Consider the following 55,558-nt stretch of genomic DNA (forward strand, 5'->3'; position numbering starts at 1 on the left):
GGCAAGCGATCCATCCGCGGCGGCCGCGCCGGCGTCCGCTCGATCCTCTTCCTCGTCGCGGCCATTGCCGCGCGTTATGACCAAAGCCTCGCCGACTTTCGCGATAGGCTGGTCGCTGCCGGAAAGGAAAAAATGGTCATTCGCATTGCGCTCGCCCGTAAGCTCCTGGTCCGCCTCAACGCCAAAGCACGCGAGGCGCGTGCCGCTTACGCCAATGCAACTTGACAATCCAGATAGTCGCTCATCCCCGCTCAGAACTGCGGAATCAACTGGGCCCAGACCGCGATCATCCCAATGAACAGCGTGATCGATGCCAGCGCCGCCGCCTCTTCGACGAAAATCTTCAACATCGGCCGTCTCCTTGATGAGAACATACGAGGAACATTGTTCCTCATTTGTTCCTAGAGTCAAGGCCGAGCATCGGGTTGGCGCGGAGAATCGAACGCGAATGAAGCGGGTGGTTAATGCGCGGCCGCAACCGGCGAGGTCATCCGAACACTTTTTCTGGTTGGACCGTCAGCCTGTAAGCGACGTAGGGCTTCTCGCTGTAGCGCTCGAGGAGTTCGTTGCAGACCAGGCAACGGAATTCCCCCGGCTGGCCGGGAAGCGAATCGACCTCGATGCGGCGGTAACCGGCTTCGCATCTCGGACATTGCACGTCGGATTTCAGCATGGCGCTGACGATGCGCCGCGATCGCGGCATTTTCGCGCCGCGCGCCGAGAATGATCAGGGGCCGACCGACGGCAAACCAAGAAAAAAGCCCCGGGCAAATTGCCCGGGGCTGATTGTGCCGCGTTGGTTTCGCGAGGATCAGTACTTCGCGATAAGCGGAGCGCCGCCGAAGCCGAACTTGTAGTTCACGCGGACGGTGACGAGGTCGGCGTCCTGCTTGATGTCGTCGATACGCGTAACGCCGAGAATCGGGCTGACGAAGGTGTGGCTCTCGGTGTCGAGGAACAGATGGTTGTATTCGACGCCAGCCGACCAGCCGGGAGCGAAGGCGAATTCGACGCCGGCGCCGACGGTGCCGCCCCAACGGGTCTTTTCGACGCTATCAAGGGTCACGCCAAGGACCGAGCCCTCGTGCTTGCTGTTGGTGACCGCAGCACCGCCCTTCGCGTAGAGCAGCACGTTGTTCCAGGCGTAACCGACCTGGCCGGTGATCAGGCCGAAGGCATCGATCTTGGAGCGGTTGGTGACAGCAGGTGCAATGAGGCTGACGTTCGAGCCGCTGAAGTCGGCCCAGTTGCCCTGGCCTTCGACACCGAACACCCAGTTGCCGGCCTGCCAGCGATAGCCGAGCTGGCCACCGACCGTACCGCCGGTCGCATCATGGGAACCTTCACCGACGCCGAAACCGAAGACCGACGTGTTGGTCCAGGTGTTGTGGCTCGAGCCCCAGCCGCCGTTGACGCCGATGTAGAAGCCGCTCCAGTCGTAAATGGCGGCGACCATCGGCGGAGCCTTGGTGTAAGGACGCGCGGCGAGATCCGCGGCGACCGCGGGCGCAGCGGCGCCAAGGGCGACCAAGCTCGCCGTTACAAGCAAAACCTTTTTCATTTTTATTTCCCGTTCCAGATGTGATGACCCCACGGTCTTCACGCGCCTCAATAAACAGGGTTCCTCAAAATTGCTGTAACTTGGCTGCAACAGATGCGGTGAAACGATTCTGACGAAAACGTGAGTTAATGTTGTATTACTTACACTTAGCCCCGAAGATCGTACCGTTCCCCTGCCAAAAAAATTCACACTTCGGCCTTCGCCACACTCCTTGTGTTGCATATTTGTTTGACGTCCTCTCGGTTGTACGGCTTGGATCGGCTGACGAGCGACGAGCTGCGATCAAGGAGAAGAGATGCGCAACGTAATCCTGGTTTTGTCCGCGGCCGCGGCGATCGGCACCCTTGGAACCGCGCCGGCCGCAGCGGTCGGCACGCGCTATCCATTCTGTATCCAGGGGAACGAACATCCCGGGCTCAGCAACTGCACCTTCACCAGCTACGAGCAGTGCCAGGCAACGGCGTCCGGGCGCTTCCTGTGGTGCGTTCCCAACCCCTTCTATGCCGGCGACAGCAACGGCCGCCGGGCTTCGCGCCGTCCTCTGCCGCCGCCCCAGCCCGTAGTCCCCTTCTTCGAGCCTTTCAACGATTGAGTCGGAGCGCACCTCCGCTCCGCGAAGGGCAAATGATCGGCGCGGGAACGTGACTTGACGGTCCCGCCCGCGAATACTCTGTTCCGAGTGGGGTTAGCGATGGGAGGACGGAATAGTCGTCCTGACGCGGGAGGAACCGATGCGCATTCCGATGTTGGCGATCCTGACGCTTGGCGCGGTCGCGGCGGCATCATCCGCCCGCGCGCAGATCTATGACCCGAATTATCCGGTCTGCCTGCACGTCTACGGCCCCGTCACCTACTACGAATGCAGCTACACCTCGCTGCCCCAATGCGCGATGTCCGCGTCGGGCCGGGCGGCCCAATGCGTGGTCAATCCTTACGCGGCCAACGCCTACCCTTATCCTTACGCGGCTAACGCGTATGTCGATTCGTCACCGCGGCGTCACAAACGCTATCGCCGGGCCTACTGAACCCCTGTCCTTAATCAAGCTCGACCACCTGCCCGTTCGCCAGCGACACGCGGCGGTCCATTCGGGCGGCAAGGTCCATGTTGTGGGTCGCGATCAGCATCGCCACCCGCGTCGCCTTCACCAGTTGCATCAGCGCGTTGAAGACGTGGTCAGCAGTCTGCGGATCAAGGTTGCCGGTCGGCTCGTCGGCCAGCAGCGCTCGTGGCGCATTCGCGACCGCGCGCGCAATCGCGACCCGCTGCTGCTCACCGCCGGAAAGCTCGGCCGGCCGATGCTTGATGCGGTCGCCGAGGCCGAGATAGGACAAGATCTCGGTCGAGCGTTTCACGGTCTCGGAGCGTTTGAGGCCGCGGATCATCTGCGGCAGCATCACGTTCTCCAGCGCGGAGAATTCCGGCAACAGCCGGTGCGACTGATAGACGAAGCCGATATCGGTGCGGCGGATCTGGGTGCGATCGATATCCGACATTTGCGAGGTCGGCGTGCCCCCGACATAGACTTCGCCGTCGTCGGGGGTCTCGAGCAGGCCCGCGATGTGCAGGAGCGTCGATTTGCCCGAGCCGGACGGCGCCACCAGCGCCACGGACTGTCCCGGCCACAGCGCGAGCTTGGCGCCGTCCAGAATCGTCAGCGTCGCCTCACCCTGCCGGTACTGGCGCTTGATGTCGTGGAGATAGATGACCGGCACATCTTGCGCCCCCTCCGCCATCTCAGCCCTCACTCGTAGCGCAGTGCTTCGACGGGATCGAGCCGCGCGGCCCGCCACGACGGATAAAGCGTCGCCAAGAACGACAGCGTCAGCGCCATGATGACGACGGCCGTGGTTTCGCCGAAATCGATCTCGGCCGGCAGCTTCGACAGGAAGTAGAGCGTCGGGTCGAACAATTCGCTGCTGGTGAGCCAGGACAGGAATTGCCGGATCGATTCGATGTTCACGCAGATCAGCATGCCCACGAGGAAACCGACGATGGTGCCCACGACACCGATCGAGGCGCCCGTGATCAGGAAGATGCGCATGATCGATCCTTGCGAGGCGCCCATCGTGCGCAGGATCGCGATATCCTGTCCCTTGTCCTTTACCAGCATGATCAGGCCGGAGACGATGTTGAGCGCCGCGACCAATACGATCATGGTCAGGATCAGGAACATCACGTTGCGCTCGACCTGCAGCGCGTTGAAGAAGGTCGAGTTGCGCTGCCGCCAATCGACCAGGAACACCGGCCGTCCCGCGGCTTCCGTCACGGTCTTGCGAAACGTGTCGATGCGATCGGGATTGGTGGTGAATATCTCGATCGCGGTGACGTCATTGTTGCGGTTGAAATAGGCCTGCGATTCCGCAAGCGGCATGAACACGAAACCCGAGTCATATTCGGACATGCCGATCTCGAACACCGCCGCGATCTTGTAAGGCTTTATGCGCGGCGTCGTCCCCATCGGCGTCACCGCACCGCGCGGGGCCACCAGGGTGATGCTGTCGCCGGCATGCAGCGACAATTGATCGGCCAGGCGGCGGCCGATCGCGACCCCCTGCCCTTCGTCGAAATTCTCGAGGCTGCCCTGCTTGATGTTCTTCGCGATCGAGAACAGGTTGTTGAGATCTTCCGCCCGCATGCCACGCACGAGCACGCCGGAGGCATTGAAGGCGGAGGACGCCAGCGCCTGGCCGTCCACCACCGGCGCCGCAAGCCGGACACCCTGCACCTGGCTGATGCGCTCGGCGACATCCTTCCAGTCGGTGAGTGGCGATTCCAGCGGCTGGACCAGGAGATGGCCATTGAGGCCGAGGATCTTGTCGAGCAATTCCTTGCGGAAGCCGTTCATCACGGCCATCACCACGATCAGCGTGGCGACGCCGAGCATGATGCCGAGAAAGGAAAAGCCGGCAATCACGGAAATGAAACCTTCCCTGCGACGCGCCCGCAGGTAACGTCCTGACAGCAGCCATTCGAAGGGCGCAAAAGGCGGGGTGCGGACTTTTTCGGTCATGGCCTCATCCATGTGTCGATAATCCCATGATTCGGGGCCAAATGTGGCCGGACTGGCCAACCGCACGCGGGTGCGGTGGATAAACGCTATCCCGCGATCTTCACAAGCGCGTCGTCGAGCGTGAGGTTCTCGCGCGTGCCGTCGCTGCGCCGCTTGATCTCGACTTTGCCTTCGGCAAGGCCTTTCGGGCCGACCAGGACCTGCCAGGGGATGCCGATCAGGTCGGCGGCGGCGAATTTCGCGCCGGCGCGCTGATCAGTATCGTCATAGAGCACGTCGACGCCCTTGGCCTTCAAATCCGCGTAGAGCTTTTCGCAGGCCGCATCAACGGCGGCATCGCCCTGCTTCAGGTTCAGGATCGCCGCCTTGAACGGCGCAACCGCTTCCGGCCATTTGATGCCGGCATCATCGTGGCAGGCCTCGATGATGGCGCCGACCAGCCGCGAGACGCCGACGCCATAGGAACCGCCATGGATCGGCACTTCCGCGCCGTCGGGGCCCGCGACCAGCGCCTTCATGCTGTCGGAATATTTGGTGCCGAAATAGAAGATCTGGCCGACCTCGATGCCACGCGTATGCACCCGCTTCTCCGCCGGCACCTCACTCTCGAAGCGCGCGGCGTCATGGACGTCCTCGGTCGCGGCATAGACCGAGGTCCACTGCTTGATGATGTCAGTGAGATCGCCGTCGTAGTCCACATCATCGGGCGGAATCGGCAAATCGAGCACGTCGCTGTTGCAGAACACGCCGGACTCGCCGGTCTCCGCCAGCACGATGAATTCATGGCTCAAGTCGCCGCCGATCGGCCCGGTTTCGGCGCGCATCGGGATCGCCTTCAGCCCCATCCGCGCAAACGTGCGCAGGTAAGCGACGAACATCCTGTTGTAGGTGCGCCGCGCGCCGGCCTCGTCGAGATCGAAGGAATAGGCGTCCTTCATCAGGAACTCGCGGCCGCGCATCACGCCGAACCGCGGGCGCTGCTCGTCGCGGAACTTCCACTGGATGTGATAGAGATTGAGCGGCAGGCTCTTATACGACTTCACATAGGCACGGAAGATTTCCGTGATCATTTCTTCGTTGGTCGGCCCGTAAAGCAGCTCGCGCTTGTGGCGGTCGGTGATGCGCAGCATTTCCGGGCCGTAGGCGTCGTAGCGGCCACTCTCGCGCCAGAGGTCGGCGAGTTGCAGGGTCGGCATCATCAGTTCCAGCGCGCCGGCGCGGTCCTGCTCCTCGCGCACGATCTGCTCGATCTTCTGCAGGACCTTGAAGCCGAGCGGCAGCCAGGCATAGATGCCCGCGGCCTCCTGCCGGATCATGCCGGCGCGCAGCATCAGGCGATGCGAGACGATCTCCGCCTCTTTCGGGTTTTCTTTCAGGATAGGCAGGAAAAACCGCGACAATCGCATGGGCGCACTCAGGAATCAGTTGAGGAGGCAAGAGAAACGCAGTGAAACCGGATCGGATACGAAAACACAAGGCCGGTACTTGCGAAAAAGCCGCCAAATAAGCCGATTTGCGGGCATTGCGCCGATTTGTAATGAGATCGCCGGGGGTGGGTAAAGCAAACCTTACCGGACGTTCACCCTAAATCTGGCCGACCTGTAGGGTGGGCAAAGCGCAGCGTGCCCACCATCAAACATTCCACTCGTAGCGGTGGGCACGCTGCGCTTTGCCCACCCTACAACCTCAAGCGCCTCTTGCCCGGCCTCACATCTTGCTGCCGGAATGATCGTGCGACTTCTTCATCTCCATGTGACTGCCATGGTCGCCGCCCGGCGCCGTCGCTCCGACAGCCTGCACGTCGAGCGACAATGTCACCTTGCCCGCCTTCTCGAATTCGAGCGTGACCGGCACTGTGTCGCCCTGCTTCAGTGGATTCTTCAGGTCGAACATCATCAGATGATAGCCGCCGGGCGCGAGCTTGACGGTCTTGCCGGGCTCGATCACGAGACCCTTCTCCAACGGGCGCATCTTCATCACGCCGTTCTCCGTCGCCATCTCATGCACCTCGAGCTTGCCGGCGATATCGCCGGAGGCCCCCACCAGCCGGTCCGGTGACGAGCCCTTGTTCTCGATCGTGAGATAGCCGCCAGCGACCTTCGCGCCGCTCGGCGTCGCCCGGCTCCAAGCCTGGCTGATGACGAGATCGCCGGCCTTGATGTCTTCGGCCTGCGCCGGGACACCGAGCAAGATGGCCAGGAGAGGAGCGAGCGTAATGATGGAAGAGCGTTTTTTCATGTTGTTCTATCCCGTATTTCAGATTGACTTGTTATCTTGATCCCGTCGTCGCGGCCTGTCCTTGTGCCCATTTGTCGAGCTCCGGCATCTCGGCCGCTCCCTCGATCGTCGTGACTGCGCCGCCGCGCGCGATCAGCATCGTGCGCGGAATATCGCCCTGCCAGGCCGGATCGATTTCAAATCGCAGCCGATCGGCAAAGCCATCGCTGAACATCCAGTTCTCGGCCGCGGAGAGCCCCGCTTTCTGCAGCATCGATTGCGTCGCCTCCGGGAGATTGGGCACCAGGTCCGCACTGATCGTGACCACATCGATTCCAGGATGGTCCTTCATGAACTTGCCGAGTTGGGGTAACTCGACCTTGCACGGACCACAGGTCACGCCCCAGAAATGAACCAGGGTAGGACGACCGGCGTGTGAACGCAGAATCTGCTGCCAGCTTCCGCGTTCGAATAACTTGAGCTCGGCGTCCTCCGCGGTTGCTGCGGCGGAAAGCGTCCCCAACAGAAATGCTGCGGCAAGCAGTTCGCGTTTCATGGCTCTCTCTCGATTGGTTGGAAACGGTATCCATCGGCCTTCGTCATCCAGGAGAGATAGATTCGCCGGCTGTCCGAGACGAGCAGCGGATGGTCGGAATTGTCGGTCGTGCTGGCGATCACCCTGGATGTCGACCAGGTCGCTCCATCATCCTGTGACGTCATCAGCTTCACCTCGGTCTTCTCGCCGTCGAACTCCTTCCAGACCATCACAAGCCCATCCGGTCCGGCGATGACCTGAGGCCGCGACGGGCTTCGGCCAAGCTCGCCGATCGGCAGTGGACCCGAGAAGGTTTTCCCGCCGTCGGTCGAGCGCGCATAGAACAGCCCCTTACGCGCCTTGCCGTTCGTGTACCAGGCGACATGATAGGTTCCGTTCGGCGAGATTGACAGGCTCGGTCCGTGATGCGGGCAGGCCGCGATTTGCCAGTCATCCCGGCTGACGCGGTGAACCTCCCCCGGCGAGGCCGGGCCTGAGAAGGTGACGACGGCGTGATCGCGGACACCGCCCTCAAAGATATTTCTGAACACGATGACCGGACGGCCGCTGCCATCCAGGGCCAGGCCGAGGCGACAACATTCGCAGGTGTTGTCGGCGACGATCTGCGCGTCGGAGTAAGTCGAACCGCCATCCTTCGATGTCGCGAAGAACAGGCCTGCGCCATCGTAGGGCTTGCCGTTCTGCCGCGCCGGCACGCGGTTGCGCTTGTCGAACCAGGCCGCGAACACGGTACCGTCAGGCGCGAAGGCAATAGCCTCGAAGCGCTGGCTCTCGTTATCAGCGGTGATCGGGCGCAAGGGAGCAAAGCTCTTGCCCCCATCGGTCGATTGCGTCGTGAGCACCTGACCGTTGAAGGCCTTGTCCCTGAAGATCGAGAACGCAAGCGCAATCCGCCCCTTGCCATCGATGGCGATCTTCGGACGTGCGTCCGGTCCCCAATCCAGATTAAGGCTCTCGCGCGTGACCTGCACCGGCGAAGAGTAGGTCTTTCCTTCGTCCTTCGAACTTGCAACGGATATCTGACCGCCGGCCATCCAGACCAGCCAAAGCGTCCCGTCGGCACTGAATGCGGGCATGACCTTGCTTGCGCAACGCAGGACCGTCTCCTCGCACGCAGCTTCCGACGCGTGCTGATGGTTCATCTGCGCGGATGCGCCGCCGTGCCAAAGCGTGAAGACGGCGGCCATGGCGGCAGCACCGAGGATAGCTCTGAGGTCCTTCATGACAACGCACCTCATTTGAACGCCAGTTTCATGCCGGCCACAAACGTTCGTGGCGCTCCGGCATAGATCGAGCCGGTGGTGTTGGCCAGCACGCTCGCGGGGTTTTGAATGCCCACCGCCGTCACCGTGTCCGGAATGTTGTTGGCGGAGGCCACATACGTCCGGTCAAAGACGTTCCGCACCTCGAAATAGAGGTTGATCGCCTTGAAATAGTCCGAGACCAGATCGGTACCGTAGTGGACATTGAGGTTGACCAGTTCATAGCCGGGCGCCTTCAAGAGATTGGCATTGTCCATGAAGAAGGAGTCCTTCCACTGCACTTCCACAAACGCGCCGAGCCCCCGGAGCGGCCCGGACAACTGGTCGTAGGAAAGCCGCGCGGTCAATTCGTTCGGGGAGATGCCGGGGATCTTGTTTCCCGCGCGATTGAAGCCGAACACCGCGCCATTGGTGATGTTCTCGACGTACTCCGTATAGACCTCGTCGAGATAGGTGTAGGCCGCCGTCAGCCGCCAGCCCGGGAGGAACCGCCAGTCGGCGGCAAGCTCCACGCCGCGATGCTCGGATCGCGGCGCATTGAACATATAGCTCGCATTGGGCGCTCCGACCGGAGTTGCCTGCGACACTAGTTCGTCCTTGAAAAACTCGTAGAAGCCGGTGGCGCTCAGCTTGAGCGCGCTGTTCGGCGTCCAGTCGAAGCCCAGATCGTAACCGAGGTTTTTCTGCGCCTGCAGCCCTGTATTGTTGCCGTTCTGACCGTTTGACAGCACAAAGAGGTTTCCGACCTGCGGCGTCCCGTATCCGGTAGCCACCCTGCCGCGGAATTGCCACTCGCTGTTCAGCCTGTAGAGAAGCGCAAGCTCCGGCGCGGTGTTCTGGAACTGCCGATCGGCGGTCGTCACCGTCGCCGTCGTGATCCCTGTCGGCCCGGTATAGGTGAAGGCCGTGTTCCTTCCCTTGAGGTTGGTCGTTTCCCATCCAATGCCCGCGATCGCCGTGAGCGACGGGTTGAGCTTGAGTTCCTGTCGCGCGCGAACGCCGTAGTTGGATGTATCGCTGTACAGATTGCTGGATAGCGCTCCAAGCGTGGCATTGCCGCCCGGCGCGACATTGCGCGTATCGCTGGAGGCGGCGAGCGTGTTGTACCAGCCCCCGAAATAGGTGGTCGAGTCCATGCCAAGGATCTCGCCGCGCCGCGTGATGTCGCTCATATAGTTGTAGGACGGGAAATCGCCGATTGCGCTGGTCGCTCCGGTCGGCTGATTGATGTTGCGGTCGTCGAACACGAACTGGTTGCGCCAGGTGGTCTGATTGTCGAAATCATGCTCCCAGCGGCCGCCGACGATGGTGCGACGATCGTTACGGCCGAGCCCCGCCTGTAGCGCAGTCTCCCTGTCGATTCCCGCCGCCGCGTTGAAGCCGTTGTTGAACAGCGGCACCGTTGCGCAGCCCAGCGCCGCGGTGGCGCCGGTCACGCAGCCGCTCTGGAAAGGGTTCTGGTTGTACTGGTTCAGCGACAGCCGGATCGGCAGCCGCGCGCTCAGGTCGTTGTTGATGAACTTGACCGTGAAGCGGTCATCGGGCGTGGCCTGCAGCGTGCCGAGGAAATTCACCGTCTGGGTGTTGAACCAGCTATTGCTGATGTAACCGTCGCCGCGCGCATCACTCGCAAACAACGAGCCCTCGAAATTGCCAACCTTCTTGCCTGCGGCCAGATAGTTGTTCAAGTAACCGAAGCTGCCGCCGTCGACGCCGTATTCGACACCGTCGATCGTGCCGCCCGGCCGCGTCCGGAAATTCAGCGCACCGCCGGTCGCGTAGTTGCCGAACAGCGCCGAGGATGGTCCGCGGATGACGTCGATTGCGCCATAGGCGTGCGGATCGATCAGGTCGCTGCGCGACAGTCCGTCCGGTTGGGTGACCGGAAAACCGTCCTCGAAGATGACGAGGTTGCGAATCCCGAAGCCGTTGCGGGCGTTCGATCCGCGGATCGAAATGCCGACGTCGCGCGGCCCGTTGCCCTGCTTGATCGAGATGCCGGGGCTCTCTCTCAGCACGTCTCCGACCGAGAACGCCGGCCGGTTGTCGAACTGGCTGCGGTCGACGGTGGTTTGGGTTTGGCCACTGGGAGCCTGGTTGAGCCCGTCGCGCAGAACCGAGGGCGCAACGTCGCGCTGCACGACGACGGTCGGGATGGTGGTGGTCCTCGGCGACGTCACCCGCGGCCGGGCGGCGAGCGTGCGCCCCACCGGCTTCGGTTTCGCGGGCTTGGCGCGGGCTTCTCGGGGTGCATCCACGTTGACCGGCGGCAAGGCAGTTTGCGCTGTTGCCGGGGATGGATCGGTGGCGAGCATGGCACCAAGCACCATTGTGCCGGCACCGCTCAGGAAAGCGAGGCGTAACATGGGAGGAAATTCCTGACACCGGCTCTGCGGCCGGCTTGATTGACGGCGTCAACCGGCGCAGCGAAGGCGCACCGGCAGCGAACGGCAGTCAGGAAATCGATGGTGGGGCGCGTGCCTGCGCGTGGGAGCGTGCCCGCACATCCGCCAGGCGGGACACGAAATCGAACCATGCCACCTGTTCGGGCGACCGCTCGATAACGCCGGCGGTCATCTCGGGTGGATCGACCGGAGTGCCGGTCTGCAGCACATTACAGATCGAGCAGCAGCCGTCTCGGACGTGCGGCCCGCCCGGGTCGGCTTCGCCGGAACCGGCGCTGTTGTCATGACAGATGATGGCGGCAGCCAGCGGATCGGAAGCGGCGATTCCGGCCGCCCAACAGGCTGCGATCGGCGCAAAGACTTGCACCATCAGCGCAATCAGGAAAACGGGCAGAAAATTCTTCAGCCGCCGGCGCATCGCAAAACCCATCCGATGGCGGAACTAATCATTGCGCCCAGCCGGAGTCGAGAGTGGAAACGCCGCCTTTTTGTCCCGGCGCAAGGAATAATCGGCTGGACCAAGTGTCCGCCCGCGCCCTACCCCTTTACCCCGCGACGGGTCCTGACCGCAGCTCTACAACCGGCAGTGGCGAAATCCCAATCATTTCGCAAATTGCTCGAATTTTGAACAATCGTTGCTGAAATTGATGACAAAACAAAAAAGATGGTCTACCAATTCGGGCTCAGGCCAGCCACAGGGCGGACGGTCTGGTGGTCCAAGTCTCGGGAGGAGCCCGGCGCGCGGAAGCAGCGTCACCCCATCAATCAAGATCAAATCCGAATTTTTGGGGAAAATAGGGTCGACACAATTTCTCGAGCAGGGCTGGTGCCCTGCTCTTTTTTCTTTGGGCCATCGCGATCGCTGATCATGTCATCGGCAAATCCGATCGAGCGCAGCTTCGAACTTGCGGCGGCGCGCTGTGATGATCTGACGCCGCTAGTCTATCGTCGCTTGTTCGAAGCGCATCCCGAAGCAACGGCGATGTTTCGCACCGAAGGCAGCGAGCTCGTCAAAGGCTCGATGCTGGCGCTGACCATCGAAGCGATTCTCGATTTCGCCGGCGAGCGGCGCGGCAACTTCCGCATGATCGAATGCGAGGTCGCCTCGCACGACGCTTACGGCACGCCGAGAGAATTGTTCGTCGCGTTCTTCGCCGTGATCACGGGCGCGCTCCGGGAAATTCTTGGCGTGGAGTGGACGGTCGAAATCGATGCTGCGTGGCAAAAATTGCTGCGCGAAATCGAAAGCATCGTGATGCCGGACGTTGGCTAGCGCAGCCGCGGAATCGGAACCGTTGGCATGAACGCTCCGATTGTGACAGACTTTCCCTGATCCGCGGCGCGTGCAACCGACGCCGACGGCGCCAAGAACAGATATCAGGGAGCGTGCGATGCCAGGGAAGGACACATCCTCAAGGACCAGGCGCGATCTTCTTCAGACAGCGGCAGCCGCCGCGCTGCTCGGCGGGATTGGCGTGAGCCCCGCGCTCGCGGCCGAAGTCGGACGTTCCGAGAAACCGCTGAAGGCTGCGTTCTCCAACGCAGGCCTGCAGGCCACCTGGTGCGCGCAAGGCAAACAGGCGGCCGAATATTGGGGCAAGCTCTTCAACGTTGACGTCACCTGGTTCGACGGCCAGCTCGATGCGGTGAAGCAGCGCGCGGCGATCGACAACATGGCGTCGCAGAAATGGGACTTCGTCGCCATCCAGGCGTTCGGCATCGGCACGCTGACCCAGCCGGTGCAGAAGATGATCGACGCCGGGATTCCGGTCATCGACATGGACACGCTGATCGCGCCGCTGGATCAGATCAACGTACATTCCTTCCTCGCCCCCGACAATGAATTCATGGGCTCATCGGTGACGCAGGCGCTCGTCAACGCCATCGGCGGCAAGGGCAAGATCATCATGACGCAAGGCGCGCTCGGCCACACCGGGGCGCAGGGCCGCGCCAAGGGCTTCAACTCAGTCGTGAAGCAGTATCCGAACATCGAGGTGCTCGACACCCAGCCGGCCGATTGGGACGTCTCCAAGACCGCGCGTCTGTGGGAGACCTATCTCACCAAATATCCGCAGATCGACGCCGCCTTCTTCCACAATGACGACATGGCGCTCGCCGCCTACAACATCATGAAGGCGCGCAACCGCACCAACATCCTGATCGGCGGGGTCGACGCCATGCCGCCGGCGATTCAGGCGGTGAGTGAAGGCCGCATGTTCGCGACCGTTCGCAATCCATCCTGCCGCATCCATGGTGGCGCCATCATCGCCGGTGTCGCTGCGGTGACCGCGGGCGAGAAGAGCGGACAGGGCATTCCAAAGAGCGTGGTGACCGACGGCCCTGTCGTAACCAAGGCCAACGCCGCGGGGATGCAATGGATGGAGGATCATTTCCTGATCTGAGCCGCCCGCATGCCACAGGGACGCTCACCCATCCTCGAACTGAGGGAGATCACGAAGGCTTTCGGCGGTGTCGAAGCGCTTCGTGGGGTCGACTTCGCGCTCTATGCCGGCGAGATCCACGGTCTCGTCGGCGAGAACGGCGCTGGAAAAAGTACGCTGATGAAGATCATCGCCGGCGTGCATCCGGAATTCTCCGGCCACATCGCACTCGACGGGCGCGAGGTCCGTTTCCGCTCGGCACGCGATGCCCATGCGGCCGGCATCGCCATGGTGCATCAGGAGCTCAGCGTCGCGCCCGATCTTTCCGTCGCCGAAAACGTCTTTCTCGGTACCCAGCCGACCAACCGTTTCGGCCTGGTTCAATGGCGGAGAATGGCGCGCGAGGCGGGCGAACAGCTTGCGCGTTTCGGCATCGACGTCGACCCGATGACGCGGCTCGGCGATCTGCCGATTGGCCTGCAGCAACTGATCGAGATCGCCCGCGTGCTGTTTTCCGGCGCCCGCATCATCATCCTGGACGAGCCGACCTCTGCGCTCTCCCCACCCGAGGTCGAGCGGTTGTTCACGACCTTGCGACGGCTGCGCGACGAGGGCACCGGCATCGTCTTCATTTCCCATTTCATCGAGGACATCCTGCGCATCTCCGATACCGTGACTGTGTTCCGCAACGGACGGAAGGTCCACGAAACGGAGGCCGCCGCGACGAGCAAGGCTGCCCTGATCGAAGCGATGATCGGCAAGGGCCGCGAAGCGCTGGAAGAGACCTATGCGCACGACATCACGCTGCCGCCGCGCGGTAACCGCCCCGTGGTCCTGAAGGCCGACGCACTCTCGCTCGCCCGCAGCGTTCAGGACGTCTCGTTCGAGGTGTGCGCCGGCGAAGTGCTCTGCATTTACGGCTTCATGGGGTGCGGTCAGCTCGAATTGGCGCGCGTCCTGTTTGGCAAGATCAAGCCCGATAGCGGCGTGGTGCTCATCGATGGCGACCGTAAAGCCTTCGCCAGCACGGCCGCCGCCCGGCGCGCCGGCATCGCCTTCGTTCCCGAGAGCCGCCGCGCGATGCTGTTCCACCAGGAGCCGGTCTATAAGAACATCTCGATCAGCGTGCTCGATCGGATATCCGCGCTTCTGCTCAAGCCGGCGCGCGAGCGGACGATTGCCGTCCGGCAGGTCGATCAGTTGCAGATCCGCCCTGCGGCGGTCGAGCTCGATCTCGGCATGCTCTCGGGCGGCAATCAGCAGAAGGTCGCGCTCGCCAAATGGCTGAGCTATCCGCCGCGAGTGCTGGTGCTGTGCGAGCCGACCCGCGGCATGGATGTCGGAGCCAAGAACGATGTCATCAACATCGTCCGCGAGCTCAGCGCCAAGGGGCTCGCCATCATCGTGCTCTCGACCGAACCTGAGACGGTGTTGTCGCTGGCCGATCGTATCATTGTCCTGAAGCGTGGCGCCGTGGTGCGCGAGTTTGCGGGTGAGGTGGTCAGCAAGGACCGCCTGCTTGAGGCAGCCTGACGGAGAACAGCATGGCGACCAGCGAAGGAGTGACTGCATCAGTGCATCGCGGTGGACAGCGCAGCGCGGCTGCGATCCTGCGCTCGCAGATGCGCAACATCGCGCCGTTCCTGACCCTGATCTGCCTGAGCGGGTTCTTCGCGATCGCGAGCCCCTCCTTCGCAACCCTCGACAATCTCGGCAACATCCTGACGCAAGTCTCCGTGACCGGCATCATCGCCGTCGGCCTGACCTTCGTGATCCTGTGCGCAGAGATCGATCTCTCGATTGCAGCCATCGCCAACGTCACCGGCATTGCGGTTGCCTATTTCACGCTGCAGGAGTCCTACGTGAACATCGCCAATGTCCCGCTGCCGGGCTGGGCGGCGATCCTCCTGTCATTGGCGCTCTGCGCACTGCTCGGCCTCGTCAATGCGCTGGGGCTGACCGTGATCGGCATCCCCTCTTTCATCATGACGCTGGCGATGATGCAGATCGCGGCCGGCATCTCGGCGCTGCTGGTGCGCGGCCAGATCGCCTACAAGGTGCCGGACCTGGTCACGACGCTCGGTTCCGGCTCGATCGGCGGCATTCCATGGATCGTGATCGTCGCGGCGGTGATGCTGCTCGCCGGCCACCTGGTGCTCACCTACACCCGCTTCGGCCGCTACGTCTACATGGTCGGCGGCAATCGCGAAGCGGCCGAATATTCCGGCCTCAACGTCAAGCTGATCCTCGGCAGCGTGATGGTGATCTCCGCGGTCTGCTCCGGCATTGCCGGCATGCTCGGCGTCGCCCATTTCGGCAGCGCGCAGCAGAACGAATTCGACACCTACCTGCTCGATTCGATCGCCGCTGTGGTGGTCGGCGGCACCAGCCTGTTCGGCGGCCGCGGCGGCATCGGCAACACCATTGTCGGACTGTTCGTATTGGGCGTGCTCAATAACGGCCTCGACCACGTCAATATCGACAGTTTCCTGAAGATCCTGATCCGCGGCCTGATCCTGCTCGCCGCGCTCGTCATCAACGTCTATGCGCAGCGGTTGCGAGCACGGGCGGCGGAGTAGCGAACCGATGGCGTGCGGCGACATGAATCGCCGCACGCCATCGCGTCAATGCACCTCAGGAAAGATGATGGACTTCCTGCAGGCCGTAAACCGGCGTCGCAAGTCCCTCCTTTCGGGCCTTTAGTTGCAATGAAAGATACTGGGAATAGTGGCGCGACTGGTGCAGATTGCCGCCGTGGAACCAGAGACCTTCCTGTTGCGTCGGTTTCCACATGTTGCGCTGTTCGCCTTCCCACGGGCCAGGATCCTTGGTCGTGTTGGAGCCGAGTCCCCAGCATTTGCCGACCTTGTCGGCCACGTCCTTGGAGATCAGGTCCGCGGCCCAACCGTTCATCGAGCCGTAGCCGGTGGCGTAAACGATCAGATCCGCATCCAGCTCGCGGCCATCATCCAACAGAATCGAATGCTCCTTGAGCTCGCGAACGTTCACGCCGCTCACCAGCTTGATCCTTCCATCGGCAACGAGATCGCAGGCTCCGACATCTATGTAATATCCGGAGCCGCGGCGCAGATATTTCATGAACAGGCCGGACTCGTCGTCGCCGAAATCCAGCATGAAGCCGGCCTTTTCCAGCCGCTTGTAGAACGCTTCGTCCTTCTTACGAATGGCGTTGTAAATCGGGATCTGGAATTCGTGCATGATGCGATAGGGGAGCGAGGCGAAAATCAGATCCGCCTTGCGGGTCGTCATGCCTGAGGCGACGGCACGCTCGGAATAGAGATCGCCAAGGCCAATTTCCATCAGCGAGTCCGATTTCACGATGTGGGTTGACGAGCGTTGCAACATCGTCACATCGGCCCCGGCCTCCCAGAGCGCCGCGCAGATATCGTGCGCGGAGTTGTTGGATCCGACGACAACCACCTTCTTTCCCTTGTAGGCGTCCGGTCCCGGATGTTGCGACGAATGCTGCTGCTCGCCCTTGAAAACATCCTGCCCCCTGAACTTCGGGATGTTTGCCTTGCCCGACATCCCGGTCGCCAGCACGAGCTGTTTCGGCTTCAGCACGATCTCCTTGCCGCCACGCTCGACGACGACCGTCCACTCCTTTGCCCTCTCGTCGTACCTGGCGGATTTGCACGTCGTGGAACTCCAGTAGTTCAGCTCCATGACCTTCGTGTACATTTCCAGCCAATCGCCGATCTTGTCCTTCGGCGCGAACACCGGCCAGTTCTCCGGGAACGGGATGTACGGCAAATGATCGTACCAGACGGGATCGTGCAGGCAGAGCGACTTGTAGCGCTTGCGCCAGCTATCGCCCGGCCGCTCGTTCTTCTCGATGATAATGGTCGGCACGCCGAGCTGCCGCAATCGTGCGCCAAGGGCGATGCCGCCCTGACCGCCGCCGACAATAAGGACGTAAGGTTGCGTCTTGATGCCGAGTTCGGCGGTCTCCTGTTCGCGCTTTTCCTTCCAGGTCTTGCGACTAGGGTCGCTGCCGTGCTCGGCCCCCATGGGCCGCATCGGCCCTTTCGGCTCCTCGTGGCCTTTCAGTTCCGTCAAGGTCGTGAGCAGCGTCCATATCAGCCCGTTCTTCAGCCGGATATGGCCGTAGCCACGCGCCACTTCGGTCTCGAATTCAAACCAACCATCCGCGACGCCGTCGGCTTCGCTCGCGGGATTGCTTGGATCCTGACGAAAATGGCGCGGTTTGATGCCGGCGAGCTGCGTCGTCAACATCTCCCGGATCTGGCCCTGGCCTTCCATGGTGCGCAGGTTCCAGGTGAAGGCCACGAGATCGCGCCAGTAGCAGTCGGCCTGAAACAGATTCACCGCGACATCAATCTCGCCGCTGGCGAGCGCGTCCTCCAGCTTACCGAGGGCAGCCTCCACCTTGGTGTGAGGGCTATTGTCCAGCATAGTCGTCTCCTCTCTCTTGTATTTGGTAATGTCAGTCAATGCGGCGCTCGCCATGCCTGGCGAGCGACCGCGCCTTTCGCAGAAGCTATTTCGTCAGATCGATCAGGATTTTCAGATGCTGACCGGCAGGATCGAGCAGCACGTCGAAACCCTCTCCGACCGCCTGATCCAGCGTGATCTTCTTGGTCACCACCTTCTTCGCCGGAAGCAGACCGGTGCTGATCAGCCTGATAACACGCGGCCAGTAATACGTCGGATAGGCCCACGAGCCGCGTATATCGATGTCCTTGAAGGTGACCTGGAACCAGTCGAGCGGATTTTCGTGGGGATGAAGACCGGTCTGCACCACCACCCCCTGCTTCCGCACCGCGTCCGTGCAAGCTTTGAGAGCCTGCTCGTTGCCGACGCATTCGATCGCGACGTCGCAGCCGACATTGCCTTCGCTCAACGAGTGGACCACATCGCCGGGATTGTCGCGCTTCGGATTAATGGTGACGACGTCAGGCAAGATGGACTTGGCGAATTTCAGTCGCGCGTCGTTGATATCTGAAACGAAAAGCTGAGCAGCACCCGCCGCCCGCGCAGCCAGCAGCGTCAATATCCCGATTGGGCCCGCGCCGGTTACCAGCACGCTGTTGCCTGCCGTCACGCCACCGCGGTCGCAGGCGTAGACGGCCACCGCCGTCGGCTCAACAAGCGCAGCTTCCTCATCAGTCATCTCGTCCGGGATCTTCTCAACGTTATATTCGTTGAGTAGGGCATATTCCGCCATTCCGCCGGACACCCAGCTCAGCCCCGCCAATGCAAGTTGCGAACTGAGATGGAAGAGACCGCGGTCGGCGAAATAGTCGCCGGAGCGTGGCATGATCAACGGCTGAACCGATATGCGGTCGCCCGGCTTTACCGATGTGACGCCCTTCCCGACCGCTTCGACCACGCCGCCGAATTCATGACCGAGAACCTGCGGCCCGCTGGCGCCTGTAAACGGATGCGGTTCGACGGGGATGAAGATCGGCCCGTAAGCATACTCGTGCAGGTCAGTGCCGCAGATACCGACGAAGCGGTTCCGGATCAGCACCTGAGCTGTGGCAGGCGTTTCCGATGGTATTGGAATCGTATCGAGACGCAGATCTTTGGCTGCATGAAATCGTAAGGCTTTCATTCTTTGCTCCTGTAAGTATTTGCGTTGGTGGTTTGCTGCATATGATCGCGAGTTGCCCAGTTCGGCGCCTCTCTCATCCTCACGGGACATCGTCCCAAGAACCTGGCGTCCTCTGTCCCTTCCAGAGATAGGGCTCAGCCAGGCCGTAGCCGAACAGCATCGGAACGATGAAGGACCAGTGCGTGCCCATGTAGCCGTAGGTGAAGGCTTCACTGATGTTGCCGAAAACCGGCCCGATCAGGTCGAACAAGAGTTTCGTCACCAGATAGGCGAGCAAGAGGCAAAAGCCGGACGCCGCCAATCCACCCCACGGCATGGGAATCTGGGAGAACGGCCAGTTGTGAATGGGGATCAAAACGCCATAGGTAACCGAGCAGGCGACCATGAACCACAGCAGCCAGTATTGATCGTCGGTGAAGTATCCGATGGACCAGAAATTCCCGACGCCGGGCTTAGCGGAATCCCACAGCCCCAAGTAGCGGCTGACCCATAGGCAGAGAAGCACGGTCAGGAAGAGGATCGCCATCTGCGTAAACCCGCGACCCGGTTGTTTCATCCCCCGCGTCCAGTATGCGAGGAGTCCCGTAGCGGCCCCCATCTGCACGAAGGGAAACCACCAAGCCGGTATCCACCGTACCACCGAGCTCGTGACGAGATAGGTGCAGAAGCCGATCAGAACCAGCAGAATGAAAAACTGCCGGTACGGCGGCATACCCGCCACGATCCAGTTCTCACCCGTGAATGAAAAGAACGCCAGAAAGAAGAAGATGCATCCGACGATCGGAAATATCCAATCCGCGCCAAGCCCGCTCCAGTAGATCGACTTTGCCGATAGCCAGCCCAAGACCCACGAAGCTGCAACGATGACAAATCCGCGCGCGAGATTGCTCTTGATTCGATCAAACGGCCAGCCGCAACATACGATCGACAGCAGGGCCCACCACAGACTGAGCAATTGCCAGGTGACGTTATGTAGCCAGAACATCTGGCTGATCTGATCGCTGCTCCATGGTCCGATCGGCATCGCCTTGACGATCAGGTTGACGATGAAACACGAAAGAATGGTGAGCCCGTAGACCAACGCCAATCCCTTGACCGACGAATTTAGCCGGAATGGCGCAACCTCGATCGCATACTGCATGTTTGTTTCCCTCCTGGAGCCTTTCCGGCGTTGATGGAATCAAGCCGGGGTTCTGGTTTTTGTTTTGATGCGATTTCTTCGCGAACCGCTTTCCACAAACGCACTAGTGTCCCGAGTCCAGAGTTCGCTTCATTTCACGGCGTCGCCTTTGCTAGTCCTTTCATTGCAGCGACAGAAAACGCCGCTCCATTTGTCGCGGCGAGGCCCGACGCCTCAGCTCGGCGCGACCTCAGATAAGAACCATGCCTCCGTCGACGACGAGACTTTGGCCGGTCATGTAGTCGGATGCGGATGACGCCAGGAATCGCGCAACACCACAGAGATCGTCCGCCGCGGATGGACGCCCGAGCAAAATCCCGGCAGAGAACGTCTCGAAGGCTTCGTTGTCGCGCGAGGTCAACCCCTCGTCCTTGAAGCCCTTGTCGATGAGCTTCCACATGTCCGTCGCCACGACACCCGGACAGATCGCATTGACGTTGATCTTCTGAGCTCCGAAGGCGCGGGCCGCCGCCTGCGTCAACGCCACGACGCCGAACTTGCTGGCCGAATAGTGAGCCAGCGGCTCATAACCCTGCTTGCCCGCGATGGAGGCGGTTTTGATGATCTTGCCGCCGTGGCCCTGCGCGATCATCTGCTTGATCGCCTCCTGCATGCAGATGAGAACGCCAAGACCGTTGGTATCCATGACCCTGCGCCAATCCTGTTCGGTGATGGACAGGAACGGCTTCGTCTGCGCTATGCCCGCATTGTTGAAGATCACATCCAGCTTGCCGTGCGCCTTCACCGTCGCGGCGATCATGGCCTTGACGCTGTCGCGGTCGGTGACATCGACGCGGACGGCGATCGCCTTGCCACCTGCGGCGCGAATTCCTTCCGCGACTGTCGAAGCATTGCCTTCGTCAATGTCCGCGATCGTCAGCAGTGCCCCATCCGCCGCAAGGCCGCGTGCGATGGCTTCGCCGATGCCGCGGCCGGATCCGGTCACGACAATCGCGCGCCCCTCGAGATCGAATGACATGAAAATCCTCCCATTTGCTGTTGCACTCTTACGAATGCTTGCAAATGAAAGGAGCAATCGCCGTGCCAACGGCAAAACCCGAAGAAATCCTTCGTTTTCAGGTGAAACAGGGAGCGCTACTGTTGCAAGGCCTGCAACAGATGCCACACCTGTTGCAGTCTCACCGCGACAACTTCAGGTAGGTTGGTTCAAACCGTATCGTTTGATTTGACGATGAACGGTGGACCGGTCGACACCCAGCCTGCGCGCGGCTTCCGAAACATTCCCGCCGCAGGCCGCAAGCACCGTTTCCAGCATCGTTTTCTGCGAATGCGGTTCTTTCGCCTGTGCGACGCCGATCGTTTTCAGCAAGGCCTCGGGAAGATCGTGAGGTTCGATGACTCCATTTTGGCAGAGCGCTGCGGCGACTGAGATAACATTGTCCAGCTCACGGATATTGCCAGGCCAGGCGTATGCCTCAAGCGCATCGAGCGCTGCCGGGGACACGGCCAGCGAGCCTTCCTTCGCCCGATGCCTCTCCACGATCTTGCCCAGAAGCCACGCAAAGTCAGATCGCCCTCGCAACGGAGGCAAGAAAAGCGTTGCGGCGTTCAACCGGTAAAACAAGTCCTCGCGAAAACGTCCGTCCTTCACGAGCGTTTCGATCATGCGGTGAGAGGCGGAGATCACGCGAACATCGACCGGCTTCGGACGGGTCGCACCGATCGGCATCAGCTCCTTCTCCGCGAGCACACGCAACAACCGGCTCTGGAGCGGTAGCGGCATGTCACCGATCTCGTCGAGGAACAACGTGCCGCCGTCAGCCTCTTCAATCAGACCCTTGCGGCCCTTGGCGTTGGCCCCGGTGAACGCCCCGGAACATGACCGAACAATTCGCCTTCGATCAACTGCTCGGGAATCGCCGCACAATTGACGGCTACAAACCTGCCCTTGACGGCGCTGCTGTCATGGATCGCACGGGCGAGATATTCCTTGCCCGTCCCCGTTTCACCCTGAATGAGGATCGACAATGGCCTTGCGGCGAGTTTTGCAGCCTTGACCTGAAGAACTCCGATTTGCGGATCGCCTCGGCCGAGATCGCGCAACGAGGCTGGAATCTCGTGCCGGACGCTTGTAGGCGCGCGCACGGCGATGTTCGGTTCGATCGCATGGGCAAACAGCGCGTTGCCATCGCGGGCAAAGACGAGGCGATCCTGCGTCCGGCGTTGCCGTGTCAAATTCGGCAGGTCGTTGATATCAATTTCAAAGAAGCGTGAAATCGGCTGCCCGATCAGATCGCCGGACTGGCGCCAGTCGCGGCTCACGGAACGCGCCAAGATCTTGGCGCCACCATTGGTCATCCCGATGATGCGTCCAGATCCGTCGATGGAAATGGCCGCCTCGGGATCGACGTCCAGAAATTCCGGCGACCGGGCGAAGCGCAGCACCCACTCCCGGCTTGCCTGCGCCATCAAGTTGGCTAGCTCGATACGCCGCACGGTCGCCGTGACCAGGTGCAACGCGAGATTCTGGCTTGCCTTCTTGATGGGAGAACTCAGGAGCGAAATGTCGAGCACCGCCGCGAGCGCCCCCCGAACATCGTAGATCGGCGCAGCAGTGCAGGACAGCGGCGTGTGCGTATTATCGAAATGATCGGTCTGATGAATGCTTAGCGCATCCCCACTTTCGATGCAGGCGCCGACGGCACAGGTTCCTGCCCGGGATTCCGACCACTCGGAACCAAGATAGAGCCCCGCCTTGCGCAGATTATTGTCGAACAGCGGATCTCCAAGAAATTCGACCGTCACGCCCTGGCGATCCGAGAGCAGCAGCACATAATTTTGGCCGGCGACCTGCCGAAACAGGTTCTCAAGTCCAGACCGCGCGATCGATATGAGTTCTTCCGACTGCTGACGGTGTTCACGCAACTCGGTATCGGGCACGATATAGGCTTCGCAAGCCTGTGCCGGATCGAGCCGGTGTTGGTTGATGCAGCGCAGCCAGCTCTGCACAACAATATCATCACGGTTGGTTGCCGCGCCGAGACTGACGCTTTCGATTTCGCGGATATGGTCAGAATGCGAAAACATGCGACAATCCGGGCTGCCTCCCAACGGCCACGACCATATTTTCTCTTTTTTCCCAGGCCGGGCAGTCTGCACGAGTTTGGTCGAATGTAAACCTGCTTCCAGCGGGATCAGCTCGCGTCAAGCGCCTGTGTCCGCTGCATCGCACAGCAGCATTTTCAAACAGATCCGGACCGGTCACTGGACTAGTCTAAAAAACAACGTGCGCTAAAATGGCGTACCCATCAGCTTCGACAATCTTTCGATGCTGAGATAGCCGGCGTTGTAGGCCCACATCGCAACAGCAAAAATGACCGCCGAGATCAGCGTGGTCCAGAGCAGCTTGCGGCCCATCCGCGCCATGATCGGCGCGCCGGGATCGGTGCCTTCAACACCCCCGCCCTCCTCGTGCTGGCTGCGCACGCCGAACGGCAGCGTCAGGAACAGCACGACCCACCACAAGACGAAGTAGATCGCGAATGCGGTTGAGATGCTGTAGGCCATGCTCTACGTTTTCAAGCGAAGTGGATGCCGGTTCGCGTCAAGAAAACGCGCCAAAGTAGAAGCTAGAGCCTGATCGATTCTGATGCAATCAGAACCAATCCGGCGCTACGCCTGCTCGATCTCGACCAGCGCACCGGAAAAATCCTTCGGGTGGAAGAACAGCACCGGCTTGCCGTGGGCGCCGATCTTGGGCTGGCCGTCGCCGAGCACGCGCGCGCCTTCGCCGATCAGCCGGTCGCGCGCGGCGATGATGTCGGGCACGTCATAGCAGACGTGATGGATGCCGCCGTCGGCATTGCGGTCGACGAATTTTGCGATCGGCGAAGCATCGCCGAGCGGCTCGATGAACTCGATCTTGGTGTTGGGCAAGGTCACGAACACGGTGATGACGCCGTGCTCCGGCAACGGCACCGCATCCGAAATCTCGGCGCCGAATGCCGTGCCGTAGATCTTGGCCGCCTTCTTGGCGTCCTTGACCGCTATCGCGACGTGGTTGAGCCGGCCCAGCATGTTGTCTCTCCCTCGTAGTTACGCTTGTTCTTGTCGCCGCCTTCGCCGAACAGGCGTCAGACCACCAACACGTGAACGAGGCAGATCGGCTTCTTCCCCCAATGCTCGTTCACGGTCCCGCGCACGGCGCGGCGCACCGATTCCGCGACCGAATCCGGATCGCGCCGGCGCGCCCGTGGCAGGCTTTCCACCGTCGATACCACCACATCGAACACGATCTCGTCGAGCGCCTCGCCCGCGGTATTTTTCTCCGGCACGCCGACCAGGTCGACCTCCGGATCCTCGGCCAATTCCCCCTGCGCCGTCATGGCGATCGCAACGAAGGCACAGCCGGCAAATCCCAACCGCCGCCGCTCGACCACGGCGCGCGACTTGGCGTCCTCCAGAATGATGCCGTCCTTGTAGAGGCGCCCCGAGGGCAGCTCAGCGATGATCCCGGGCTCGCCGGGCCCGAGCTTGACCAGGTCGCCGTTGCGGCACTCGATGACTCTTGGCACGCCCGCGGCACGCGCGAGCTTGGCGTGCTCGTGCAGATGCAGCGCCTCGCCATGCACGGGGATCAGAACTTGCGGCCGCACCCAGGAGAGCATGTCGCGCACTTCGTCGCGGCGCGGGTGGCCGGAGACGTGGACCAGATGGTCGCGGTCGGTGATGACCTCGATACCCTGCTCGACCAGGTCGTTGATGATCGATCCGACCGCCTTCTCGTTGCCGGGAATGGTGCGGGAGGAGAAAATCACGCAATCGCCCTTGTTGAGCGTGATCTCGGGATGATCGTCCTTGGCGATCCGCGCCAGCGCCGCGCGCGGCTCGCCCTGGCTGCCGGTGCAGATCGCCAGCACCCTGTCGGGCGGGAAATGGCCGTAGAGATCGGGCCCGCGGAAATTCTGCACGCCATCGAGGTAGCCGGTCTCACGCGCGACCTGGACCACGCGGTCCATGGCGCGGCCGACCACCACGACCTCGCGGTCCGCCACCCGCGCAGCGTCGGCAACCGCCTTGATGCGAGCGACGTTGGAGGCAAAGGTCGTCACTGCGACGCGCCCCTTCGCGCCTTTCACCAGTTCGGCGATGGTCTTCGACACCTCGGCTTCCGAGGGCGAACGCCCGTCGCGCACGGCGTTGGTGGAATCGCCGACCAGCGCCAGCACGCCGGCGTCACCAAGCTCGCGCAAGCGTTTCTCATCGGTCGGCGGACCGACGGTCGGCGTGGGGTCGAGCTTCCAGTCGCCGGTGTGCAAGACCGTGCCGACCTCGGTGTGGATCGCGAGCGCATGCGACTCGGGAATCGAATGCGCGACCGGGATGAATTCGACATTGAACGGGCCGATATCGACGCGCCCGCCAGAGGGCACCACGGTGATCGGGATTTTCGGCGGGTTGCGCTCGGCGGCGCATTTGGCCTCGAACAGCGCCGCGCTGAACTTGGTCGCGTAGATCTTGCACTGCAGCTTCGGCCAGAGATCGATGATGGCGCCGAAGTGGTCCTCATGGGCGTGCGTCAGCACGAGGCCCATCAGGTTCTGCTGTTCCTTCTCCAGGAACGAGATGTCGGGCATGATCAGGTCGATGCCGGGCAGATGCTCCTCGTCGCCGAAGGAGACGCCGAGATCGACCGCGAGCCAGGACCGCTGGTGGCGGTTGCCGAGCCCATAGATCGACAGGTTCATGCCGATCTCGCCGACGCCGCCGAGCGGCGCAAAAGTCAGTTCATCCGGCCGCGCCATCAGGCCGATCCCACCGAGGCCGTCGTGCCGAAATAGACCTCGCCTGCGGTTACGGGGAAGTGCTTGCCGTCGGGCAGCCGGATAATCATGCAACCTGTCTCATCGATGGTGTCGAACGTGCCTTCGAGAATAGCGTTCCCCGTCCGAATCGCCACATTCTCCCCCAGCCGGGCGGCACGCTCGAGCCAAAGCTGACGGATTTCCGCAAAGCCGCGGCCATTGTCCCAAATGCCGCGGAATTCCACCCAGGCGTCCGAAAGCGCGGCAAACAGCTCCTCGGCGCTGACATGCACGCCAAGAGCAGCGAGCGAGGTCGCGGGCGTCGGCGTGCCCTCTGGCGCCCCCACGACATTGGTGCCGATGCCGACCACGACGGCAAGGCCGCCGCCGGCCACGATCTCGGCCTCGAGCAGGATGCCGGCGAGCTTCTTGTCCCCGGCCAGCACGTCGTTCGGCCATTTCAGCGAGAACTTCAGCGCATCCGCCCGGCCCAGACGCAGCACTGCCTCGACACTCACTTTCTGCAGCGCCGCCTCCAGCGACAGCCCCGCGGCAAAGCCGAGCGTCGCCGCGACCGCGGGCGCCACGTCCACCACCTCGAGGATGCTGCTGGCGAGATTGCCGCGCGGCGCGATCCAGGCCCGCTGCCGCCGGCCGCGCCCCGCCGTCTGCTCCGGCGTGACGAACCAAATCGGCCCCCGCTCGCCTTCGCGGGCGCGGGTTAGAGCTTCCGCATTGGTCGAGCCGATCTGGTCAAAGGCGGCTAGCCTGTAGCCGGCGGAAGTGGCGCGATGACCAAGCGTGAACGGCATCTAGAACAGCGACTTCGCCGCGGCGGTCGCAACGCTGACCAGCGGTCCCGGATAGGCAAAAAAGAAGATGTTGAAGAGGCCCGCGACTGCCAGCACCCCGCGCAACTCGATCCGGACCGGGTCGAGCTTGCCGACCGGCTCGTCGAAATACATCGTCTTGATGATGGCGAGATAGTAGTAGGCGCCCACCACACTGGTGAGCACGCCGATGACGGCGAGCGTGAACAGGTTGGCCTTGATCGCTGCGACGAACACGTACCACTTGGCGAAGAAGCCCGCGAGCGGCGGAATGCCGGCAAGCGAGAACAAGAGCATCGCGAAGAAGAAGGCGAGCAGCGGATTGGTGCGCGAGAGCCCGGCAAAATCGCTGATCTGCTCGACCGCCTGCCCATTGCGCTTCATGGCAAGGATGATCGCGAACGAGCCTAGCGTCATCGCGACATAGATCGCGATGTACATCAGCACGCCCTGCGCGCCTTCCACCGTACCGGCGGCGAGCCCGACCAGCGCAAAGCCCATGTGGCCGATCGAGGAATAGGCCATCAGGCGCTTGATGTTCTTCTGCCCGATCGCGGCGAACGAGCCGAGCGCCATCGAGGCGATGGAGACGAACACCAGGATCTGCTGCCATTGCGGCACGATGCCGGGGAATGCGGTCAGCGTCGCCCGCGTGAACACTGCCATCGCCGCGACCTTGGGTGCGGAGGCGAAGAACGCCGTGACCGGCGTCGGCGCGCCCTCATAGACGTCAGGCGTCCACATGTGGAACGGCACCGCCGAGACCTTGAAGCAGAGGCCCGCGAGCAGGAACACCAGCCCGAACACGATGCCGGGCGTGCCGGTCGTGGCCGCCGCCGCGATGCCGGCGAAGCTGACGGTGCCGGTGAAGCCATAGATCAGCGAGGCGCCATAGAGCAGCATGCCCGAGGAAAGCGCGCCCAGCACGAAATATTTGAGGCCGGCTTCGGTTGACTTGGCGTTGTCACGGTGGCTGGCGGCGACGACGTAGAGCGCGAGGCTCATCAGCTCAAGGCCGAGATAGAGCGCGATCAGGTCGCCCGCCGAGATCAGCACCATCATGCCGAGGGTGGAGAGCAGCACCAGGATCGAATACTCGAAGATGCGGCGCGACGGATCGGACAGGAATTCCGTCGACAGGATCAGGGTTGCGGCCGAGCCGATCAGCGCGAGTATCTTCAGGAAGCGGGCAAAGTCGTCGACGATGAAGCTGCCGCCGAAGGTCACAAGCTTGCCGGACGGCAGCATCAGTATGAGCACGCCGGTGAGGATCAGCAGCAACGTCGCAAGCGTGGTCACGAGCCGGGTCGTCCCCTGCCCGCGATAGGCCCCGATCATCAACAGCACCATCGAGCCGACCGCGAGCACGAGCTCGGGCAGCACCGGCTGCAACTGATAACCTGCACTCGAGAAGCTCATGGGTTAAGGCCTTACTGGAGCAGCGCGGCTGCCTTCACGGCAGTCACGGCGGTGGTGTAATTATTGACGAGCTGCTGGACCGAAGCCTCGGACATGTCGAGCACCGGCTTTGGATAGACGCCGAACAGGATGGTCAGCGCCACCAGCGGGAACAGGATCAGGCATTCGCGCGCCGTCAGATCCTTGATGCTCATCAGGGACGGCTTGACCAGCGCGCCGAACACCACCTTGCGATAGAGCCACAAGGCATAGGCCGCGGACAGGATCACGCCGGTGGTCGCAAGCACCGTGGTCGGCAGCGACACCTTGAAGGTGCCGAGCAGCGTCATGAACTCGCCGATGAAGCCACTGGTCCCGGGCAGGCCGACATTGGCCATGGTGAAGACCATGAACACCAGCGCATAGAGCGGCATCCGGTTCACCAGGCCGCCATAGGCGGCGATCTCGCGGGTATGCATGCGATCGTAGACGATGCCGACGCAGAGGAACAGCGCGCCGGAGACGATGCCGTGGGAGATCATCTGGAACACGCCGCCGGCGACGCCCTGCATGGTCCCGGCGAAAACGCCCATGGTGACGAAGCCCATATGGGCGACGGACGAATAGGCGATCAGCTTCTTGATGTCCTCCTGCATCAGGGCCACCAGCGAGGTGTAGATGATGGCGATGACGGACAGCGTGAAGACCAGCGGCGCGAAGTCGTGCGACGCCAGCGGGAACATCGGCAGCGAGAAGCGCAGGAAGCCGTAGCCGCCCATCTTCAGAAGGATTGCGGCCAGGATCACCGACCCCGCGGTCGGAGCCTCGACATGGGCGTCAGGCAGCCAGGTGTGCACCGGCCACATCGGCATCTTCACCGCAAAGGAGGCAAAGAACGCGAGCCAAGCCCACTTCTGCAGGTTGTGCGGCACGGCAGTGTGCATCAGGGTCGGAATGTCGGTCGTGCCCGCATTCCAGTACAGCGCCATGATGGCAAGCAGCATCAGCACCGAGCCGAGCAGCGTGTAGAGGAAGAACTTGAAGGAGGCATAGACCCGGCGCGGGCCGCCCCAGACGCCGATGATCAGGAACATCGGGATCAGGCCGCCTTCGAAGAACAGGTAGAACAGCACGAGGTCGAGCGCCGAGAAGGTGCCGACCATCAGCGTTTCCAGGATCAGGAACGCCATCATGTATTCGCTCACGCGCTGCGTGACCGATTTCCAGCTCGCGATGATGCAGAACGGCATGACCGCGGTGGTCAGGATCAGCAACGGCAGCGAGATGCCGTCGATGCCCATGTGGTAGTTGATGCCGGTGGCGAGCCACGACGCCTTCTCGACAAACTGGAAGTCGGCGTTCGCCGGATCGAACCGCACCACCAGGATCAACGAAATCAGGAAGGTGATCAGCGTGGTCCACAGCGAAATCCAGCGGGCGTTGCGGTTTGCCGCTTCATCCCCGCCCCGTGCGAGCAGATAGACCAAGAGCGCGCCGAGCGCCGGCAGGAAGGTAACAACGGAAAGGATAGGCCAGGTCGTCATCACTGGCCTCCCAGGCCGAACATGAACCAGGTGATCAGGCCGGCGACGCCAATCAGCATCGCGAAGGCGTAGTGGTAGAGATAGCCGGTCTGGATCTTCACGGCGTTACGGGCGACGTCGAGCACACGCGCCGACACGCCATCCGGTCCGAAGCCGTCGATGATGGCGCCGTCACCCTTCTTCCAGAGGGTGTAGCCGATCCACTTCGCGGGCCGCACGAAGATCAGATCGTACAGCTCGTCGAAATACCACTTGTTGAGCAGGAATTGGTAAAGCATCGGCTGCTGCTTGGCGAGTTCGACCGGCAGATACGGCCGGCTGATGTAGAAGAGATACGAGATCAGGAAGCCCAGCACCATCATGACGGTCGGCAGGAAGGCGATGCTCTCGGGGATATGGTGCATTTCCTCGATGATATGCGGGTTCATCTTCACGGAGTCGCGGAAGAACTCCTCGATGCCGTGGCCCGCGAACAATTCCTTGAACGGGAAGCCGGCCACGATCGAGCCGACCGCGAGCACGCCGATCGGGATCAGCATCCAGATCGGGCTCTCATGCGCAGCCTCGTAATGCTCCTCGTCATGCGGCGTACCGTGGAAGGTCTTGAAGATCAGGCGCCAGGAATAGAACGAGGTCAGGAGGGCAGCGAAGACGGTCAGCAGAAAGCCGTAGAACGCGAACGGATTGTGCGAGGCATAGGCCGACTCGATGATCGCGTCCTTGGAGAAGTAGCCCGCGGTCAGCGGGAATCCGGTCAGCGCCAGCGTGCCGACCACCATCACCGCGTAGGTATAGGGGATCTTTCGCCACAGCCCGCCCATGTTGCGGATGTCCTGTTCGTGATGCATCGCGTAGATCACGGAGCCAGAGCCCAAGAACAGCAGCGCCTTGAAGAAGGCATGGGTGAACAGATGGAACATGCCGACCGAATAGGCCCCCGCTCCCATCGCCACGAACATGTAGCCGAGCTGGGAACAGGTTGAATAGGCGACGATGCGCTTGATGTCGTTCTGTACCAGACCGATGGTCGCGGCAAAGAACGCGGTGGTCGCGCCGAAGAACATCACCACGGCCTGCGCGTTCGGTGCCAGCTCGAACAGCGGCGACAGCCGCGCCACCATGAAGACGCCGGCGGTCACCATGGTCGCGGCATGGATCAGGGCCGAGACCGGGGTCGGGCCTTCCATCGCGTCCGGCAACCAGGTGTGCAGCAGGAACTGCGCCGATTTGCCCATCGCGCCCATGAACAAGAGAACGCACGTCAGCGTCAGCGCATCGACATGCCAGCCGAAGAAATTGATGGTCTTGCCGGTCAGGCCTGCGGCGCCGCCGAAGATGGTGTCGAAATCAGTCGAGCCGATCAGCGCGAACACCGCGAAGATGCCGAGCAAAAAGCCGAAATCGCCCACCCGGTTGACGATGAAGGCCTTGATCGCGGCGGCGTTGGCCGACGGTTTCTGATACCAGAAGCCGATCAACAGGTAGCTCGCCAGGCCCACGCCTTCCCAGCCGAAGAACATCTGCACCAGATTGTCCGCGGTCACCAGCATCAGCATCGCGAAGGTGAACAGCGACAAATAGGCGAAGAAGCGCGGCCGGTACGGATCCTCGTCCATGTAGCCGATGGAATAGAGGTGCACGAGCGAGGACACGGTGTTGACGACGACGAGCATCACCGCGGTCAGCGTGTCGATCCGGAGCGCCCAGGAAACCTGCAAGTCGCCGGAGGTGATCCACGGAAATAGCGTGACGCGGGCGTCGTGGTGCAGGAAGCCGACATCGACCAGTGCGAACCAGGACAGCGCAGCCGAGACGAACAACAGTCCGGTCGTGATCAGTTCGGCCGCGCGGGAGCCGGCGGCAGGCGGTTCGGCAGCATGATGATCGTCATGGCCGTGATCATCATGACCGTGCGCGTCATGGGCTTCGGCAGCGTGAGCGTCCGCGCCATGCCCGTCATCGTGATGCTCGACGGTGTCGCCGCTCGGATTGCGTCCATGCGCGCCGACGATCGCAATCAGGCCGGCAAGAATGGCGCCGAGCAGCGGCAGAAAGACGATTGCCTGGTACATCGGCGCGTTAGCCCTTCATCAGATTGACGTCTTCAACCGCGATCGAACCGCGGTTGCGGAAATAGACCACCAGGACGGCAAGCCCGATCGCGGCCTCCGCGGCCGCGACGGTGAGCACCAGGAGCGCGAACACCTGGCCGACGATGTCGCCGAGGAAGGTCGAGAACGCCACCAGGTTGATGTTGACCGAGAGCAGGATCAACTCGATCGACATCAGGATGACGATGATATTCTTGCGGTTCAGGAAGATGCCGAGGATCCCGAGCGTGAACAGGATCGCGCCGACCGCGAGATAGTGTCCGAGCCCGATCGTCATTTCACCCACTCCGCCGCATCAGCTTCCTGCAGCCCCTGCCCCGACGACACCTTGCGCAGCGCCATCGCCATTTCCGGCGTGCGCGCGTTCTGCACGGTGATGTTCTGCCGCTTGATATTCGTCTTGTGGCGCAGCGTCAGCACGATGGCGCCGATCATCGCGACCAGCAGCACGAGGCCGGCGAGCTGGAAGTAGAAGATGTACTTCGTATAGAGCACGAGTCCGAGCGCCTCGGTATTGGAGACATTGGTCGGGATCGCCGCGGTGATCGTCTTGGTGACGGCGGGGTTGATCACCCAGGCGCCGACTATCAAGAGAAGCTCGAACATGAAGATGCCGCCGATCACGAGACCCACCGGCAGGTATTCGAGAAAGCCCTCGCGAAGCTCGCTGAAATCGACGTCGAGCATCATGATCACGAACAGGAACAGCACCGCGACCGCGCCGACATAGACGACGATCAGGATCATCGCCAGGAACTCGGCGCCCATCAGCACGAACAGGCCCGAGGCGTTGACGAAGGCCAGGATCAGATACAGCACCGAATGAACGGGGTTGCGCGACACAACCACCATCACGGCCGACGCCACGCAGACCGCGGCAAACAGATAGAAGAACAGTGCGGGAAGGATCATCGGCGAGCCTCCGCGCCCCGGAATGACGTGGGAATGTTCTGAAGGATCATGCCCTCACCTCAACGGTACGGCGCATCGAGCTCGATCGCCTTGGCGATCTCGCGCTCCCAGCGGTCGCCATTGGCGAGCAGCTTGGCCTTGTCATAGTAGAGTTCCTCGCGTGTCTCGGTCGCGAATTCGAAATTCGGTCCCTCGACGATGGCATCGACCGGGCAGGCCTCCTGGCACAGGCCGCAATAGATGCATTTCACCATGTCGATGTCGTAGCGCACGGTGCGGCGGGTGCCGTCGTTGCGGCGCGGGCCGGCCTCGATCGTGATCGCCTGCGCCGGGCAGATCGCCTCGCACAGCTTGCAGGCGATGCAGCGCTCCTCGCCGTTCGGATAGCGGCGAAGCGCATGCTCGCCGCGAAACCGCGGCGAGATCGGGTTCTTCTCGAAGGGATAGTTGATGGTCGGCTTCGGCTTGAAGAAATAGCGCATGGCGAGGAAGAACGCCGAGACGAATTCCGAGAGCAGAAGCGAGCGGGCTGTTGCGTTGATATTCATGACGGCCTCACTTCGGCGCGATGCCGGCGAATTGCAGCACAGCGGCCACGACCACCACCATCGCCAGCGACAGCGGCAGGAACACCTTCCAGCCAAGCCGCATCAGTTGATCGTAGCGGTAGCGCGGCACGATCGCCTTCGCCATCGCGAACAGGAAGAACATGAAGAAGAGTTTCAGCGCGAACCAGATCACGCCGGGGATCCAGGTGAACGGCGGCAGCGCCACCGGCGGCAGCCAGCCGCCGAGGAACAGGATCGTCGCCAGCGCACACATCGTGGTGATCGCGACATACTCGCCAAGCATGAACAGAAGATACGGCGTCGAGCCGTATTCGACCATGAAGCCCGCGACCAGTTCGGATTCCGCTTCCACGAGGTCGAAGGGCGGACGGTTGGTTTCCGCCAGCGACGAGACGTAGAACACCACGAACATCGGGAATAGCGGCCAGACGTACCAGTTCAGGATGGTGAGCTGCGGCAGGCCGATCAGGTGGGCCAGCCCACGGGTGTTCTGCGCTTCGACCACTGCGGACAGATTGAGCGAGCCGGCGCAGAGCAGCACGGTGATGATCACGAAGCCGATCGAGACCTCATAGGACACCATCTGCGCCGCGGAGCGAAGCGCGGCCAGGAACGGGTATTTCGAGTTCGACGACCAGCCGGCCATGATGATGCCGTAGATCGACAGCGAGGAGATCGCGAAGATGTAGAGCACGCCGACATTGATGTCGGAGATCACCCAGCCGAAATCCATCGGGATCACCGCCCAAGCGGCGAGCGCGAGGACGCAGGACACCAGCGGCGCCAATAGGAACACGCCCTTGTTGGCGCTGGCCGGGATCGTCGGCTCCTTCAGCACGAACTTCAGCAGGTCGGCGAAGGATTGCAGCAGTCCCCATGGACCGACCACGTTGGGGCCGCGGCGGATCTGCACCGCCGCCCAGATCTTGCGGTCGGCGAGCAGGATGTAGGCGATCGCGATCAGGAGCACGACGAGCAGGAGCACGCTCTGGGCGAGCATGATGATCAGCGGCCAGAGGAAGCCGGTCCAGAACGAGCTTGCGAAGAAATCAGCCATCAGGTCACGCTCACTCCGCTGCCGTCAGCATCCGCGCCGAGGCCAGGCGCGAACATTCCGCCATCACGGCGGACGCCCGGGCGATCGGGTTGGTCAGATAGAAGTCCTCGACCGGACTCTGGAACACCGCCTTGTCGGCGCTTCCGCCCTTCGACGCAAGCGCCTTGATATCGTCGGCCTTGCCAGGCTCGATCTGGTCGATCCGCATCAGATGCGGCACCGCCTTGAACAGCGCGTGGCGCAAGGCAGCCAGCGAATCGTAAGGCAGCTTCTTGCCCAGCACGTCCGAGAGCGCGCGGATGATCGCCCAGTCCTCGCGCGCTTCCCCGGGCGGGAAGGCGGCGCGGGCGGCCATCTGTGCCCTGCCCTCGGTGTTGACGTAGATGCCGGACTTCTCGGTGTAAGCCGCGCCCGGCAGGATCACGTCGGCGCGGTGGGCGCCGCGGTCGCCATGGGTGCCGATATAGACGACGAACGTTCCGTCCGACACCTTGATCTCGTCGGCGCCGAGCAGGAACAGCACGTCGAGCGCACCGGAGGTCGTCATCCGCGCCGCATTCAAGCCGCCGGCGCCGGCCGAAAAGCCGATATCGAGAGCGCCGACGCGGGAGGCGGTATCGTGGAGCACGCCGAACCCGTTCCAGCCGTCCTTCAGCGCGCCGAAGTCGACCGCAAGCTTCGCCGCCTGCGCCAGCACCGCCGCGCCGTCCTGGCGCGCGAACGCGCCGGCGCCCACCAGCACGATCGGGTTCTTGGCATTCTTGAGCACGTCGGCGAAGGAATGCTTGCCGGCGGCGAGCGTCGCGAGCGTCTCCGGTCCGGCGCCAAGATAGTCGTAGTCGTAGGTCAGGTCCGCCTTCGGGCCGATCACGCCGATCTTGAGTTGGCCGGAGCGCCAGCGCTTGCGGATGCGGGCGTTGATGATCGCGGCTTCCTTGCGCGGGGTCGAGCCGATGATCAGGAGCGCATCCGCCCGCTCGATGCCTGCAATCGTCGGGTTGAAGATGTAGCTGCCGCGGCCGGCCTTCGGATCGAAGGCATCGCCACCCTGCACGGCGAGGTTGGACGAGCCGTATTTCGCCAGCAGTTCCTTCAGCGCGAACATTTCTTCGACCGCGGCAACGTCGCCGGCGATGGCGCCGATCCGCTTGCCGTCGACCCGGCCGGTCTTGGCCGCGATCGCCGCGAAGGCTTCCTGCCACGAGGCCGGGCGGAGCTTGCCGTTCTCGCGGATATAGGGCCGGTCGAGCCGCTGGGTACGCAGGCCATCGACGATGTGGCGGGTCTTGTCGGAGATCCACTCCTCGTTCACGGCCTCGTTGATGCGCGGCAGGATCCGCATCACCTCGCGGCCGCGGGTGTCGACCCGGATCGCCGAGCCGACGCCGTCCATGACGTCGACCGACTGCGTCTTGCCGAGCTCCCAGGGACGAGCGGCGAAGGCATAGGGCTTCGAGGTCAGCGCACCGACCGGACAGATGTCGACGAGATTACCCTGCAATTCCGAAGTCAGGGCGTGTTCGAGGTAGGTCGTGATCTCCATGTCCTCACCGCGGCCGGTCGCGCCCATTTCCGGGGCGCCCGCCACTTCCGCGGAGAACCGGACGCAGCGGGTGCACTGGATGCAGCGGTTCATCGAGGTCTTGACCAGCGCGCCCAGATATTTGTCCTCGACCGCGCGCTTGTTCTCGGCGAAGCGGCTGGTGTCGACGCCATAGCCCATCGCCTGGTCCTGCAGGTCGCATTCGCCGCCCTGGTCGCAGATCGGGCAGTCCAGCGGATGGTTGATCAGCAGGAACTCCATCACGCCTTCGCGCGCCTTCTTCACCATCGGCGAGCGGGTGGAGATTTCCGGCGGTTCGCCCTTGGGGCCCGGACGGCAGTCGCGCACGCCCCAGGCGCAGCTCGCGACCGGCTTCGGGCCGCCCTTCACTTCGACGAGGCACATCCGGCAGTTGCCGGCGATCGACAGCCGCTCGTGGTAGCAGAAGCGCGGGATTTCGGCGCCGGCGGCCTCGCACGCCTGCAGCAGCGTGTATTCCGGCGGCACATCGATCTCTTTGCCATCGATGATCAGTTTGGTCATTTCTTTACGTCTTTCCCAGCTTGCAGTCGGGCGGCACGACGCTGGCGGTCTTCAGTGAAGCCTTAACCCATTGCTGGGTGTCGGCGCTGTAGGTCGCGAGATAGGCCGGCTCGGCGGCGTTCTTGGCGCAGAGGAACGGCAGATGCGGTCTCAAATCGTAGTCGCAGGAAGCCGCCCATTCGCGCCGATTGGCAAACGCCGACATCGCCTCCTCGCAGGCATAGAGGAAGTACGAGACGAAGCTCTCGTACTGCACCTGGTCCTCCTGGGTGGCCGCCTTGATCCGCTCATAGTCCGGTTGCGAATATTTCGGGTTCCTGAAGGCAAGATCGGTGTAGCCGAGAAACGCCTGACGCGCGCTGGAGGCGCGACTGCCGGTGCGTAGCTCGTTGATCTGGAACAGGATCGCAACAAAGCCGAGCAGCGCCACGGCCGCCTGCGCCATCTGCGCAAGCGTCCCGTATCTCTGCCACCAGAAGCTTGGTTGCGACATCAAGATCACTCCGCCGCCACCATGTGCGCGGGATCGAGCACGCCGACGCCGTCAATATCGGCCTTGTGCGAATATTGGTCGATGCGTGCTTCGATCTCATGACGGAAATGCGCGATCAGGCCCTGGATCGGCCAAGCGGCTGCGTCGCCGAGGGCGCAGATGGTGTGACCCTCGACCTGCTTCGTCACCTCGAGCAGCATGTCGATCTCGCGCTTGTGCGCGCGCCCCTCGGCCATGCGGGTGAGCACGCGCCACATCCAGCCCGTGCCCTCGCGGCACGGCGTGCACTGGCCGCAGCTCTCATGCTTGTAGAAATAGGAGATGCGCGCGATCGCCCGGATCAGGTCGGTCGACTTGTCCATCACGATCACGGCCGCGGTGCCGAGGCCCGAGCGCAATTTGCTCAAGGAGTCGAAATCCATCGGCGTGTCGATGATCTGCTCGGCCGGCACCATGCGCACCGAAGAACCGCCGGGAATCACCGCCTTCAGATTGTCCCAGCCGCCGCGGATGCCGCCGCAGTGCTTTTCGATCAGCTCGCGGAACGGGATCCCCATCGCCTCTTCGACGTTGCAGGGCCGCTCGACATGGCCGGAGATGCAGAACAGCTTTGTGCCGACATTGTTCGGCCGGCCGATCGCGGCGAACCAGGCCGCGCCACGGCGCAGGATATCCGGTGCAACCGCGATCGACTCCACGTTGTTGACGGTGGTCGGGCAGCCGAACAGGCCCACATTGGCCGGGAACGGCGGCTTCAGCCGCGGCTGGCCCTTCTTGCCCTCGAGGCTTTCCAACAGCGCCGTCTCTTCGCCGCAGATATAGGCGCCGGCGCCATGGGCGACGTAGAGGTCGAACGGCCAGCCATTGACGTTGTCCTTGCCGATCAGCTTGGCCTCATAGGCCTGATCGATCGCAGCCTGCAGATGCTCGCGCTCGCGGATGAATTCGCCGCGGACATAGATGTAGCAGGCATGCGCGTTCATCGCGAAGCTCGCGAGCAGGCAACCTTCGATCAAGAGATGCGGATCGTGCCGCATGATCTCGCGGTCCTTGCAGGTCCCCGGCTCGGACTCGTCGGCATTGACCACGAGATAGCTCGGCCGGCCGTCGGTCGATTCCTTCGGCATGAACGACCATTTCAAGCCGGTCGGAAAACCGGCCCCGCCACGGCCGCGCAGGCCGGAAGCCTTCATCTCGGCGATGATCCAGTCGCGGCCCTTGTCGATGATCGCCTTGGTGCCGTCCCAGGCGCCACGGCGGCGCGCGCCCTCGAGGCCCCAATCGTGGAGGCCGTAAAGGTTCTTGAAGATGCGGTCCTTGTCGTCGAGCATGCCTAGAACTTTCCAAACATCAACGATTGGCCTGGGCGTAAGCGAGCCCCGCGGCGCATCCGCCGAAGGTCAGCGCCCACAACAGGCTGGATTCGAGCGAGGCGTTCAGCCCATAGCGCTGCAGCAGGAAAATGAACGCGGCGGCGACCGCCGCGTGGAGAGCGATGTAACGCCAGTGTTTCATCGCGACCTCCCTTCCCGCCCGCTGCCATGCGAGACCAGGCCTCATGTGGTTTCCTTCAGCGTGGTCGGTCCACCCGCCGGCGCCGAGAACTGACGGTCGACCTGCGGGCCCGGCTTCGGCGGATTACCGGAGGCGAAACCATCCAGCACTTTGCCGAAGCTCTCCTTGGTCAGATCCTCGTAAGTGTCCTTCCAGATCTGGACCATCGGCGCGTTCACGCAGGCGCCCAGACACTCGACCTCTTCCCAACTGAAATTGCCGTCCTTCGACAATTCGAAGGGCTCGTGACTGATGCGATGCTGGCAAACTTCGATCAGATCGCCCGCGCCGCGCAGGCGGCATGGCGTGGTGCCGCAGACCTGGACATGCGCCTTCTTGCCGACCGGCTGCAACTGGAACATCGTGTAGAAGGTCGCGATCTCCAGCACGCGGATGTGGGGCATTTCGAGCAGGTCGGCGACGGTGCGGATCGCGGCTTCCGAAACCCAGCCCTCGTTCTGCTCCTGCGCCCGCCACAGGATTGCGATCACCGCGGAGGCCCGACGTCCCGGCGGATACTTCGCGATCTGCTGCTTGGCGAAAGCGAGATTCTCCTCCGTGAACGCAAAGCTCGCGGGCTGCAATTCCTTCGGGGCGAGGCGACGGACCGACATTTCTTACTCTCTCATTGCATGCGGCGAACGGTCTTCGCATTCAGCGCGTTGATCCGGTCCTGCCAGAAGGCGCTTGCGGTGCCGAACACGTTGTAGCCGACATGGGTCGATACCTTGATGCGATCGAGGATCGAAAGCTCGGTCACGGTTTCAAGGCGATTGGAGCTGGGATCGTAGACGATCAGCTTGAGCGGGGTCTCTTCAAGGATGTAGCGCGACACGGTGTGCTTGCGATCGCTGCCATGCTCCTCGCAGAGCAGCACGCTGTCGCCCTGCATCAGCCGGACGCCGCCCTTCATCGCCTCGATCTCGACGCCCTCGACGTCGAGCTTGATCAGATATTTTCCGTTCAGCTCGATCTTGCCGTCGTCGAGCAGATTGTCGAGCGCGATCACCGGCACTTCCTCGCCGTCGGCCTGGTCGCCGGCGATGCTGAACGCCTCATGCTTGGTGCCGGAGAGTTTTGCCGTGCCCCTGCCCGCGCCGATCGCGCATTTCATCGTCTCGAAGCGGGTGCCGTTGATCGCAGCGTTATTCGCAAGCTTCGGAAAATTCTGTCCCGACGGCTCGATCGCGATCGCCTTTTGCGAACCGAACGGCTTGCTCGAGACCAGCACCGACCAGTAGCCGTAATTGGCGCCGCAATCGATCAGCGTGTAGTCGACGTCGGCGGAATCCTTGAACAGGAGCTCGAGCTCGTCCTCGTAATGGTAGGATCGGTTGAGCAGCTTGCTCCAATAGCCGTCGCCATAGGGAAACTCGAACACCGCGTCCTCATTGAGCCGGATGGCGATGTTGCGCTCGGGCAGCGTCTTGCGCAGCAAGTTAGCGCAGGCGATGTAGCCCATGTGGGAAAAGTGCGAGGAGATCTTCGAACCGGTCGACAGCGCCAGCGCAGCCGTCCGCTCCCACAGGTTGGCTCCTTCGAGAGCCCCTGAGGCGCGGTCAAACTGGATGGGCGGCTGCACCATCACCGATCGACCTCTCCGAACACGATGTCGAGCGAGCCGAGGATCGCCGAGACGTCGGCGAGCAGATGGCCCGTGCAGATGTGGTCCATCGCCTGCAGATGGGCAAAGCCCGGCGCGCGGATCTTGCACTTGTAGGGCTTGTTGGTGCCATCGGCGACGAGATAGACGCCGAACTCGCCCTTGGGCGCTTCCACCGCGGCGTAGACTTCGCCGGCCGGTACGTGCACGCCCTCGGTGTAGAGCTTGAAGTGATGGATCAGCGCTTCCATCGAGCGCTTCATCTCGCCGCGCCGCGGCGGCGCGATCTTGTTGTCTTCGACGACGACCGGCCCTTGCCCGTCGGGCGATTTCAGTTTCTGGATGCACTGCTTCATGATGCGCACCGACTGGCGCATCTCTTCCATCCGGATCAGGTAGCGGTCGTAGCAGTCGCCGTTCTTGCCGATCGGAATGTCGAAATCCATCTCGGCATAGCATTCGTAGGGCTGCGCCTTGCGCAGGTCCCAGGCCGCGCCGGAGCCGCGCACCATCACGCCAGAGAAGCCCCACTCCCAGGCTTCCTTCAGCGACACCACGCCGATGTCGACGTTGCGCTGCTTGAAGATGCGGTTGCCGGTGAGCAGCGTATCGAGGTCGTCCACCACTTTGAGGAACGGGTCGCACCACGCATCGATATCGTCGATCAGCTTCGGCGGCAGGTCCTGGTGCACGCCGCCGACGCGGAAGAAGGCCGCATGCATGCGCGAGCCGGAGGCGCGCTCGTAGAACATCATCAGCTTCTCGCGCTCTTCGAAGCCCCACAGCGGCGGGGTGAGCGCGCCGACGTCCATCGCCTGCGTAGTGACGTTGAGCAGATGCGACAGGATGCGGCCGATCTCGCAATAGAGCACGCGGATCAGTTGCCCACGCCGCGGCACCGTGATTCCGAGCAGCTTTTCCGCCGCGAGGCAGAAGGCATGCTCCTGGTTCATCGGCGCGACGTAATCGAGCCGGTCGAAATACGGGATCGCCTGCAGGTAGGTCTTGTGCTCGATCAGCTTCTCGGTGCCGCGATGCAAGAGCCCGATATGCGGATCGACGCGCGCGACTACTTCGCCATCAAGTTCGAGCACGAGGCGCAACACGCCGTGCGCGGCCGGATGCTGCGGTCCAAAGTTAATGGTGAAGTTGCGCAGGTTTTGAGGTTGCTCGTTCATGGTGCAGCTCCCGCTGCCAAGCGAATAGCGAATGGCGAGTAGCGAATAGCGAACGTCATTTTGCGGACTTGTCCTGCAGGGAGCGTATCAACGCTCGAACCATTTTGCCCAAACTCTCGCACCGCCCCATTACCAGTTCCAGTTCGGATGCAGGCAGAATGCCGACCCGCTCCGCCAGCAAGAGATGAGTTTCCAATTCCTTCAGAGAGCCCTGCGACACGCGCAGCGACTGCACGAAACTGCCTGTACTCTCGCGCCCATGACCTTCCGCGATATTGGCGGGAATAGAAGCCGCAGCCCGCCTGACCTGGGATGTCAGGCCAAACAGCTCGTCGCGAGGAAATCGCCCCGTCAAGCGATAGCAGGACTCCGCTAAGATCATGGCATCCTGCCACACCCTTAGGTCCCGGTACGAGCTGATCGATGGGTCGCTCAACAATCATCCCTATTCGCCACTCGCCATTCGCTATTCGCCACTTCTCTTCTCATCGCCCGGCAGCGGATAATCCGCACCTTCCCAAGGCGAGAGGAAATCGAACTTGCGGAATTCCTGGTTGAGGCGCACCGGCTCGTACACCACCCGCTTCTCCTCGTCGTCGTAGCGAACCTCGACGAAGCCGGTGAGCGGAAAGTCCTTGCGCAGCGGATGGCCGTCGAAGCCGTAATCGGTCAGGAGCCGGCGCATGTCGGGATGGCCGGTGAAGATCACGCCATAGAGATCGTAGGTCTCGCGCTCGAACCAGTCGGCGCCGGGAAAGACCTCGATGATCGACGGCACCTGCGTGTTCTCGTCGGCCTCCGCGCGCAGGCGGATCCGTGTGTTCAGCGTCGGTGACAGGAAGTGATAAACGACGTCGAACCGCTTGTCCCGCTCGGGGTAGTCGACCGCGGTCACGTCGGTGAAGTTGACGAAGCGCAGGGCCGGATCGTCGCGCAGGTGCTTGACGACGTCGACGATCTTCTCCGCGTCCACATCAACCGTGAGCTGATTGAACGCAACCGAATGCGCCTTCGCCGCGCCGGGAAGCGCGCTAACGATCGTCTGCCCCAAGGCGTCGAGCTTGGCGTCGTCCATGACGTAATACCTTAGCGTTCGATAGTGCCGATGCGGCGAATCTTCTTCTGCAGCAGCAAGACGCCGTAGAGCAGCGCTTCCGCCGTCGGCGGGCAGCCCGGCACGTAGATGTCGATCGGCACGATGCGGTCGCAGCCGCGCACCACCGAATAGGAATAGTGGTAGTAGCCGCCGCCATTGGCGCAGGAGCCCATCGAGATCACGTAGCGCGGCTCCGGCATCTGGTCGTAGACCTTGCGCAGCGCCGGCGCCATCTTGTTGGTCAGCGTGCCCGCGACGATCATCACGTCCGACTGCCGCGGCGAAGCACGCGGGGCGAATCCGAAGCGCTCGACGTCGTAGCGCGGCATCGAGACCTGCATCATCTCGACCGCACAGCAGGCCAGGCCGAACGTCATCCACATCAGCGAGCCGGTACGGGCCCAGGTGATCAGGTCGTCGGCGGCCGCGACGAAGAAACCCTTGTCGGAGAGCTCGTGGTTGATGTCGCGGAAATACGGATCATTGGCGCCGACCGGCTTGCCGGTGGCGGGATCAAGGATGCCCCTCGGCGCCGGCGCGATTGCCGGCCGGGACGTTGCGGCAGTAGGGCTCAATCCCATTCGAGCGCGCCTTTCTTCCATTCATAGGCAAAGCCGACCGTCAGCACGGCCAGAAACACCATCATCGACCAGAACCCGGTCGCGCCCAGCTTTCCGAACGCCACCGCCCAGGGGAAAAGAAACGCCACTTCGAGGTCGAAGATGATGAAGAGGATCGCCACCAGATAGAAGCGGACATCGAACTTCATGCGGGCGTCGTCAAAAGCGTTGAATCCGCATTCATAAGCGGAGAGCTTTTCCGGATCGGGCTGCTGGAATGCGAGCAGGAATGGCGCGATCAGGAGCGCCAGGCCGATCACGGCTGCGACCCCGATAAACACCACAAGTGGAAGATAATTCTGCAGGATGCCGTTCATCGGCGGTGCCTTCTTGCTGCGGTTTCGGACAGCCGCAGATTCGTGTCATTGGAATTATTCTTGAGCCTTAGCGCAGCGCAACAGAGGGCGCAAGACAAGCTATTTTAAAGCTCCGTCGGGCTAGGCCGCCTCCGATCAACCGGTGTTAAGCGCGCGTTCTCGCCCAAGATGAAGAACGCGTGACCTCGAAGGTTCGTGCCCCAGATTTGCAGCTCCCGATCGCCAAAATCCACAGTGGCCAATAATCGCCCGGCCATCTCTGCGCACCTCTCGTTTAGTTGAACCGCGGCGGTCCTGTCGGGCCGACACGGCATGTTGGCCCGCCACCCCCTGTAGCGGCGTTATCCCCAAGGAATCCTCCGTCGCTTGTGACTTTTTTCCTTTAGCCCCGGCGTCCTGCAGCCTCGCACGAAACCAATCCCGCCGCGCAATGAAACCATTTTGGGGAACCCGCGAAACCATTCTGAAACAGACCAAGGGTACCTCTTTCCCCAACAGGCGGCGGCAAAGCTCGCCCGGAGGCGCAAGATGAACCACTCAATTCACTCGGCGGATCGCTCGACCCACCTGAAGATCGTGGTGGTCGCGCTGGTGGCGGGCATCGCGGTCGCAGCCTTGGGTATCGCCGCGCGCAACAATTCGGAATTCACGCAGACCGCCCAGACCCAGGTGGTGAAGGCCGGCAAGCCGGTGGCGATTACCAGCTCAGGCACCTCCACGGTCCGCTGACCCGCGCATTTCCTAAGAATGGCACAGAAGGCCGCCTCCGGGCGGCTTTGTTGTTTGGTGGGCTTGCGAAGCTGACGGCCTGCCCGGTTTGGAACAGCCTGTACCAATCCGGCGCATAGGCTGACGAAATCGCCCCCCACGTTTCGCCGCCGCCGACCGGGATTCGGCTGTATGATGGCCCATGCCGAGGGCGCAAAATCCCGAAAACCCCGCCTCCGCTACCGCCGTTAACCGCGCTACCTGGGTTTCGGTGCCCCTGACGGCCTTCGTCAGCCACTGCGGCACGATCGCTGCCCTTCCAAGGCATCTTCCGTCGCATCCGCCCCGATGCGGCACAGAGGCAGCCTGGAGGATTGCATGTCCGTCACCCACTACGCGCCGCCGTCGGCGGGTCTCGCCGACTACATCGCCATCGCCCGGCCCGATCACTGGATCAAGCACGTGCTGATCGTGCCAGGCGTCGCCTTCGCCATGATCATGGCAGGGACCGGACCGGTCGATTACGCGACGGTGGGAGAGCGCCTGCTCGCCTGCCTGTTCGTCGCGATGGCGCTGTCATCGGCCAACTACACCATCAACGAATGGCTCGATGCCCCCTTCGACGCCATGCACCCGACCAAGCGCGCGCGTCCGGCGGTGCAGACCGCGATGTCGCCCAGCATCGTCTTCGCCCAGTATATCCTCTTGACCGGCGTGGGCCTGCTCGTCGCCAACCAGCTTGGCCGGAGCTTTGCCCTCACCGCCGTCGTATTCGCCGCTTTCGGCGTCATCTACAACGTGCGCCCGATCCGCGCCAAGGATCGCGCCTTCCTCGACGTCATCGTCGAGTCCCTCAACAATCCCCTGCGCTTTCTGTTCGGCTGGTTCGCGGTGGTCCCGCATATCGCCCCGCCGATCTCGATCCTGCTTGCCTACTGGTTCGGCGGCGCCTTCCTGATGGCGGCCAAGCGCGTCTCCGAGCATCGCGCCATCGTCGAGGCCGGCGGCACCGCCAACCTCGCCGCCTATCGCCCCTCCTTCGCCGTCTATACGCATTCGAGCCTGGTGACGAGCTGCCTCGTCTACGCCCAGGGCTTCGCTTTCATGATGGCGATCTTCCTGATCAAGTACCGGATCGAATACATCGTCGCGATCCCGTTCCTGATCGCGCTGTTCGCCGCCTATATGCGGCTCGCGTTGACCCCGGATTCCGCGGCCGCGCGGCCTGAGGAGCTGATGCGCCAGCCGTCCATGCTGATCGCCGCCGCCGTCACCATGGCGCTGTTCGGCATCCTGACCTTCGTCGACCTGCCGCTGCTCAACAGCCTGACCAGTTCGGACCTCATTCGTCTCAGCACGGGTCACTGACCATGTCGATGACGGCTTCTCTGAGCGACCCACGAAACTACGCCGGCGTCGCGGTCGCGACGCTGGCTTTCGCCGCGCTGGCGCTTCTGCTCGACGGCCCGGTCTGGCTGGTCAAGCTGGTACCGACCCAGGACGGCCCGGTGCATCTGGCACAGGCCGACCTGATCGCCCGCCTCGGCTGGGGTGGCGTCCTGCAGGAGCCTGCCGCCTCCTTCTACCAGTGGAATTCGCGCATCGAACCGAACTCCGCAATCTATCTGTTGCTCGCCGGCCTGATCCGGCTGACCGGGAATCCGCTGCTCGCCAACACGCTGTTCTTGAGCCTGTACGGGCTGATCTGGATTGCGGCCGCCTTTGTGGTGTCCCGCACTGAGACCGAGCGGCCGCTGCTGCCGATGCTGCTGCTGTTGCCGGTCGCCTTCGGCGTCTTCATCCATTGGGGCTTCTACAATTTCGCTCTTGGCGTGCCGCTGTTCCTCTTGTTCGCAAGCTTCTGGAGCAAGGTGCGCGGGCGCGGTGACATCTTCACCTTCACCTTCCTCGCCACCGCACTGTTCCTGGCGGCCCTCTACCTGACCCACATCACCTCCGTGGTCGCCGCCTGCCTGCTGCTTGCGGCTGACGGTATCGCCCGTGCGCTCCGCACGCTGGAGCACGCCGGCCCGCGCGCCGCCGGCCGACGATTGCTCATCGATGGCGCCTGGGCCGCTGCCGCGGCCATGCCGGTGCTGGTCCTGATCGCAGGCTTCCTGCTGACCTATCAGAACATTCCCGGCGATGTGCCGGGCGGCGAAGGCGGCATCACGCAGATCCTGCGCCGGATCGTTGCCGCCACGCACCTCTTCACCTTCACCTCTTGGGAGGTGGTAGCGCTGGCGCCGCTTCTGGTGGCGGTGCTGGTGGCCGGCGCCACGGCGCTGCGCAGCTTGCGGTCGGGCAACCTGACCTGGCCCGTCTTCTTCGTCCTTGTCGTGCTGCTGTCGCTCCTCAACCTGAAGACTGGCTCGGCGCTGCTGTCGGAACGGCTCGCTCCCTATAGCTGGATCGCGGTCGCGCTCTTCATCGCGAGTCGCCAGCCGCACGAAGCGCTGGTGCGCATCCTGTGCTTGGCCGCGATCGCCGGCCTGGTCGGCCAGACCGCGATCCGCACGGTGGCCTACAAGAGCTGGGCGCCGGTTTTGGAAAGCGAGCTTGAGATCGGCCGCGAGAATCCCGGCAAGACCTTCGTCAACGCCGACTTGATCGCCCAGCGCGACAGCTCCCTGTTCGCCTGGCGCATTCGCCCCACTCTGCATGCGGCCCAGACCGCGGCGCTGGCTGCCCGCGGCGCAGGTCTCTCCTCCACACTGCCCTCGACCCGCTATTTCGGCTATTTTCCGCTGCAATATGTGCCGTCGCACGATTTCCTGCGCGCGACCGCCGACTGGGAAAGCAAGCGCGATGCCGCTGAGCTGGCAAAATTCCAGAGCGCCAATCGAGGCGCGCCGCAGGTGCTGATCGTGTCGTCCTCCGACCAGAGCGGATCAGCCGTCGCAAGCAATCTCGGCTATCGCGACTGCAAGGCGAACCGAAGCGGCGGACGCGAGATCGTGGCTTGCACGATTCCAAACCAGTTGAGTGCGATGCGTGACTGACCTTACCCTGGACATGGCCCCAACGCCGCTGAAGCGGCCGGATGCAGCCGACGCCGCCGCGGATACGCTGCTCGGCCTCCCGATATCGATGCCGCTGGTGCTGGACCTCGACGGCACGCTCATCAAGGGCGATCTGCTCTACAAGAGCTTCTTCTCGATCCTGCGCCGCAATCCGCTGATCGTGCTCGCCTGCGCCAGATGGCTTTTGCGAGGACGCGCCGCGCTCAAGCGCCAGCTTGCGCTGCGCAACCGCATCGACTGGGATCAGCTCGAATTCCATCAGGAGGTTGTCGCGCTGGCGCACCGGGAGCAGACGGCTGGTCGCATGATCGTGCTTGCTACCGCCGCCGACGCCGTGCTCGCCGCCCAACTCGCATTCCGCCTGCCCGTCTTCGATCGGGTGTTCGCCTCCGACGGCAAGGGAAACCTGAAGGGACCGGCCAAGGCCGCGTTGCTCCGCGAGCTATTTCCGGAAGGCTTCATCTACGCCGGCGACAGCAAATCCGACCTCGCAGTCTGGGTCCACGCCAGCGGCATCATCCTCGTCAACACGCGACGATCGGTCCGTGACGCCGCGCTGGCCCTGGGACGGCCAACGCTGGATTTATCCACCCGGCCAGACAGCCAGCGTTAACAAGCGCTAACGCAATCGTTCGATTGCAATTGACGTTGCGATCCCAAGCTTAAATTTCGGCGCGTATAGAGAAGGCCAGTAGGACCCTCGCCGCCGATGAATCTGCATCAGGAAACATACTCCTCCGGCTTCAAGATCGTCTGCACCGATTGCGGCAGCCTATCGATCAAGCTGGAGAGACCGGCCGCCGCATCCGGTGACACGGTCATCGAGTGCCGCTGCTGCAACGCCGTCCGCGGCACATTGGCCGATCTCAGGAATCTGGCCCGCCGCGGCCGCGACCTCTACGAATTCTAGCCTGGGCCTGGGATCGGGCGACCTCCGCCGTCAGGCGGCGTTCAAGCGAGCGCCGACGCCCGGTGCCGGAATGGTCCTGATCGGACCGTCTCCGAATACCCAGGCTTGCTCTTCAATATCGAGCGCACTGCTTCGCAGCTTTGCGGCGTATCCCAGAAACAGGAACAATGCGAGGTCCCTGCTGATCCTGCCATGCGCCATGCTCAGCATAAGCGTGAACACCAGGCTGCACAGCACAAAGCGGGCTTCGCGATTGATCCTCGCCAGCGAGACCATCCGCGTTCCCATCGCGTGATAGAGCAACAGGATGAGGAAGATACCCGCCGGCCAGCCGAATTCGATGATGGCCTGCAGGATCGAGTTGTGAACCTGGAAGCCTTTCAGGCACGACCGCTGGGGGAAACCGTCCAGTCCCAGTCCCGTCAGCCCCGCTTCCGGCAGCAACGCGAAGGCGTCCTTGTAGAGCTGCTGCCGGATGATGATCGAATTGTCCGGGTCGATCGAAGGACAGGAAGCTTGCGAAGGCGGAGGCGCTGGCACTGGCGGAGCCGCCTCGGTAGCAACGCGGCCTGATGCGGCGGGGGCTGGCAGTGCACTTGCCGGCGGCGAAACCGGCGGCGCCGGCGATTCATCGTTGCCCGGCTCCGCAACCTGAAAACCCAACGCCGCTTCGGCGAGCTTGGCGAATCTGAGCGTTGTTGATGACCTGACGACTGCGCCAAGCGCAACCGAAGCGATCGTGACGCACACGATCACAGCAATGAATTTGCGCTGGCCGGCCTTGGCAACCAACATCGCTGCGAGCAGCGCCACCACGATCACGATGAAGGAGTAGCGTACCATCGACGCCGCGAAGATGGCCAGGGGCACGGCCGCGAGGATCGAAATCCATGCAGTCCGTCGCCAATTGAGTTCTGTGCAGGCCAGCGCCAGAAGCAGCAAGCCAAGCGCTGTCGTGAATTGCGCCGGCGCAGCGTCGTACTCGTCAAAGACCAGCGGCTTACCATGGTGGTCGTTCCATTGACCAAGCAGCGCCACCAGGGTGACGACGGCTCCGACCGCCACGATCGCGCCTGTGACGACCACGAAGGCTTGAGGAACTTGCCCACAACGGGAGCTCACCCTGACCGCGGGATAGGCCGCGAGCGACAACCCCAGAAGGGCGGCCTCTTTCGGCGCAGCGACGCCGTTGACTGCGAACGAGAGCGCGATGCCGCAACAAAACAGCACGAACAGCACGTCGCAAATGTCGGGCCTGAATTCACGCCATCTCGCCAGAAGAAGGAGCGCAGCAATTGGCGCGGCCATCAGCAGACCGGTGATTGTCGAGCCGGTCCCGGCGAAACCGTGCGCGAGCACCGCAATCGGCCCCGCGGACAGCAGTATGGCGAACAATACCGATTGCAAAGCCCGGCCCTCGTGAAACTGATAGTGTCGAAGCTCAATCAGAAGAGTTCTCAGAACAGTTCTATATCGACTCCATGACAGGTCTCGCAATTCCAAAGGTAGCGGCACGCGCCGGTCGCTACTCGAAGTAAATTCGCTCTATGCTTGTGGCAATACGATGGCACCTCCAAGCGCCTCTGATCGGAACAGCTTCCGGCCTGCCATCTGATGGAACCCGGCGAGTCGCCTCGAGGCAGGAAACGCGGAGCCTTCCGTGCAGCGCCGCTGATTCCCCATCAACACACTGCAAAGCCCTGCAGGACCCAGGGAATCTCAACGTCCTTGACTTCAAAAGACCGCCCCTTTAAGTCCCCCACGTCTCGCGGAATTGCGCATCACGCGGGAGTAGCTCAGTTGGTTAGAGCGCCGGCCTGTCACGCCGGAGGTCGCGGGTTCGAGCCCCGTCTCTCGCGCCATTTTGGCGATGTGTTTCAAACAGTTAGCTCCGCGCTCGACTTTCGATCCGTCCCCTTCGCCAAACTTCCCGCCGGCAACTCGGCGGCTTCAGTTGTTGCGAACGGACCAGTTCGCACAACCGTTTCGTAGCTGCGACGTTTGGCGGTTTTGCGGTTTCGATGCGGGAAGTGGCCGATTTTCGGGCGAAACGGCGTAGTCAGTCAGGGTCCGAATCGAATAAGGCCTGAAATGTCAGGGTTTCCTGGACCCTCGCCATCGAGACCCCCAAGGGCTCCAGATCTCCCGTCGACGCGTTTTCCCCAACGATTCAGCATCCGCTTCGTTCGAAAACGCTTCTTTAAGCCGTTCATCACGAGGAGGGCCACACATGGCGAAGAAAGCAGCGACCCCGGCGACCATCACCCTGAAGCATCTGGCGGCGGCGATCGCCGAAGACCAGGAACTCTCCAAGAAGCAGGCCGAAAGCATCCTGACCGACGTCGTGACGCGAATCACCAAGCACCTGAAGAAGGGCGAGCGCATTCGCATCGTCGGCCTCGGCATCCTGCAGGTGCGCAAGCGCGCCGCCCGGATGGGCCGCAACCCCGCCACCGGCGAGCAGATCCACATCAAGGCCAGCAAGAAGGTCGCCTTCCGCCCGGCGAAGGAACTCAAGGAAGCCATCTGATCGGCCAAGTGATCGGCCAAGTGACCGGCCGAGCCCCTTCGTTCAGTCAGCGCCATTCCGGCTCTTCGACGCGGCCCCCGGAGTGGCGCTTTTCTGTTATAGAACTAGCCCAATCCCTCTCTCGTCCCCCTCTTGGACTTGCGGTCACCATGCTGGCTCCAACGCTTGATTTCAAACACACCGTTACCGAGCGCTTCCTGCGCTACGTCGTGATCGATACTCAGTCCGATCCGGAATCGCCAACCTGCCCTTCCACCGAGAAGCAGAAGGATCTCGGCCGCCTCCTCGTCTCGGAATTGCAGGCGATGGGGCTCAGCGACGCCCATCTGGACCAGCATGGCTACGTCTACGCGACCATCCCGGCCACATCAGACAAGAAGGTGCCGGTGATCTGCTTCTGCTCGCACATGGACACCTCGCCGGACTGCACCGGCAGGAATGTGCGGCCGCAGATCGTGAAAAACTATCGCGGCGGCGACATCGCGCTGCCAGCCGACCCCGCGCAGGTGATTCGCGCCGCCGAGCACCCAGCGCTTTCCGACCAGATCGGCAACGACATCATCACCACCGACGGCACCACGCTGCTGGGAGCGGACAACAAGGCCGGCGTCGCCGAGATCATGGATGCCGCCCATTTCCTCGTTAACAATCCCCAAGTGAAGCACGGCACCATCAAGATCCTGTTCACGCCCGATGAGGAGATCGGCCGCGGCGTCGACAAGGTCGACCTGAAGAAGCTCGGCGCAGATTTCGCCTATACGATCGACGGCGAAACCGCCGGCCATATCGAGGACGAGACCTTTTCCGCCGACGGCGCCAGCATCACGATCGAAGGCGTCTCCACCCATCCCGGCTTCGCCAAGGGCAAGATGGAGCACGCGATCAAGATCGCCGCCGCGATCGTCGAGCGGCTGCCGAAGACCACCTGCTCGCCGGAAACCACCGAAGGCAAGGAAGGCTTTCTGCATCCGATCGCGATCTCGGGCGCGCTGGAGCAGGCCAGGCTCGACTTCATCATGCGCGATTTCACGGAAGCCGGGCTGAAGGAGAAGGAGGCGCTGCTGGAGGCCATCGTCAAGGACGTGATGAAGGCCTATCCGCGCTCGACCTATCGCATGGAGGTCAAGCAGCAGTACCGCAACATGAAGCAGGTGATCGACCGTCACCCCGAGATCATCGACTACGCGGGCGAAGCCATCCGCCGCGCCGGCCTGACACCGGTGAAGACCTCGATCCGCGGCGGCACCGACGGCTCGCGCCTCTCGTTCATGGGCCTGCCCTGCCCCAACATCTTCGCCGGCGAGCACGCCTTCCACTCGCGCCTGGAATGGGTGAGCCGGCAGGACATGGAAAAGGCGGTGCAGACTATCGTGCATCTCGCGATGATCTGGGAAGAGCGGGCGTAGCGGTTACGTACGCAAGCTTTCTCCCCCGTCACTGGGAGCGCCAGCGAAGCAATCCATCCCTCCACATGCGCGGAAGCATGGATTGCTTCGTCGCTATCGCTCCTCGCAATGACGGTAAGGGCGCAATGACGGTGGGCTGCTACGAAGCCTTCGCCGTCACGATCCAGATCGAGGCGGGCAGCATCACCGAATTGCCTTTGACGAACGGCGCGAGCGCCTCGCGGATCGCACCGGCGGCAGCGGCGCGGAGTTCAGGTGGCTGATCCTGCAGCGCCCGGCTGACCGGCCCGATCTCGAGCGCGCCTTGTACGGCGCCATCGAGGCCGCCGCCGATCGCCGCATCGAGCGAGAGCGGGCACGGCTCCATCTCCACATTCGTAAAGCCGGCCGCGCCGAGGATGCGTCGCACACGTTCTTCCGAGGCGAACGCGAACGGCCCGGGATCCTCGGGCCCCTGCTGCGGCAATTTCGGCACGTGTTTGTAGGCGGCCTGCAACGGCGTCATGAAGAATGGATTCTCGCGCGGCTCGCGCCAGCAGATGAACGCAAGCCGCCCTGACGATCGCAGCGCCTTCCTCATATTCGCAAACGACACCGCGGGATCGGCAAAGAACATCACGCCGAATCGCGACGCCAACAGGTCGAAGCTTGCGGGAGCGAACGGGTACACCGTTGCATCCGCGAGCGCGTACTCCAGCGACAATCCCGGCGTCACGCGTTGCCGCGCCCGCTCGAGCATCGGGCCTGATACGTCGATGCCGAGCACGTGGCCGGACGGCCCGACCTTCCCTGCAAACGCGACGGTGGTCGCGCCGCTGCCGCAGCCGATGTCGATGACGCGCTCGCTTGTCTTCGGCCTGGCGCGATCGATCAGGATGTCGAGGACCGGAGCCAGCAGGACGTCCTGCGCCGCTTGCCGGTCGGCCCAGCGCTGGCCGCCCGGCCCGTTCCAGTAGGCGATCTGGTCGGCGTTTTGCTCGTGGCCAAGGGCGGCGTCCATCAGCAGGTCTCTTTCGTCGCAGCCTGCAGCATCGGCATCACCTGATAGGTGAAGCCGGCATCGGCCTTCATGACGGGATCGTTGGCGAGAATGGTCTGCGGGTCGGCATCGTCAGGCAATTGTAGCACGCCTAACCCCCAGACGCCGGCCGGATCAGCCACCGGGCCAAACACAATCGCGTTGCCAGCCCGCAGCAGTTCCCCGCAATAGGCCGTGTGAGCCTGCATGATCTCGGCCTCGCCAAGTGTCATGTCCTGCGGAAAGGTCGGACGCGGCGGAACAAGCTTGCAGACGAAATATCTCATTGCGGCGCGTGCTTCGCGGCGCTGCCGGTCTTGGGTTTCTTCTGCGTCGTGTTGGTGGCCGAAGGGGCCGCGTTGTCACTGCGCACGGCGCCCCAGGGATCGCTGGGCCCCGCCTTGTCGGGAATGTTGCGCAGCGATCTCTTGTAGGCGCGCTCGGCGTTGCGCTCTTCCTCCTTCTGCGACGGACTCTTGTCCTTGTCGACGTCGCCATATTGCGGCACGGCATTCTGCGCGAACGCCGATCCGGCCATCAGCGCGACCATCACGGCGGCAACAAAGACTCGCATGGGCAGCTCCCCGGGTTTTCACGCAATGATATCACCCGGTTGAGCGCATCGCCAATCCTCCGGCGAGCGCAGCGCCGCGCATTGAGGCCGCATTGCTTTCACCGAATGGCCACATGAAAAGCAGATGCCAACCAGATTTCCCGGATAGGACTTGTTTGGTCTTCAACCTGGAAAGGCATGACCATGCGCATCTTTACGGCATCCGCCATCATTGCAGCTCTTTGCCTCGGAACACCGGCTTTGGTGCTGGCGCAGGGAACTCCCTCGCAACGTGGGGCGGAGTCGCCGCCCGCTCAGTCCGAGCCCGGCACCGTTATACGGACCATACAGGTTGTCGACGTCAAGGAACTGCAGCCGGCGGTGCGCTCGAAAGTCGATGAGATCATCTCGCAGACGAGCGATGAGGACATGCAGTCACTTCGGAAGACCATCGACGCGACGCCGCAGGCGCTATCCGCGCTCAAGGCCAAGGGCATGACGTCGTCGCAAGTCGTTGCCATCAACATCGCCGACGGTGTCCTGACGATGTTCACGAAGACGGCGTGAGATCGGCGGAGCTTGCGTCGCTCGTTGAGCGGCGCCTTGCTCGAAGATTCACTTGCTAACCAAACCAGTCCGCCTTTGCTCTGCGAGCTTCGGCGCGACAGTCTTCGCCCTACGTACTCCGGCTTGCCGAGCCGAAGCCCGCAGGGCGAAGGCTGGTCCATGCGCGCCTCTTTGCGCTCCGCAACCCTCTCTGATTTGCGTATAAGGTTTTCCCTTTCGCGTTGCGCTCGCTCAGCCTGCCTCTTCTCTTGGATCTTTTTGTCTAATTCCTGCATCGCACGATCGAAGCGCATTCGCGCGAGCTCAATCGGGACTGATGCGCTATTCTTGCCCATCTGATGAAATGCAGCCGTTGCGGCTCCGTGCTGGCGACATTATGGGTAATGTGCCAGCGAGGATCATCATGAGCTTGAGAGAAGGCGCCGCGGCCATCGTGATCGATACAGATGGTCGCTTTCTCATGCAATTGCGCGACGACAAGCCCGGTATCGTTGATCCCGGCAAGATCAGCCTTTTTGGTGGCCGACGCGAAGGCAATGAGACTTTCAGGGACTGTATCGCCCGTGAGATCCACGAAGAACTGGGCTGCCGTCTGCCGGCAGAGAGCTTCCAGCATCTCGCTCGCTGCGTTGGTTCAAACCACCCGATTACCGGTGGCAACTTTCACGCCGAGATATTTATCGTCCGATCGATTTGTTCTGAAGAGCTGACGATTACCGAGGGCCAGCTAAAGACGTTCACACTCGCCGAGCTTTGTCAGATCAGGGAATCCCTCGCGCCGCTTGCCCAATTTGCCGTCGACGCCTTCTTGTCGGAGGCCAAATCGACCAACATGACTGTTCCGGAGCTACCTGGCCCCTGAAATCCCAGCGCGGGCAGCGGGGCTTGTGGTGGGCGGCGAGAGATTCGAACTCCCGACCCTCTCGGTGTAAACGAGATGCTCTAACCAGCTGAGCTAGCCGCCCTCGCCCGCTTCTTTACCCTCGCCCTGCCCCTAGGCGCAAGGTCGGGGCCATCATTCAGTCGGAAGCCCCGGCAACGCCTTGAGATCGTTGATCCAGGGCGCGGCCGAGCGGCACCAGATTTGGCGCCGGGGCTGCAATTGGTCGCGCTGGCGGATGCTGCCCCAGCGGATACCCCAATCCTCGGGGCCCCCGTCCTCGCCGCTCGTAAACAGCGGGGAACCGCATTCGGGGCAGAAATGCTGGAAGCGGATCCGGCCATTGTCGCCGGCCTTCCCATAGATTTTCGGCGATTTGCCCGTGAGGCGTATTGCGTCTCCGGCGCAGATCACGGTGACGCGGTAGGGGGAGCCGGTCAGCGTCTGGCAATCCGTGCAGTGGCAGATCGAGACACGCTCGGGGTCGATATCGGCCTCGTAGGTCACGAAGCCGCAGTGACATTGTCCGTCGATCTTCATGGCGCCCTCCTCTCCGCCTGCTCCCTGTCCTAGGGTCTGTCGGGATTCAGGATTCTCATTCGTGCTTGGCTGTGATTCAAGCTTTGGATGGAACGATTCGTTTTGACTGACGGCCAAT

The 55,558-nt window shown here is 62.5% G+C and carries 56 protein-coding genes, 2 tRNA genes and 2 pseudogenes; 17 read left to right on the forward strand and 43 right to left on the reverse strand.

What is annotated here, in order from left to right:
• Positions 1 to 225: pseudogene (locus AAFX91_RS06300) on the forward strand (IS110 family transposase); the annotation flags it as partial.
• Positions 226 to 487: 262 nt separating this feature from the next.
• Here AAFX91_RS06300 and AAFX91_RS06305 read toward each other — a convergent pair.
• Positions 488 to 703 carry a hypothetical protein gene (locus AAFX91_RS06305; protein WP_394565891.1) on the reverse strand — a complete coding sequence of 72 codons (216 nt, stop codon included), beginning with the start codon at positions 701 to 703 and terminating at the stop codon, positions 488 to 490.
• A 108-nt stretch (positions 704 to 811) separates the two neighbouring features.
• A complete protein-coding gene (locus AAFX91_RS06310) occupies positions 812 to 1,561 on the reverse strand; it encodes an outer membrane protein (RefSeq protein ID WP_394565892.1) in 750 nt (249 codons plus the stop codon).
• 295 nt (positions 1,562 to 1,856) lie between these two features.
• Here AAFX91_RS06310 and AAFX91_RS06315 point away from each other — a divergent pair, with 295 nt between their 5' ends.
• A complete protein-coding gene (locus AAFX91_RS06315; RefSeq protein ID WP_394565893.1) occupies positions 1,857 to 2,153 on the forward strand; it encodes a DUF3551 domain-containing protein in 297 nt (98 codons plus the stop codon).
• Between the two features lie 139 nt (positions 2,154 to 2,292).
• Positions 2,293 to 2,586, forward strand: coding sequence for a DUF3551 domain-containing protein (locus AAFX91_RS06320; RefSeq protein WP_130577968.1), 294 nt, complete (start codon positions 2,293 to 2,295; stop codon positions 2,584 to 2,586).
• A 10-nt stretch (positions 2,587 to 2,596) separates the two neighbouring features.
• On the opposite strand, the gene AAFX91_RS06325 is transcribed toward AAFX91_RS06320, so the two are convergent.
• The 8 genes from AAFX91_RS06325 to AAFX91_RS06360 form a co-directional block, all read right to left on the reverse strand.
• Complete coding sequence (locus AAFX91_RS06325) at positions 2,597 to 3,295, reverse strand: ABC transporter ATP-binding protein (protein ID WP_028162765.1); 699 nt, start codon at positions 3,293 to 3,295, stop codon at positions 2,597 to 2,599.
• An 8-nt stretch (positions 3,296 to 3,303) separates the two neighbouring features.
• Entirely contained in the window at positions 3,304 to 4,584 is a 1,281-nt protein-coding gene (locus AAFX91_RS06330) for a lipoprotein-releasing ABC transporter permease subunit (protein ID WP_394565894.1), read from the reverse strand.
• A 74-nt stretch (positions 4,585 to 4,658) separates the two neighbouring features.
• Entirely contained in the window at positions 4,659 to 5,978 is a 1,320-nt protein-coding gene (gene proS / locus AAFX91_RS06335; RefSeq protein ID WP_130577970.1) for a proline--tRNA ligase, read from the reverse strand.
• A gap of 301 nt (positions 5,979 to 6,279) precedes the next feature.
• Entirely contained in the window at positions 6,280 to 6,810 is a 531-nt protein-coding gene (locus tag AAFX91_RS06340; RefSeq protein ID WP_130577971.1) for a copper chaperone PCu(A)C, read from the reverse strand.
• Between the two features lie 31 nt (positions 6,811 to 6,841).
• Positions 6,842 to 7,345 carry a TlpA disulfide reductase family protein gene (locus AAFX91_RS06345; RefSeq protein ID WP_130577972.1) on the reverse strand — a complete coding sequence of 168 codons (504 nt, stop codon included), beginning with the start codon at positions 7,343 to 7,345 and terminating at the stop codon, positions 6,842 to 6,844.
• Positions 7,342 to 8,568, reverse strand: coding sequence for an exo-alpha-sialidase (locus AAFX91_RS06350; RefSeq protein WP_394565895.1), 1,227 nt, complete (start codon positions 8,566 to 8,568; stop codon positions 7,342 to 7,344). The genes AAFX91_RS06345 and AAFX91_RS06350 overlap by 4 nt, the downstream gene beginning before the upstream one ends.
• Before the next feature lie 11 nt (positions 8,569 to 8,579).
• Positions 8,580 to 10,973, reverse strand: coding sequence for a TonB-dependent receptor (locus tag AAFX91_RS06355; RefSeq protein ID WP_130579971.1), 2,394 nt, complete (start codon positions 10,971 to 10,973; stop codon positions 8,580 to 8,582).
• An 88-nt stretch (positions 10,974 to 11,061) separates the two neighbouring features.
• Entirely contained in the window at positions 11,062 to 11,430 is a 369-nt protein-coding gene (locus AAFX91_RS06360) for a DUF2946 domain-containing protein (protein WP_130579972.1), read from the reverse strand.
• Between the two features lie 450 nt (positions 11,431 to 11,880).
• Here AAFX91_RS06360 and AAFX91_RS06365 point away from each other — a divergent pair, with 450 nt between their 5' ends.
• From AAFX91_RS06365 to AAFX91_RS06380, 4 genes are all read left to right on the forward strand, one after another.
• Positions 11,881 to 12,285 carry a globin gene (locus tag AAFX91_RS06365; RefSeq protein WP_394565896.1) on the forward strand — a complete coding sequence of 135 codons (405 nt, stop codon included), beginning with the start codon at positions 11,881 to 11,883 and terminating at the stop codon, positions 12,283 to 12,285.
• 118 nt (positions 12,286 to 12,403) lie between these two features.
• On the forward strand, positions 12,404 to 13,414 hold the full coding sequence (locus AAFX91_RS06370) for a sugar ABC transporter substrate-binding protein (RefSeq protein WP_130579973.1): 1,011 nt from the start codon (positions 12,404 to 12,406) through the stop codon (positions 13,412 to 13,414).
• A 9-nt stretch (positions 13,415 to 13,423) separates the two neighbouring features.
• Positions 13,424 to 14,926 (forward strand): sugar ABC transporter ATP-binding protein, encoded by a 1,503-nt coding sequence (locus AAFX91_RS06375; protein WP_394565897.1) that lies wholly within the window; start codon positions 13,424 to 13,426, stop codon positions 14,924 to 14,926.
• Between the two features lie 11 nt (positions 14,927 to 14,937).
• Positions 14,938 to 15,972: an ABC transporter permease gene (locus AAFX91_RS06380; protein ID WP_130579975.1), complete on the forward strand. Its 1,035-nt coding sequence runs from the start codon at positions 14,938 to 14,940 to the stop codon at positions 15,970 to 15,972.
• A gap of 55 nt (positions 15,973 to 16,027) precedes the next feature.
• Here AAFX91_RS06380 and AAFX91_RS06385 read toward each other — a convergent pair whose 3' ends face one another.
• From AAFX91_RS06385 to AAFX91_RS06515, 27 genes and pseudogenes are all read right to left on the reverse strand, one after another.
• Positions 16,028 to 17,830, reverse strand: coding sequence for an NAD(P)/FAD-dependent oxidoreductase (locus tag AAFX91_RS06385; RefSeq protein ID WP_394565898.1), 1,803 nt, complete (start codon positions 17,828 to 17,830; stop codon positions 16,028 to 16,030).
• A gap of 85 nt (positions 17,831 to 17,915) precedes the next feature.
• Entirely contained in the window at positions 17,916 to 18,992 is a 1,077-nt protein-coding gene (locus tag AAFX91_RS06390) for a 2,3-butanediol dehydrogenase (RefSeq protein WP_394565916.1), read from the reverse strand.
• 79 nt (positions 18,993 to 19,071) lie between these two features.
• Complete coding sequence (locus AAFX91_RS06395) at positions 19,072 to 20,133, reverse strand: hypothetical protein (protein ID WP_394565899.1); 1,062 nt, start codon at positions 20,131 to 20,133, stop codon at positions 19,072 to 19,074.
• A 229-nt stretch (positions 20,134 to 20,362) separates the two neighbouring features.
• On the reverse strand, positions 20,363 to 21,151 hold the full coding sequence (locus AAFX91_RS06400) for an SDR family NAD(P)-dependent oxidoreductase (protein WP_394565900.1): 789 nt from the start codon (positions 21,149 to 21,151) through the stop codon (positions 20,363 to 20,365).
• A 174-nt stretch (positions 21,152 to 21,325) separates the two neighbouring features.
• Positions 21,326 to 23,220: pseudogene (locus AAFX91_RS06405) on the reverse strand (sigma-54-dependent Fis family transcriptional regulator).
• 204 nt (positions 23,221 to 23,424) lie between these two features.
• Positions 23,425 to 23,700: a DUF1467 family protein gene (locus AAFX91_RS06410; RefSeq protein WP_130579981.1), complete on the reverse strand. Its 276-nt coding sequence runs from the start codon at positions 23,698 to 23,700 to the stop codon at positions 23,425 to 23,427.
• A gap of 105 nt (positions 23,701 to 23,805) precedes the next feature.
• Positions 23,806 to 24,210 carry a methylmalonyl-CoA epimerase gene (gene mce / locus AAFX91_RS06415; protein WP_130579982.1) on the reverse strand — a complete coding sequence of 135 codons (405 nt, stop codon included), beginning with the start codon at positions 24,208 to 24,210 and terminating at the stop codon, positions 23,806 to 23,808.
• Between the two features lie 56 nt (positions 24,211 to 24,266).
• Positions 24,267 to 25,937: a ribonuclease J gene (locus AAFX91_RS06420; RefSeq protein ID WP_394565901.1), complete on the reverse strand. Its 1,671-nt coding sequence runs from the start codon at positions 25,935 to 25,937 to the stop codon at positions 24,267 to 24,269.
• Complete coding sequence (locus AAFX91_RS06425; RefSeq protein WP_394565902.1) at positions 25,937 to 26,749, reverse strand: biotin--[acetyl-CoA-carboxylase] ligase; 813 nt, start codon at positions 26,747 to 26,749, stop codon at positions 25,937 to 25,939. The genes AAFX91_RS06420 and AAFX91_RS06425 overlap by 1 nt, the downstream gene beginning before the upstream one ends.
• A complete protein-coding gene (nuoN, locus tag AAFX91_RS06430; protein ID WP_282528856.1) occupies positions 26,750 to 28,186 on the reverse strand; it encodes an NADH-quinone oxidoreductase subunit NuoN in 1,437 nt (478 codons plus the stop codon). It lies immediately after the preceding gene.
• 11 nt (positions 28,187 to 28,197) lie between these two features.
• Positions 28,198 to 29,709, reverse strand: a complete 1,512-nt coding sequence (locus AAFX91_RS06435) for an NADH-quinone oxidoreductase subunit M (protein ID WP_394565903.1) — start codon at positions 29,707 to 29,709, stop codon at positions 28,198 to 28,200.
• A complete protein-coding gene (gene nuoL, locus AAFX91_RS06440; protein WP_130579986.1) occupies positions 29,709 to 31,781 on the reverse strand; it encodes an NADH-quinone oxidoreductase subunit L in 2,073 nt (690 codons plus the stop codon). Before nuoL ends, AAFX91_RS06435 begins: the two co-directional genes overlap by 1 nt.
• A 7-nt stretch (positions 31,782 to 31,788) precedes the next feature.
• Entirely contained in the window at positions 31,789 to 32,097 is a 309-nt protein-coding gene (gene nuoK, locus AAFX91_RS06445; protein ID WP_027537255.1) for an NADH-quinone oxidoreductase subunit NuoK, read from the reverse strand.
• On the reverse strand, positions 32,094 to 32,732 hold the full coding sequence (locus tag AAFX91_RS06450; protein ID WP_130579987.1) for an NADH-quinone oxidoreductase subunit J: 639 nt from the start codon (positions 32,730 to 32,732) through the stop codon (positions 32,094 to 32,096). The genes nuoK and AAFX91_RS06450 overlap by 4 nt, the downstream gene beginning before the upstream one ends.
• Positions 32,733 to 32,791: 59 nt before the next feature.
• Entirely contained in the window at positions 32,792 to 33,280 is a 489-nt protein-coding gene (nuoI, locus tag AAFX91_RS06455) for an NADH-quinone oxidoreductase subunit NuoI (protein ID WP_027580664.1), read from the reverse strand.
• A 7-nt stretch (positions 33,281 to 33,287) separates the two neighbouring features.
• Positions 33,288 to 34,358, reverse strand: a complete 1,071-nt coding sequence (gene nuoH, locus AAFX91_RS06460) for an NADH-quinone oxidoreductase subunit NuoH (protein WP_394565904.1) — start codon at positions 34,356 to 34,358, stop codon at positions 33,288 to 33,290.
• Between the two features lie 10 nt (positions 34,359 to 34,368).
• Entirely contained in the window at positions 34,369 to 36,444 is a 2,076-nt protein-coding gene (gene nuoG, locus AAFX91_RS06465) for an NADH-quinone oxidoreductase subunit NuoG (RefSeq protein WP_394565905.1), read from the reverse strand.
• Positions 36,445 to 36,448: 4 nt separating this feature from the next.
• Positions 36,449 to 36,937: a hypothetical protein gene (locus tag AAFX91_RS06470; RefSeq protein WP_394565906.1), complete on the reverse strand. Its 489-nt coding sequence runs from the start codon at positions 36,935 to 36,937 to the stop codon at positions 36,449 to 36,451.
• Between the two features lie 5 nt (positions 36,938 to 36,942).
• Positions 36,943 to 38,268, reverse strand: a complete 1,326-nt coding sequence (nuoF, locus tag AAFX91_RS06475; protein WP_394565907.1) for an NADH-quinone oxidoreductase subunit NuoF — start codon at positions 38,266 to 38,268, stop codon at positions 36,943 to 36,945.
• Between the two features lie 19 nt (positions 38,269 to 38,287).
• Positions 38,288 to 38,452: a hypothetical protein gene (locus tag AAFX91_RS06480; protein ID WP_165420951.1), complete on the reverse strand. Its 165-nt coding sequence runs from the start codon at positions 38,450 to 38,452 to the stop codon at positions 38,288 to 38,290.
• A 41-nt stretch (positions 38,453 to 38,493) separates the two neighbouring features.
• Positions 38,494 to 39,105 carry an NADH-quinone oxidoreductase subunit NuoE gene (nuoE, locus tag AAFX91_RS06485; RefSeq protein WP_394565908.1) on the reverse strand — a complete coding sequence of 204 codons (612 nt, stop codon included), beginning with the start codon at positions 39,103 to 39,105 and terminating at the stop codon, positions 38,494 to 38,496.
• Positions 39,106 to 39,116: 11 nt separating this feature from the next.
• Complete coding sequence (locus AAFX91_RS06490) at positions 39,117 to 40,076, reverse strand: FkbM family methyltransferase (protein WP_165420952.1); 960 nt, start codon at positions 40,074 to 40,076, stop codon at positions 39,117 to 39,119.
• Positions 40,076 to 41,272 (reverse strand): NADH-quinone oxidoreductase subunit D, encoded by a 1,197-nt coding sequence (locus AAFX91_RS06495; protein WP_130576955.1) that lies wholly within the window; start codon positions 41,270 to 41,272, stop codon positions 40,076 to 40,078. The genes AAFX91_RS06490 and AAFX91_RS06495 overlap by 1 nt, the downstream gene beginning before the upstream one ends.
• Before the next feature lie 55 nt (positions 41,273 to 41,327).
• The gene (locus AAFX91_RS06500; protein WP_394565909.1) at positions 41,328 to 41,708 is read right to left on the reverse strand and encodes a four helix bundle protein; all 381 of its coding nucleotides are present in this window, start codon (positions 41,706 to 41,708) and stop codon (positions 41,328 to 41,330) included.
• Between the two features lie 30 nt (positions 41,709 to 41,738).
• Positions 41,739 to 42,347: an NADH-quinone oxidoreductase subunit C gene (locus AAFX91_RS06505; protein ID WP_394565910.1), complete on the reverse strand. Its 609-nt coding sequence runs from the start codon at positions 42,345 to 42,347 to the stop codon at positions 41,739 to 41,741.
• Between the two features lie 11 nt (positions 42,348 to 42,358).
• Positions 42,359 to 42,949, reverse strand: a complete 591-nt coding sequence (locus tag AAFX91_RS06510; RefSeq protein WP_130576958.1) for an NADH-quinone oxidoreductase subunit B family protein — start codon at positions 42,947 to 42,949, stop codon at positions 42,359 to 42,361.
• On the reverse strand, positions 42,940 to 43,305 hold the full coding sequence (locus AAFX91_RS06515; protein ID WP_027580654.1) for an NADH-quinone oxidoreductase subunit A: 366 nt from the start codon (positions 43,303 to 43,305) through the stop codon (positions 42,940 to 42,942). The genes AAFX91_RS06510 and AAFX91_RS06515 overlap by 10 nt, the downstream gene beginning before the upstream one ends.
• Positions 43,306 to 43,833: 528 nt before the next feature.
• Here AAFX91_RS06515 and AAFX91_RS06520 point away from each other — a divergent pair.
• The 5 genes from AAFX91_RS06520 (at position 43,834) to AAFX91_RS06540 (ending at position 47,946) form a co-directional block, all read left to right on the forward strand.
• A complete protein-coding gene (locus AAFX91_RS06520; RefSeq protein ID WP_130576959.1) occupies positions 43,834 to 44,034 on the forward strand; it encodes a hypothetical protein in 201 nt (66 codons plus the stop codon).
• 357 nt (positions 44,035 to 44,391) lie between these two features.
• Entirely contained in the window at positions 44,392 to 45,381 is a 990-nt protein-coding gene (locus AAFX91_RS06525; RefSeq protein WP_394565911.1) for a UbiA family prenyltransferase, read from the forward strand.
• Between the two features lie 8 nt (positions 45,382 to 45,389).
• Positions 45,390 to 47,015, forward strand: a complete 1,626-nt coding sequence (locus AAFX91_RS06530) for a hypothetical protein (protein WP_394565912.1) — start codon at positions 45,390 to 45,392, stop codon at positions 47,013 to 47,015.
• Positions 47,008 to 47,649, forward strand: coding sequence for a haloacid dehalogenase-like hydrolase (locus AAFX91_RS06535; protein ID WP_394565913.1), 642 nt, complete (start codon positions 47,008 to 47,010; stop codon positions 47,647 to 47,649). Before AAFX91_RS06530 ends, AAFX91_RS06535 begins: the two co-directional genes overlap by 8 nt.
• A 96-nt stretch (positions 47,650 to 47,745) precedes the next feature.
• Positions 47,746 to 47,946 carry a hypothetical protein gene (locus AAFX91_RS06540; protein WP_130576962.1) on the forward strand — a complete coding sequence of 67 codons (201 nt, stop codon included), beginning with the start codon at positions 47,746 to 47,748 and terminating at the stop codon, positions 47,944 to 47,946.
• A 30-nt stretch (positions 47,947 to 47,976) separates the two neighbouring features.
• On the opposite strand, the gene AAFX91_RS06545 is transcribed toward AAFX91_RS06540, so the two are convergent.
• Positions 47,977 to 49,341 carry an O-antigen ligase family protein gene (locus tag AAFX91_RS06545; RefSeq protein ID WP_394565914.1) on the reverse strand — a complete coding sequence of 455 codons (1,365 nt, stop codon included), beginning with the start codon at positions 49,339 to 49,341 and terminating at the stop codon, positions 47,977 to 47,979.
• A gap of 390 nt (positions 49,342 to 49,731) precedes the next feature.
• Here AAFX91_RS06545 and AAFX91_RS06550 point away from each other — a divergent pair.
• From AAFX91_RS06550 to pepT, 3 genes are all read left to right on the forward strand, one after another.
• Positions 49,732 to 49,808 (forward strand) — tRNA-Asp (locus tag AAFX91_RS06550).
• Between the two features lie 368 nt (positions 49,809 to 50,176).
• Complete coding sequence (locus AAFX91_RS06555; RefSeq protein ID WP_027580650.1) at positions 50,177 to 50,476, forward strand: HU family DNA-binding protein; 300 nt, start codon at positions 50,177 to 50,179, stop codon at positions 50,474 to 50,476.
• A 149-nt stretch (positions 50,477 to 50,625) separates the two neighbouring features.
• A complete protein-coding gene (gene pepT, locus AAFX91_RS06560; RefSeq protein WP_394565915.1) occupies positions 50,626 to 51,882 on the forward strand; it encodes a peptidase T in 1,257 nt (418 codons plus the stop codon).
• 139 nt (positions 51,883 to 52,021) lie between these two features.
• On the opposite strand, the gene AAFX91_RS06565 is transcribed toward pepT, so the two are convergent.
• From AAFX91_RS06565 to AAFX91_RS06575, 3 genes are read right to left on the reverse strand one after another with little or no spacing between them, the layout of a single operon-like run.
• Positions 52,022 to 52,882 (reverse strand): class I SAM-dependent methyltransferase, encoded by an 861-nt coding sequence (locus AAFX91_RS06565; RefSeq protein WP_130577030.1) that lies wholly within the window; start codon positions 52,880 to 52,882, stop codon positions 52,022 to 52,024.
• On the reverse strand, positions 52,882 to 53,187 hold the full coding sequence (locus AAFX91_RS06570) for a YciI family protein (protein ID WP_130577031.1): 306 nt from the start codon (positions 53,185 to 53,187) through the stop codon (positions 52,882 to 52,884). Before AAFX91_RS06570 ends, AAFX91_RS06565 begins: the two co-directional genes overlap by 1 nt.
• The gene (locus AAFX91_RS06575; protein ID WP_130577032.1) at positions 53,184 to 53,474 is read right to left on the reverse strand and encodes a hypothetical protein; all 291 of its coding nucleotides are present in this window, start codon (positions 53,472 to 53,474) and stop codon (positions 53,184 to 53,186) included. The genes AAFX91_RS06570 and AAFX91_RS06575 overlap by 4 nt, the downstream gene beginning before the upstream one ends.
• 183 nt (positions 53,475 to 53,657) lie before the next feature.
• On the opposite strand from AAFX91_RS06575, the gene AAFX91_RS06580 reads away from it, so the two are divergent.
• The gene (locus AAFX91_RS06580; protein WP_245475647.1) at positions 53,658 to 54,020 is read left to right on the forward strand and encodes a hypothetical protein; all 363 of its coding nucleotides are present in this window, start codon (positions 53,658 to 53,660) and stop codon (positions 54,018 to 54,020) included.
• A 403-nt stretch (positions 54,021 to 54,423) separates the two neighbouring features.
• Positions 54,424 to 54,882, forward strand: a complete 459-nt coding sequence (locus AAFX91_RS06585) for an NUDIX domain-containing protein (RefSeq protein ID WP_130577034.1) — start codon at positions 54,424 to 54,426, stop codon at positions 54,880 to 54,882.
• Between the two features lie 26 nt (positions 54,883 to 54,908).
• Here the strand turns inward: AAFX91_RS06585 and AAFX91_RS06590 are convergent.
• Positions 54,909 to 54,985 (reverse strand) — tRNA-Val (locus tag AAFX91_RS06590).
• Between the two features lie 50 nt (positions 54,986 to 55,035).
• Entirely contained in the window at positions 55,036 to 55,440 is a 405-nt protein-coding gene (locus AAFX91_RS06595) for a GFA family protein (protein WP_130577035.1), read from the reverse strand.
• Between the last annotated feature and the right edge of the window lie 118 nt (positions 55,441 to 55,558).

It is taken from the genome of Bradyrhizobium sp. 31Argb (assembly GCF_043638955.1).
GTDB lineage: Bacteria > Pseudomonadota > Alphaproteobacteria > Rhizobiales > Xanthobacteraceae > Bradyrhizobium.

Excerpts from the sequence above, each read along its gene's own strand:
- AAFX91_RS06585 (WP_130577034.1), top strand. The coding sequence starts at position 54,424 with ATGAGCTTGAGAGAAGGCGCCGCGGCCATCGTGATCGATACAGATGGT.
- AAFX91_RS06525 (WP_394565911.1), top strand. The coding sequence starts at position 44,392 with ATGTCCGTCACCCACTACGCGCCGCCGTCGGCGGGTCTCGCCGACTAC.
- AAFX91_RS06340 (WP_130577971.1), bottom strand. The coding sequence starts at position 6,810 with ATGAAAAAACGCTCTTCCATCATTACGCTCGCTCCTCTCCTGGCCATC.
- nuoI (WP_027580664.1), bottom strand. The coding sequence starts at position 33,280 with ATGAATATCAACGCAACAGCCCGCTCGCTTCTGCTCTCGGAATTCGTC.
- nuoL (WP_130579986.1), bottom strand. The coding sequence starts at position 31,781 with ATGTACCAGGCAATCGTCTTTCTGCCGCTGCTCGGCGCCATTCTTGCC.
- AAFX91_RS06555 (WP_027580650.1), top strand. The coding sequence starts at position 50,177 with ATGGCGAAGAAAGCAGCGACCCCGGCGACCATCACCCTGAAGCATCTG.
- AAFX91_RS06360 (WP_130579972.1), bottom strand. The coding sequence starts at position 11,430 with ATGCGCCGGCGGCTGAAGAATTTTCTGCCCGTTTTCCTGATTGCGCTG.
- AAFX91_RS06305 (WP_394565891.1), bottom strand. The coding sequence starts at position 703 with ATGCCGCGATCGCGGCGCATCGTCAGCGCCATGCTGAAATCCGACGTG.
- pepT (WP_394565915.1), top strand. The coding sequence starts at position 50,626 with ATGCTGGCTCCAACGCTTGATTTCAAACACACCGTTACCGAGCGCTTC.
- AAFX91_RS06570 (WP_130577031.1), bottom strand. The coding sequence starts at position 53,187 with ATGAGATATTTCGTCTGCAAGCTTGTTCCGCCGCGTCCGACCTTTCCG.
- AAFX91_RS06435 (WP_394565903.1), bottom strand. The coding sequence starts at position 29,709 with ATGACGACCTGGCCTATCCTTTCCGTTGTTACCTTCCTGCCGGCGCTC.
- AAFX91_RS06370 (WP_130579973.1), top strand. The coding sequence starts at position 12,404 with ATGCCAGGGAAGGACACATCCTCAAGGACCAGGCGCGATCTTCTTCAG.
- AAFX91_RS06515 (WP_027580654.1), bottom strand. The coding sequence starts at position 43,305 with ATGAACGGCATCCTGCAGAATTATCTTCCACTTGTGGTGTTTATCGGG.
- AAFX91_RS06320 (WP_130577968.1), top strand. The coding sequence starts at position 2,293 with ATGCGCATTCCGATGTTGGCGATCCTGACGCTTGGCGCGGTCGCGGCG.
- proS (WP_130577970.1), bottom strand. The coding sequence starts at position 5,978 with ATGCGATTGTCGCGGTTTTTCCTGCCTATCCTGAAAGAAAACCCGAAA.
- AAFX91_RS06470 (WP_394565906.1), bottom strand. The coding sequence starts at position 36,937 with ATGTCGCAACCAAGCTTCTGGTGGCAGAGATACGGGACGCTTGCGCAG.
- AAFX91_RS06330 (WP_394565894.1), bottom strand. The coding sequence starts at position 4,584 with ATGGATGAGGCCATGACCGAAAAAGTCCGCACCCCGCCTTTTGCGCCC.
- AAFX91_RS06325 (WP_028162765.1), bottom strand. The coding sequence starts at position 3,295 with ATGGCGGAGGGGGCGCAAGATGTGCCGGTCATCTATCTCCACGACATC.
- AAFX91_RS06490 (WP_165420952.1), bottom strand. The coding sequence starts at position 40,076 with ATGGTGCAGCCGCCCATCCAGTTTGACCGCGCCTCAGGGGCTCTCGAA.
- nuoK (WP_027537255.1), bottom strand. The coding sequence starts at position 32,097 with ATGACGATCGGGCTCGGACACTATCTCGCGGTCGGCGCGATCCTGTTC.
- AAFX91_RS06450 (WP_130579987.1), bottom strand. The coding sequence starts at position 32,732 with ATGATCCTTCCCGCACTGTTCTTCTATCTGTTTGCCGCGGTCTGCGTG.
- AAFX91_RS06395 (WP_394565899.1), bottom strand. The coding sequence starts at position 20,133 with ATGCAGTATGCGATCGAGGTTGCGCCATTCCGGCTAAATTCGTCGGTC.
- AAFX91_RS06380 (WP_130579975.1), top strand. The coding sequence starts at position 14,938 with ATGGCGACCAGCGAAGGAGTGACTGCATCAGTGCATCGCGGTGGACAG.
- AAFX91_RS06565 (WP_130577030.1), bottom strand. The coding sequence starts at position 52,882 with ATGGACGCCGCCCTTGGCCACGAGCAAAACGCCGACCAGATCGCCTAC.
- AAFX91_RS06530 (WP_394565912.1), top strand. The coding sequence starts at position 45,390 with ATGACGGCTTCTCTGAGCGACCCACGAAACTACGCCGGCGTCGCGGTC.
- AAFX91_RS06505 (WP_394565910.1), bottom strand. The coding sequence starts at position 42,347 with ATGGACGACGCCAAGCTCGACGCCTTGGGGCAGACGATCGTTAGCGCG.
- AAFX91_RS06375 (WP_394565897.1), top strand. The coding sequence starts at position 13,424 with ATGCCACAGGGACGCTCACCCATCCTCGAACTGAGGGAGATCACGAAG.
- AAFX91_RS06345 (WP_130577972.1), bottom strand. The coding sequence starts at position 7,345 with ATGAAACGCGAACTGCTTGCCGCAGCATTTCTGTTGGGGACGCTTTCC.
- AAFX91_RS06425 (WP_394565902.1), bottom strand. The coding sequence starts at position 26,749 with ATGCCGTTCACGCTTGGTCATCGCGCCACTTCCGCCGGCTACAGGCTA.
- nuoF (WP_394565907.1), bottom strand. The coding sequence starts at position 38,268 with ATGCTCGACGACAAGGACCGCATCTTCAAGAACCTTTACGGCCTCCAC.
- AAFX91_RS06390 (WP_394565916.1), bottom strand. The coding sequence starts at position 18,992 with ATGAAAGCCTTACGATTTCATGCAGCCAAAGATCTGCGTCTCGATACG.
- nuoG (WP_394565905.1), bottom strand. The coding sequence starts at position 36,444 with ATGACCAAACTGATCATCGATGGCAAAGAGATCGATGTGCCGCCGGAA.
- AAFX91_RS06595 (WP_130577035.1), bottom strand. The coding sequence starts at position 55,440 with ATGAAGATCGACGGACAATGTCACTGCGGCTTCGTGACCTACGAGGCC.
- AAFX91_RS06385 (WP_394565898.1), bottom strand. The coding sequence starts at position 17,830 with ATGCTGGACAATAGCCCTCACACCAAGGTGGAGGCTGCCCTCGGTAAG.
- nuoH (WP_394565904.1), bottom strand. The coding sequence starts at position 34,358 with ATGGCTGATTTCTTCGCAAGCTCGTTCTGGACCGGCTTCCTCTGGCCG.
- AAFX91_RS06540 (WP_130576962.1), top strand. The coding sequence starts at position 47,746 with ATGAATCTGCATCAGGAAACATACTCCTCCGGCTTCAAGATCGTCTGC.
- AAFX91_RS06510 (WP_130576958.1), bottom strand. The coding sequence starts at position 42,949 with ATGGGATTGAGCCCTACTGCCGCAACGTCCCGGCCGGCAATCGCGCCG.
- AAFX91_RS06575 (WP_130577032.1), bottom strand. The coding sequence starts at position 53,474 with ATGCGAGTCTTTGTTGCCGCCGTGATGGTCGCGCTGATGGCCGGATCG.
- mce (WP_130579982.1), bottom strand. The coding sequence starts at position 24,210 with ATGCTGGGCCGGCTCAACCACGTCGCGATAGCGGTCAAGGACGCCAAG.
- AAFX91_RS06310 (WP_394565892.1), bottom strand. The coding sequence starts at position 1,561 with ATGAAAAAGGTTTTGCTTGTAACGGCGAGCTTGGTCGCCCTTGGCGCC.
- AAFX91_RS06495 (WP_130576955.1), bottom strand. The coding sequence starts at position 41,272 with ATGAACGAGCAACCTCAAAACCTGCGCAACTTCACCATTAACTTTGGA.
- AAFX91_RS06400 (WP_394565900.1), bottom strand. The coding sequence starts at position 21,151 with ATGTCATTCGATCTCGAGGGGCGCGCGATTGTCGTGACCGGATCCGGC.
- nuoE (WP_394565908.1), bottom strand. The coding sequence starts at position 39,105 with ATGTCGGTCCGTCGCCTCGCCCCGAAGGAATTGCAGCCCGCGAGCTTT.
- AAFX91_RS06420 (WP_394565901.1), bottom strand. The coding sequence starts at position 25,937 with ATGGCGCGGCCGGATGAACTGACTTTTGCGCCGCTCGGCGGCGTCGGC.
- nuoN (WP_282528856.1), bottom strand. The coding sequence starts at position 28,186 with ATGAGCTTCTCGAGTGCAGGTTATCAGTTGCAGCCGGTGCTGCCCGAG.
- AAFX91_RS06410 (WP_130579981.1), bottom strand. The coding sequence starts at position 23,700 with ATGGCCTACAGCATCTCAACCGCATTCGCGATCTACTTCGTCTTGTGG.
- AAFX91_RS06520 (WP_130576959.1), top strand. The coding sequence starts at position 43,834 with ATGAACCACTCAATTCACTCGGCGGATCGCTCGACCCACCTGAAGATC.
- AAFX91_RS06350 (WP_394565895.1), bottom strand. The coding sequence starts at position 8,568 with ATGAAGGACCTCAGAGCTATCCTCGGTGCTGCCGCCATGGCCGCCGTC.
- AAFX91_RS06580 (WP_245475647.1), top strand. The coding sequence starts at position 53,658 with ATGCGCATCTTTACGGCATCCGCCATCATTGCAGCTCTTTGCCTCGGA.
- AAFX91_RS06355 (WP_130579971.1), bottom strand. The coding sequence starts at position 10,973 with ATGTTACGCCTCGCTTTCCTGAGCGGTGCCGGCACAATGGTGCTTGGT.
- AAFX91_RS06365 (WP_394565896.1), top strand. The coding sequence starts at position 11,881 with ATGTCATCGGCAAATCCGATCGAGCGCAGCTTCGAACTTGCGGCGGCG.
- AAFX91_RS06315 (WP_394565893.1), top strand. The coding sequence starts at position 1,857 with ATGCGCAACGTAATCCTGGTTTTGTCCGCGGCCGCGGCGATCGGCACC.
- AAFX91_RS06480 (WP_165420951.1), bottom strand. The coding sequence starts at position 38,452 with ATGAAACACTGGCGTTACATCGCTCTCCACGCGGCGGTCGCCGCCGCG.